The sequence below is a fragment of the Kineococcus anabasis genome, from assembly GCF_054590795.1.
Genome location: NZ_BAAIHU010000007.1, coordinates 514031 through 570338, shown reverse-complemented (window position 1 = coordinate 570338; position 56308 = coordinate 514031). Strand labels below are relative to the sequence as shown.

General features: G+C 76.9%; 55 protein-coding genes and 1 pseudogene (1 of these 56 only partly in view). 30 read left to right on the top strand and 26 right to left on the bottom strand.

The genetic code is table 11. The features are described 5' to 3' along the window. From ACYQBY_RS13470 to ACYQBY_RS13460, 3 genes are all read right to left on the bottom strand, one after another. On the bottom strand, positions 1–593 hold the 5' end (the start) of the coding sequence (locus ACYQBY_RS13470; RefSeq protein WP_459644358.1) for an ABC transporter ATP-binding protein. 1264 nt of this gene lie to the left of the window's left edge; the window shows 593 of its 1857 coding nt (coding positions 1–593); its start codon is at positions 591–593; its stop codon lies beyond the left edge, outside the window. A gap of 92 nt (positions 594–685) precedes the next feature. Continuing rightward, the gene (locus ACYQBY_RS13465; RefSeq protein ID WP_459644357.1) at positions 686–1708 is read right to left on the bottom strand and encodes a LacI family DNA-binding transcriptional regulator; all 1023 of its coding nucleotides are present in this window, start codon (positions 1706–1708) and stop codon (positions 686–688) included. Then, positions 1705–2667, bottom strand: coding sequence for an EamA family transporter (locus ACYQBY_RS13460; RefSeq protein ID WP_459644356.1), 963 nt, complete (start codon positions 2665–2667; stop codon positions 1705–1707). Before ACYQBY_RS13460 ends, ACYQBY_RS13465 begins: the two co-directional genes overlap by 4 nt. 89 nt (positions 2668–2756) lie before the next feature. Here ACYQBY_RS13460 and ACYQBY_RS13455 point away from each other — a divergent pair, with 89 nt between their 5' ends. From ACYQBY_RS13455 to ACYQBY_RS13415, 9 genes are all read left to right on the top strand, one after another. Beyond that, complete coding sequence (locus ACYQBY_RS13455) at positions 2757–3302, top strand: CGNR zinc finger domain-containing protein (RefSeq protein ID WP_459644355.1); 546 nt, start codon at positions 2757–2759, stop codon at positions 3300–3302. A 111-nt stretch (positions 3303–3413) separates the two neighbouring features. Next, positions 3414–6464 (top strand): alpha-mannosidase, encoded by a 3051-nt coding sequence (locus tag ACYQBY_RS13450; RefSeq protein ID WP_459644354.1) that lies wholly within the window; start codon positions 3414–3416, stop codon positions 6462–6464. Between the two features lie 41 nt (positions 6465–6505). Continuing rightward, complete coding sequence (locus ACYQBY_RS13445; RefSeq protein WP_459644353.1) at positions 6506–7027, top strand: dihydrofolate reductase; 522 nt, start codon at positions 6506–6508, stop codon at positions 7025–7027. Positions 7028–7151: 124 nt separating this feature from the next. Further along, complete coding sequence (locus ACYQBY_RS13440; protein ID WP_459644352.1) at positions 7152–7343, top strand: hypothetical protein; 192 nt, start codon at positions 7152–7154, stop codon at positions 7341–7343. Between the two features lie 122 nt (positions 7344–7465). Beyond that, positions 7466–10402 (top strand): helix-turn-helix transcriptional regulator, encoded by a 2937-nt coding sequence (locus tag ACYQBY_RS13435; RefSeq protein ID WP_459644351.1) that lies wholly within the window; start codon positions 7466–7468, stop codon positions 10400–10402. Positions 10403–10468: 66 nt separating this feature from the next. Beyond that, a complete protein-coding gene (locus tag ACYQBY_RS13430; RefSeq protein WP_459644350.1) occupies positions 10469–10999 on the top strand; it encodes a hypothetical protein in 531 nt (176 codons plus the stop codon). Between the two features lie 31 nt (positions 11000–11030). Next, a complete protein-coding gene (locus ACYQBY_RS13425) occupies positions 11031–11441 on the top strand; it encodes a heavy metal-responsive transcriptional regulator (protein WP_459644349.1) in 411 nt (136 codons plus the stop codon). A gap of 76 nt (positions 11442–11517) precedes the next feature. Then, positions 11518–12402, top strand: a complete 885-nt coding sequence (locus ACYQBY_RS13420; protein ID WP_459644348.1) for an Fpg/Nei family DNA glycosylase — start codon at positions 11518–11520, stop codon at positions 12400–12402. Positions 12403–12629: 227 nt separating this feature from the next. Then, positions 12630–12923 (top strand): hypothetical protein, encoded by a 294-nt coding sequence (locus tag ACYQBY_RS13415; protein WP_459644347.1) that lies wholly within the window; start codon positions 12630–12632, stop codon positions 12921–12923. Positions 12924–12983: 60 nt separating this feature from the next. On the opposite strand, the gene ACYQBY_RS13410 is transcribed toward ACYQBY_RS13415, so the two are convergent. Continuing rightward, positions 12984–13517: an SSI family serine proteinase inhibitor gene (locus ACYQBY_RS13410; protein ID WP_459644346.1), complete on the bottom strand. Its 534-nt coding sequence runs from the start codon at positions 13515–13517 to the stop codon at positions 12984–12986. A gap of 147 nt (positions 13518–13664) precedes the next feature. On the opposite strand from ACYQBY_RS13410, the gene ACYQBY_RS13405 reads away from it, so the two are divergent. Then, positions 13665–13991, top strand: a complete 327-nt coding sequence (locus ACYQBY_RS13405) for a rhodanese-like domain-containing protein (protein WP_459644345.1) — start codon at positions 13665–13667, stop codon at positions 13989–13991. A 158-nt stretch (positions 13992–14149) separates the two neighbouring features. Further along, complete coding sequence (locus ACYQBY_RS13400) at positions 14150–14611, top strand: ATP-binding protein (protein WP_459644344.1); 462 nt, start codon at positions 14150–14152, stop codon at positions 14609–14611. A gap of 43 nt (positions 14612–14654) precedes the next feature. Here the strand turns inward: ACYQBY_RS13400 and ACYQBY_RS13395 are convergent. Then, positions 14655–14870 (bottom strand): annotated as a pseudogene (locus ACYQBY_RS13395) (VOC family protein); the annotation flags it as partial. A 22-nt stretch (positions 14871–14892) separates the two neighbouring features. After that, positions 14893–15228, bottom strand: coding sequence for a VOC family protein (locus ACYQBY_RS13390; protein ID WP_459644343.1), 336 nt, complete (start codon positions 15226–15228; stop codon positions 14893–14895). 101 nt (positions 15229–15329) lie between these two features. On the opposite strand from ACYQBY_RS13390, the gene ACYQBY_RS13385 reads away from it, so the two are divergent. The 8 genes from ACYQBY_RS13385 (at position 15330) to ACYQBY_RS13350 (ending at position 23755) form a co-directional block, all read left to right on the top strand. Continuing rightward, complete coding sequence (locus ACYQBY_RS13385; RefSeq protein WP_459644342.1) at positions 15330–16088, top strand: glycosyltransferase family 2 protein; 759 nt, start codon at positions 15330–15332, stop codon at positions 16086–16088. Next, positions 16085–17725, top strand: a complete 1641-nt coding sequence (locus tag ACYQBY_RS13380) for a hypothetical protein (RefSeq protein ID WP_459644341.1) — start codon at positions 16085–16087, stop codon at positions 17723–17725. Before ACYQBY_RS13385 ends, ACYQBY_RS13380 begins: the two co-directional genes overlap by 4 nt. 19 nt (positions 17726–17744) lie before the next feature. Then, complete coding sequence (locus ACYQBY_RS13375) at positions 17745–18233, top strand: Chromate resistance protein ChrB (RefSeq protein WP_459644340.1); 489 nt, start codon at positions 17745–17747, stop codon at positions 18231–18233. Beyond that, positions 18230–18661 carry a chromate resistance protein ChrB domain-containing protein gene (locus ACYQBY_RS13370; RefSeq protein WP_459644339.1) on the top strand — a complete coding sequence of 144 codons (432 nt, stop codon included), beginning with the start codon at positions 18230–18232 and terminating at the stop codon, positions 18659–18661. The genes ACYQBY_RS13375 and ACYQBY_RS13370 overlap by 4 nt, the downstream gene beginning before the upstream one ends. A gap of 29 nt (positions 18662–18690) precedes the next feature. After that, positions 18691–20079: a chromate efflux transporter gene (chrA, locus tag ACYQBY_RS13365; RefSeq protein ID WP_459644338.1), complete on the top strand. Its 1389-nt coding sequence runs from the start codon at positions 18691–18693 to the stop codon at positions 20077–20079. 270 nt (positions 20080–20349) lie between these two features. Then, a complete protein-coding gene (locus tag ACYQBY_RS13360; RefSeq protein ID WP_459644337.1) occupies positions 20350–21510 on the top strand; it encodes a cell wall-binding repeat-containing protein in 1161 nt (386 codons plus the stop codon). A gap of 315 nt (positions 21511–21825) precedes the next feature. Continuing rightward, positions 21826–23082: an arginine deiminase gene (locus ACYQBY_RS13355; protein WP_459644336.1), complete on the top strand. Its 1257-nt coding sequence runs from the start codon at positions 21826–21828 to the stop codon at positions 23080–23082. A 31-nt stretch (positions 23083–23113) separates the two neighbouring features. After that, positions 23114–23755, top strand: a complete 642-nt coding sequence (locus tag ACYQBY_RS13350; RefSeq protein WP_459644335.1) for a maleylpyruvate isomerase family mycothiol-dependent enzyme — start codon at positions 23114–23116, stop codon at positions 23753–23755. Positions 23756–23795: 40 nt separating this feature from the next. Here ACYQBY_RS13350 and ACYQBY_RS13345 read toward each other — a convergent pair whose 3' ends face one another. The 8 genes from ACYQBY_RS13345 to ACYQBY_RS13310 all read right to left on the bottom strand — a co-directional run bounded on the left by ACYQBY_RS13345 (position 23796) and on the right by ACYQBY_RS13310 (position 30806). Next, entirely contained in the window at positions 23796–25007 is a 1212-nt protein-coding gene (locus tag ACYQBY_RS13345) for a serine hydrolase domain-containing protein (protein WP_459644334.1), read from the bottom strand. 126 nt (positions 25008–25133) lie between these two features. After that, on the bottom strand, positions 25134–26276 hold the full coding sequence (locus tag ACYQBY_RS13340; RefSeq protein WP_459644333.1) for an endonuclease/exonuclease/phosphatase family protein: 1143 nt from the start codon (positions 26274–26276) through the stop codon (positions 25134–25136). Continuing rightward, positions 26273–27319 (bottom strand): LOG family protein, encoded by a 1047-nt coding sequence (locus ACYQBY_RS13335; RefSeq protein WP_459644332.1) that lies wholly within the window; start codon positions 27317–27319, stop codon positions 26273–26275. The genes ACYQBY_RS13340 and ACYQBY_RS13335 overlap by 4 nt, the downstream gene beginning before the upstream one ends. A 62-nt stretch (positions 27320–27381) precedes the next feature. Beyond that, positions 27382–27720: a hypothetical protein gene (locus ACYQBY_RS13330; RefSeq protein WP_459644331.1), complete on the bottom strand. Its 339-nt coding sequence runs from the start codon at positions 27718–27720 to the stop codon at positions 27382–27384. Positions 27721–27805: 85 nt separating this feature from the next. Next, complete coding sequence (locus ACYQBY_RS13325) at positions 27806–28852, bottom strand: hypothetical protein (RefSeq protein WP_459644330.1); 1047 nt, start codon at positions 28850–28852, stop codon at positions 27806–27808. Beyond that, positions 28849–29199: a sigma factor-like helix-turn-helix DNA-binding protein gene (locus ACYQBY_RS13320; RefSeq protein WP_459644329.1), complete on the bottom strand. Its 351-nt coding sequence runs from the start codon at positions 29197–29199 to the stop codon at positions 28849–28851. Before ACYQBY_RS13320 ends, ACYQBY_RS13325 begins: the two co-directional genes overlap by 4 nt. Before the next feature lie 49 nt (positions 29200–29248). Further along, on the bottom strand, positions 29249–30124 hold the full coding sequence (locus tag ACYQBY_RS13315) for an LLM class flavin-dependent oxidoreductase (protein ID WP_459644328.1): 876 nt from the start codon (positions 30122–30124) through the stop codon (positions 29249–29251). 118 nt (positions 30125–30242) lie between these two features. Beyond that, positions 30243–30806 (bottom strand): carboxymuconolactone decarboxylase family protein, encoded by a 564-nt coding sequence (locus ACYQBY_RS13310; RefSeq protein ID WP_459644327.1) that lies wholly within the window; start codon positions 30804–30806, stop codon positions 30243–30245. A 116-nt stretch (positions 30807–30922) separates the two neighbouring features. Between ACYQBY_RS13310 and ACYQBY_RS13305 the strand changes: the two genes are divergently transcribed. The 4 genes from ACYQBY_RS13305 (at position 30923) to ACYQBY_RS13290 (ending at position 34760) form a co-directional block, all read left to right on the top strand. Then, a complete protein-coding gene (locus ACYQBY_RS13305; RefSeq protein WP_459644326.1) occupies positions 30923–31567 on the top strand; it encodes a MarR family winged helix-turn-helix transcriptional regulator in 645 nt (214 codons plus the stop codon). A gap of 72 nt (positions 31568–31639) precedes the next feature. Continuing rightward, positions 31640–32329: an SIMPL domain-containing protein gene (locus tag ACYQBY_RS13300; RefSeq protein ID WP_459644325.1), complete on the top strand. Its 690-nt coding sequence runs from the start codon at positions 31640–31642 to the stop codon at positions 32327–32329. A gap of 117 nt (positions 32330–32446) precedes the next feature. Beyond that, on the top strand, positions 32447–33322 hold the full coding sequence (gene ppk2, locus ACYQBY_RS13295) for a polyphosphate kinase 2 (RefSeq protein WP_459644324.1): 876 nt from the start codon (positions 32447–32449) through the stop codon (positions 33320–33322). A 232-nt stretch (positions 33323–33554) separates the two neighbouring features. Next, a complete protein-coding gene (locus ACYQBY_RS13290; protein ID WP_459644323.1) occupies positions 33555–34760 on the top strand; it encodes a ScyD/ScyE family protein in 1206 nt (401 codons plus the stop codon). A gap of 61 nt (positions 34761–34821) precedes the next feature. Here the strand turns inward: ACYQBY_RS13290 and ACYQBY_RS13285 are convergent, their stop codons facing one another. Further along, positions 34822–35985: a magnesium and cobalt transport protein CorA gene (locus ACYQBY_RS13285; protein ID WP_459644322.1), complete on the bottom strand. Its 1164-nt coding sequence runs from the start codon at positions 35983–35985 to the stop codon at positions 34822–34824. A gap of 131 nt (positions 35986–36116) precedes the next feature. Here ACYQBY_RS13285 and ACYQBY_RS13280 point away from each other — a divergent pair, with 131 nt between their 5' ends. Beyond that, complete coding sequence (locus tag ACYQBY_RS13280; RefSeq protein WP_459644321.1) at positions 36117–37070, top strand: ATP-binding protein; 954 nt, start codon at positions 36117–36119, stop codon at positions 37068–37070. Positions 37071–37076: 6 nt separating this feature from the next. On the opposite strand, the gene ACYQBY_RS13275 is transcribed toward ACYQBY_RS13280, so the two are convergent. Further along, positions 37077–37448, bottom strand: a complete 372-nt coding sequence (locus tag ACYQBY_RS13275) for a cupin domain-containing protein (RefSeq protein ID WP_459644320.1) — start codon at positions 37446–37448, stop codon at positions 37077–37079. 83 nt (positions 37449–37531) lie between these two features. Between ACYQBY_RS13275 and ACYQBY_RS13270 the strand changes: the two genes are divergently transcribed. Beyond that, on the top strand, positions 37532–38002 hold the full coding sequence (locus ACYQBY_RS13270; RefSeq protein WP_459644319.1) for a MarR family winged helix-turn-helix transcriptional regulator: 471 nt from the start codon (positions 37532–37534) through the stop codon (positions 38000–38002). Positions 38003–38047: 45 nt separating this feature from the next. Here the strand turns inward: ACYQBY_RS13270 and ACYQBY_RS13265 are convergent, their stop codons facing one another. The 9 genes from ACYQBY_RS13265 to ACYQBY_RS13225 all read right to left on the bottom strand — a co-directional run bounded on the left by ACYQBY_RS13265 (position 38048) and on the right by ACYQBY_RS13225 (position 50256). Further along, positions 38048–39394 carry a glutamine synthetase family protein gene (locus ACYQBY_RS13265; RefSeq protein WP_459644318.1) on the bottom strand — a complete coding sequence of 449 codons (1347 nt, stop codon included), beginning with the start codon at positions 39392–39394 and terminating at the stop codon, positions 38048–38050. Beyond that, entirely contained in the window at positions 39388–41286 is a 1899-nt protein-coding gene (locus ACYQBY_RS13260; RefSeq protein WP_459644317.1) for an IucA/IucC family protein, read from the bottom strand. The genes ACYQBY_RS13265 and ACYQBY_RS13260 overlap by 7 nt, the downstream gene beginning before the upstream one ends. Continuing rightward, positions 41264–42562, bottom strand: coding sequence for a hypothetical protein (locus ACYQBY_RS13255; RefSeq protein WP_459644316.1), 1299 nt, complete (start codon positions 42560–42562; stop codon positions 41264–41266). The genes ACYQBY_RS13260 and ACYQBY_RS13255 overlap by 23 nt, the downstream gene beginning before the upstream one ends. After that, the gene (locus ACYQBY_RS13250) at positions 42559–43842 is read right to left on the bottom strand and encodes a lysine N(6)-hydroxylase/L-ornithine N(5)-oxygenase family protein (RefSeq protein WP_459644315.1); all 1284 of its coding nucleotides are present in this window, start codon (positions 43840–43842) and stop codon (positions 42559–42561) included. The genes ACYQBY_RS13255 and ACYQBY_RS13250 overlap by 4 nt, the downstream gene beginning before the upstream one ends. After that, positions 43839–45545, bottom strand: coding sequence for an IucA/IucC family protein (locus ACYQBY_RS13245; RefSeq protein WP_459644314.1), 1707 nt, complete (start codon positions 45543–45545; stop codon positions 43839–43841). Before ACYQBY_RS13245 ends, ACYQBY_RS13250 begins: the two co-directional genes overlap by 4 nt. Then, positions 45542–47008, bottom strand: a complete 1467-nt coding sequence (locus ACYQBY_RS13240) for a pyridoxal phosphate-dependent decarboxylase family protein (protein WP_459644313.1) — start codon at positions 47006–47008, stop codon at positions 45542–45544. Before ACYQBY_RS13240 ends, ACYQBY_RS13245 begins: the two co-directional genes overlap by 4 nt. After that, positions 47005–48372: a diaminobutyrate--2-oxoglutarate transaminase family protein gene (locus ACYQBY_RS13235; protein ID WP_459644312.1), complete on the bottom strand. Its 1368-nt coding sequence runs from the start codon at positions 48370–48372 to the stop codon at positions 47005–47007. The genes ACYQBY_RS13240 and ACYQBY_RS13235 overlap by 4 nt, the downstream gene beginning before the upstream one ends. After that, positions 48369–49694 carry an alanine racemase gene (locus ACYQBY_RS13230; RefSeq protein WP_459644311.1) on the bottom strand — a complete coding sequence of 442 codons (1326 nt, stop codon included), beginning with the start codon at positions 49692–49694 and terminating at the stop codon, positions 48369–48371. The genes ACYQBY_RS13235 and ACYQBY_RS13230 overlap by 4 nt, the downstream gene beginning before the upstream one ends. Positions 49695–49866: 172 nt before the next feature. After that, positions 49867–50256, bottom strand: a complete 390-nt coding sequence (locus ACYQBY_RS13225; RefSeq protein ID WP_459644310.1) for a VOC family protein — start codon at positions 50254–50256, stop codon at positions 49867–49869. Positions 50257–50947: 691 nt separating this feature from the next. Between ACYQBY_RS13225 and ACYQBY_RS13220 the strand changes: the two genes are divergently transcribed. The 3 genes from ACYQBY_RS13220 to ACYQBY_RS13210 all read left to right on the top strand — a co-directional run bounded on the left by ACYQBY_RS13220 (position 50948) and on the right by ACYQBY_RS13210 (position 54732). Beyond that, positions 50948–52135, top strand: a complete 1188-nt coding sequence (locus ACYQBY_RS13220) for an acetyl-CoA C-acetyltransferase (protein ID WP_459644309.1) — start codon at positions 50948–50950, stop codon at positions 52133–52135. 78 nt (positions 52136–52213) lie between these two features. Then, positions 52214–52948, top strand: a complete 735-nt coding sequence (locus tag ACYQBY_RS13215) for a beta-ketoacyl-ACP reductase (protein ID WP_459644308.1) — start codon at positions 52214–52216, stop codon at positions 52946–52948. Continuing rightward, entirely contained in the window at positions 52945–54732 is a 1788-nt protein-coding gene (locus ACYQBY_RS13210) for a PHA/PHB synthase family protein (RefSeq protein ID WP_459644307.1), read from the top strand. The genes ACYQBY_RS13215 and ACYQBY_RS13210 overlap by 4 nt, the downstream gene beginning before the upstream one ends. 88 nt (positions 54733–54820) lie before the next feature. Here ACYQBY_RS13210 and ACYQBY_RS13205 read toward each other — a convergent pair whose 3' ends face one another. Next, positions 54821–55231 (bottom strand): helix-turn-helix domain-containing protein, encoded by a 411-nt coding sequence (locus ACYQBY_RS13205; RefSeq protein ID WP_459644306.1) that lies wholly within the window; start codon positions 55229–55231, stop codon positions 54821–54823. Positions 55232–55383: 152 nt separating this feature from the next. Between ACYQBY_RS13205 and ACYQBY_RS13200 the strand changes: the two genes are divergently transcribed. Then, entirely contained in the window at positions 55384–55710 is a 327-nt protein-coding gene (locus ACYQBY_RS13200) for a hypothetical protein (protein ID WP_459644305.1), read from the top strand. A gap of 471 nt (positions 55711–56181) precedes the next feature. Next, positions 56182–56308 (top strand): pentapeptide repeat-containing protein (locus tag ACYQBY_RS13195; RefSeq protein WP_459644403.1); only part of this gene is annotated, 127 nt, incomplete at its 3' end.

The window sequence follows — 56308 nt, the reverse complement described above, 5'->3', positions numbered from 1 at the left end:
GACAGCCGCCAGTCCAGCACCACCATCGCCACCGCGGTGCCCACGACGGTCGTGGCGTTGGCCGCCAGGGACGTCGCGGTGGACGTGACGACCGACTGCATCGCGCCGATGTCGTGGGTGAGCCGGGACTGCACCTCCCCGCCGCGGGTGCGGGTGAAGAAGGACAGCGACTGCCGCTGCAGGTGCACGAACAGCGAGGTGCGCAGCGCGTGCATGACCTCCTGGCCGATCGTGGTGGACAGCCACGTCTGCACCAGGCCGAGCAGCGCGGTGACGGCGGCCACGGCGACCATCCCGCCCACGGCCAGCACGAGCAGGCGCACGTCCTGGCGGGGCAGGGCCTCGTCGATGACGAGGCGGACGAGGAACGGCGAGGCCAGCGCCGCCGCCGAGGAGGCGACGATGAGGGCGACGACGACGCCCAGGCGCGCGCGGTGCGGGGCGAACAGGGCCGCGACCCGGCGCAGGGAGACGGGGGAGCGGGCGAGCTGGGCGCGGTCGGCGGGGTCGCTGCGGCGCGGGCCGCCGCCCCGGCCGGTCGCGGGTGCGAGGTCGAACGTGGCTGCTCCTCGGGAACGGGTCGTCGGGCCCACCCCACCACGGGGCGGCCCGGTCCGCCCCAGGATCCCCCGGCGCCGGGCCACGTCCCGCCCCCTGCCTCGCACCCTGCTCCGCACACCGGACCTCAGGTGCTCTCGCGCACCACCAGGCGCACGGCGTCCACGGCGCCCCCGGCCGGGCCGGGAGCGCCCGTCAGGGCCGCCACCACCAGCTCCGCCGTGCGCCGCCCGCCGGCCTCGGGGGCGATGCCCACCGTCGTCAGCGGCGGCTCGCTCACCGCCGCAGCGCGCAGGTCGTCCACCCCCACCACCGCCACCTCCGCGGGCACCCGGACCCCGCAGCGGCGCAGGCCGTGCAGCAGCGTCAGGGCCACGTCGTCGTTGTAGGCGCAGATCCCCGTGGCGCCCGGCTCCCGCGCGCGCAGCCCCCGCACCGCCGCCACCGCCGCGTCCGGCTCCTCCGGCACCGTGAGGGCCACCGGGGCGGGCAGCCCCAGCTCCGCGCAGGTCCGCTCCACCCCGGCGCGCCGCCCCTGCACCCACCGCCGCAGCCGCTCCTCGGCCGGGGCGGCGAACACCAGCCGCCGGTGGCCGCGCCCGGTCAGGTGCTGCGCCTGCAGCCTGCCCGCGCGGTCGTTGAGCGGCTCCACGCCGTCGGGGTCCTCCACCGAGCCGGCGCCGTGCGCGACGACGACCTCCGCGCCCGCCGCGCGCAGCTCCGCGCGGGCCCGCGCCCCCAGCGGGTGCAGGGAGACCACCGCCCGCACCGACAGCATCGCCGCCAGCCGCCCCAGGGGCGGGCCGCCCGGGGTGTCGAAGTGCACGGTCAGCGTCAGGCCGTGCTCCCCGAGGGCGCGGCCCAGGGCGTCGACGAGGCGCAGCGCCGGCTCGCCCACGGGCATGTCCGGCATGAGCAGCACCACGAGGTCGCTGCGGCCGGAGACCAGCGCCCGGCCCGCCAGCGACGGCGCGTACCCCAGCTCCGCCGCGGCGGCCAGCACCCGGGAGCGGGTGCCCTCCGGGATCCGCGAGCCGGCCACCCCGTTGAGGACGTAGCTGACCGTGGCGCGCGAGACCCCCGCGAGCCGCGCGACGTCCTTGCTGGTGGGGCGGGGCGCGTCGCTGGGAGGGCGGGGCGCGTCGGTCACGCCGCCATGGTGCCCGCTGCCGCGACGGTCTCCGGCCGGCGGTCCTCCCGGCCCTCGTCCGCGCGGACCAGCGCCACGCCCGCGAGGATGAGCGCCCCGCCCGCGAACTGCACCGGGGAGGGGGACTGCCCCAGCAGCAACCACGCGAACAGCACCGCGAACAGGACCTCCGTCAGGCCGACGAAGGAGGCCAGCTTCGCGCCGAGGCGCCGCGCCGCGCCGATGCCCGTGGCGTAGGCGACGACGGCCGCCACCAGCGACAGCAGCAGCACCGGCACCAGCCAGCTCACCCGGGCCCCGAGCAGCTCCACGTCCACCAGCGGCGCCCGCAGCGGCAGGATCCCCGCCGCGCCCACCAGGCCCAGCCCGAGCGCCCCCGTGCACAGCCCCGCCCACGCCAGCACCAGCGGCGGCAGCGCCGAGGTGGTGCGGGAGGACAGCAGGAAGTACGCCGCCAGGCCCACCGCCGCGCCCAGGCCCCAGAGCAGGCCGACGAGGCCGACGCGCTGCGGGCCGGTGAGGTCCAGCACCAGCACGAGCCCGGCGACGGCGGTGGCCGAGCCGGCCACGGTGAGGCGGCGGGGGCGCTGCCCGTGCCGCAGCCACAGCCAGCCGACGACGAGGACGCCGCCGAGGTACTCCAGCAGCAGCGCCACCCCGACGGAGACGTGCTGCACGGCGCTGAAGTAGGCGAGCTGGCAGCCGGCGACGGCCACCAGCCCGTACGCGGCGACGAGGGCGCGGGAGCGGGCCAGCAGCTCCCAGCGCCCGCGGAGCTGGACGAGGGCGACGGGGGTGAGCACGGCAGCGGCGATCGCGACCCGGGCGGTCACCGCCGCGCCGGGGGTCCAGCCGGCCTCGAGCAGGCGTGCCGCGAGGGCGCCGGAGGTGCCGAAGGTCGCCGCCGACAGCAGTGCCAGCAGCAGCCCGGTGCCCCGGCCGCCCGGATGGTCCGTCATCGTGCTCCCCGTTCCGGCATGTAATTCCTGTAGATGTCCACGGTCCTTACGGCTCCCGACGGTAGGGTTGCGGCAGGGAAGGGGTCAAGGTGGTTTTCGCGCACGACACCGAGGTGGCGCTCGCCGCCGCCGCCGCGCTCGTCAACACCGAGCAGCCGGAGGGCGACCTGCTGCCCGACGAGGCCGCCCTCGACGAGTTCACCCGCACCTGGAACTGGACCGGCTCCCGCACCCACGACCGCGCCGAGCTCGACGCCGTGCGCGCCCTGCGGCCCCGCCTGCGCGCGCTGTGGTCCCTGCCCGAGGACGGGGCCGTCGCCCTCGTCAACGACCTCCTGCGCGCCGGCGCCGCCCTGCCCCAGCTCGTCCGCCACGACGGCTGGGACTGGCACGTGCACGCCACCTCCCCCGGGGCGCCCCTGGCCGACCGGATGTCCGTCGAGGCCGCCATGGCCCTCACCGACGTCATCCGCACCAAGGAGCTCGAACGGCTGCGCACCTGCGCCGCCGAGCGCTGCGCCGACGTCCTCGTCGACCTGTCCAAGAACCGCTCCCGCCGCTTCTGCGGCACCGCCTGCGCCAACCGCACCAACGTCGCGGCGTTCCGCGCCCGGCGCTCCGGGCGCGGCGCCTGAGCGGGGGTTCCCGCCGTTGACACACCGGTGCGCCGAACCTACGGTCGACGCACCGCCGACCGGTCGCGCCGACCGGCCGCACCGCGCCGGGCCGGCCGGGGAGGAACCCGCGTGCACGACGACCGCCGCCTCGTGGAGAGCCGGATCGAGCGGGTCCTGGAGGAACGCCTCCGCCCCGCCGTGCACCCCGAGGAGATCCCCCTCTCCCTGGCCGTCTGGCACGCGCCCGGCGAACCCGTCCCCGTCGCCGACGCCCTCGCCGCCCCCTACGTCCCCGCGCACCCCGGCGACCCCTGGGGCCCGGCCTGGGGGACGAGCTGGTTCCACGTCACCGGCACCGTGCCCCGGGCGTGGGCCGGGCGCACCGTCGAGGCCGTCCTCGACCTCGGGTTCGCCACCGACCGCCCCGGCTTCTCCGCCGAGGGCCTCGTGCACCGGCCCGACGGGACCGCCGTCAAGGGCCTGAACCCCCTGAACACCTGGGTTCCCCTCACCGGCGACGCCCGCGGCGGGGAGGAGGTCGACCTCTACGTCGAGGCCGCCGCGAACCCCCTGGTCGCCGGGCCCCGGACCTGGCTGGGCGACGTGCGCACCGCCGGCCGCGAACCCCTGTACCGGGTGCGCCGGGTCGTCGCCGCCGTCCTCGCGCCCGAGGTGTGGGAACTCGTGCACGACGTCGAGGTGCTGTTCCAGCTCATGCGGCAGCTCGACACCGGGACCCCGCGGCGGTGGAACCTGCTGCGCGCCCTGGAACGCGCCGTCGACGCCCTCGACCTGCAGGACGTCCCCGCCACGGCCGCCGCGGCCCGGGCCGTCCTCGCCCCCGAGCTCGCCGCCCCCGCCCACGCCAGCGCCCACCTGGTCAGCGCCGTCGGGCACGCGCACATCGACTCCGCCTGGCTGTGGCCGCTGCGCGAGACCGTCCGCAAGGTCGCCCGCACCGTTTCCAGCGTCACCGACCTCCAGGACCGCGACCCCGGCCTCGTGTACGCCATGTCCTCCGCCCAGCAGTGGGCCTGGATGCGGGAGCACCGGCCCGACGTGTGGGCGCGGATGCTGCGGGGCGTGCGCGAGGGGCGGTTCGTGCCCGTCGGCGGCATGTGGGTCGAGTCCGACACGAACATGCCCGGTGGCGAGGCCCTGGCCCGGCAGTTCGTGCACGGCAAGCGGTTCTTCCTCGAGGAGCTCGGCGTCGAGACGGAGGAGGTGTGGCTGCCGGACTCCTTCGGCTACAGCGCGGCGCTGCCCCAGCTCGTCCGGCAGTCCCGCTCCAGGTGGTTCCTCACCCAGAAGATCTCCTGGAACCAGTTCAACCGGTTCCCGCACCACACGTTCCGCTGGGAGGGCCTCGACGGCAGCACGGTCTTCACGCACTTCCCGCCCGTGGACACCTACAACGCCGAGCTGACCGGCGCGGAGCTGGCCCACCTGGTGGAGAACTTCGCCGACAAGGGCGTCGCCCGCCGCTCCCTGGTGCCCTTCGGCCACGGCGACGGCGGTGGCGGGCCGACCCGCGAGATGCTCGCCCGCGCCGCCCGGCTGCGCGACCTGGAGGGCTCCGCCCGCGTCGAGGTCGAGACGCCCGCGGAGTTCTTCGCCAAGGCGGAGGCCGAGCACCCGCGGGCCCCGGTGTGGGTGGGCGAGCTGTACCTGGAACTACACCGCGGCACGTACACCAGCCAGGCCGCCACCAAGCGCGGGAACCGCCGCAGCGAGCACCTGCTGCGCGAGGCGGAGCTGTGGGCCACCACCGCCGCGGTGCGGGCCGGCGCGCCCTACCCGTGGGACGAGCTGGACCGCATCTGGAAGACCGTCCTGCTGCACCAGTTCCACGACATCCTCCCCGGCTCCTCGATCGCCTGGGTCCACCGCGAGGCGCGCGCCACCTACCGGCGGCTGGCCGCGGAGCTGGAGGAGCTCGTGACCACCGCCCAGCGGGCCCTGGCCGGGAACCCCGCCGCCGGGCACGTCGTGTTCAACGCCGCCCCGCACGAGAGGGGCGGGGTCCCCGCCGGTGGCGCCGGGCCGGCCCTCCCGCCGCCGGCGGCCGCCACCTGCACCCGCACCGCGCAGGGCCTCGTCCTCGACGACGGGCAGCTGCGCGTCACCGTCGACGGGCGCGGGCTCCTCGTCTCCGTCCTCGACCTGCCCACCGGGCGCGAGGCCGTCGCCCCCGGTGGGGCCGGGAACCTCCTCCAGCTGCACCCCGACCTGCCCGCGGCGTGGGACGCCTGGGACGTCGACCCCTCCTACCGGCACCGCGTCGAGGACCTCACCGGTGCCGCCGTCGTCGAACCCGTCGCACCCGCGGCGGACGGCACCGCCGCGGTGCGCGTCGTGCGCAGTTTCGGCGCGTCCCGGGTCACCCAGGTGGTGGGCCTGACCCCCGGCACCGGGCGGGTCGACGTCGACACCGAGGTCGACTGGCACGAGACGGAGAAGATCCTCAAGGCCGCGTTCCCGCTCGACCTGCGCGCCGACCGCTCCAGCGCCGAGATCCAGTTCGGGCACGTCCAGCGCCCCACCGACACCAACACCGCCTGGGAGGCCGCGAGGTTCGAGATCTGCGCCCACCGGTTCCTGCACGTCGCCGAACCCGGGTGGGGCGCCGCCGTGCTCAACGACTCCACCTACGGGCACGACGTCACGCGCACCGTCCGCGCCGACGGCGGCACCACCACCACCGTGCGGCTGTCGCTGCTGCGCGCCCCGCGCTTCCCCGACCCCGAGACGGACCAGGGCACGCACCGCATGCGCTACGCCCTGCTGCCCGGCGCGGGGATCGCCGACGCGGTGCGCGAGGGGTACCGGCTCAACCTGCCCGAGCGCCGCGTCCCCGGCGACGCCACCGTCGAGCCCCTCGTGCGCGCCGAGCCCGGCGGTGTCGTGGTGTCCGCGGTGAAGCTCGCCGACGACCGCTCCGGGGACGTCGTCGTCCGGCTCTACGAGAGCCTCGGCGCCAGGACCCGCGCGCGGCTGCACCTGGGCCTGGCCGTGGCCTCGGTGTCCCGCACGGACCTGCTGGAACGCCCCTGGGAGGACCCGTTCGAGGGGCCCGCGCCGCGCCTCGACGGCGGGCGGGTGGACCTGCACCTGCGGCCCTTCCAGATCGTCACCCTCCGGCTGCGCCGCGGGGAGCGCGCGGCGCCCGGGCCGTCCTAGGGTCGTCGGTGCCCACAGGGGGCGGCGGCGGAGGAGGACCCGTGCTGGGGCTGGTGTGGGCGCAGGCCGGCCGGGTGATCGGGCGCGACGGGGGGATGCCCTGGTCCGTGCCCGAGGACCTGGCGCACTTCCGCGCCCTCACGGCCGGCTCGACCGTCGTGATGGGCCGCGCGACCTGGCAGGCGGTCCCGGAGCGGTTCCGCCCCCTGCCGGGGCGCCGCAACGTCGTCCTCAGCCGCGACCCCGCCTTCGCCGCCCCCGGCGCGCACGTCGCCCGCTCCCTGGAGGAGGCCCTGGAGGAGGCCCGGCGGGAGCCCGGCGGTGAGGTGTGGGTCATCGGCGGCGCGCAGGTGTTCGCCGCGGCCCTGCCGCTGGCGGACCGGCTCGTCGTCACCGAGATCGACGGTGCCCTGCCCGGGGAGGAACCCGGCGACGTGCTCGCCCCGGCCGTGGGGCCGGGGTGGGAGCAGGTCCGGCGCGACCCCCCCGACGGGTGGCACCGCTCCCGCTCGGGGCCGCGCTACCGGATCGGGACCTGGCGGCGGGCCGCGGCACCCCGCTGAGGGTCCTCAGACGGGTCCGCGCCGGGGAGCGGCCCCGCGGATAGGGCGCACTCCCGATGTACCCGGCCACCTCAGCGGCGCACCGTCGCACCGTCGACAGCACCGGACGGCGGAGGAGCCCGACATGACCAGCGACCTGTGGAACTACCCGGCCGACCTGTGGCCCGCCCTCGTGGACGCCGAGCGGCGCCGCGAGGACCTCGAGCGGTCCCGCCGGGGCCGCGAGGCCCGGGCCCGGCGCAGCCCGCGCCCCTGGGGCCGGCGGCTGCGCGCGGCGCTGCACCTGCGCCCGGCCCCGGTGCCCTGCGCGCGCTGAGCCCCCCGGCGGGTCCCGCGGTCGGGGAGGCGCCGGGTCCCGCGGCGGGGGAGACGCCGGGTGCGGCGGTCGGGGAGACGCCGGGTCCGGCGCTGTCGGGGCGGGGCGACAGGATGGGCGACGTGCCCGCAGCCTCCACCCGCGTCCTCGTCGGGCGCGACGGGGAGCTGGCCACCCTCTGCGGCCTCGTCGGCCTCGACGGGACGGGCGGCACCGGGCCCGACGGCACCGGCGGCGGGGTCCTGCTCGCCGGGGACGCCGGGGTCGGCAAGACCCGGCTGCTCACCGAGCTGTGCGGGCGCGCCACCGACGCCGGCCGGCACGTCCTGGTCGGCCACTGCCTCGACTTCGGCGGCGACTGGCTGCCGTACCTGCCCTTCACCGAGGCCTTCGGCCGCCTCGCCGCCACGCCCGGGGCAGGCGCGCAGGCCGTCGCCGAGGCCGGCCCCGCCCTCGCCCCGCTCCTGCCCGGCCGCCCGCCGGCCGCGGGGCAGGTCAGCCGGGCGGAGCTGTTCCAGGCCGTCGAGGCGCTCCTCGGCCGGCTCGCCCGCGACGCGCCCGTCCTGCTCGTCGTCGAGGACGTCCACTGGGCCGACCCCTCCACCCGCGAGCTGCTCGGCCTGCTGCTCGCCCGGGCCACCGGCGCCCGCGTGTCCCTCGTCGCCTCCTACCGCGCCGACGACCTGCACCGCCGCCACCCCCTGCGCGCGCAGGCCGCCCAGTGGTCCCGCCTGCCCGGCGTCACCCGCCTCGGCCTGCCCTCCCTGCCCGACGAGGACGTGCGCGCCCTCGTGCGCGAGCTGCAGCCCACCGGGCTCAGCGACGAGGACGTCGACCGCATCGTGGCCCGCGCCGGGGGCAACGCCTTCTTCACCGAGGAGCTCGTCTCCGCCGTCCGCCGCGGCGAGCGGTCCCTCACGGCGGACCTGGCGGACCTGCTCCTGCTGCACCTCGACGCCCTCGACGAGGACGCCCGCCGCGTGGTGCGCGTCGTCGCCGTCGCCGGCGGCCGCATCTCCCACGACCAGCTCGCCGCCGTCACCGGGCTGGGGGGCGCCGCCCTCGACGAGGCCCTGCGCGCCGCCGTCGACCGCCACGTCCTCGTCGCCGCGGACGGGCCCGGGGACGGCTACGCCTTCCGCCACGCCCTGCTCGCCGAGGCCGTGTACGACGACCTGCTGCCGGGGGAGCGGGTTCGGCTGCACCGCGTCTTCGCGGACCTGCTGCGCACCGCGGACGCCGGCACCCCCGGCGGCGCCGCCCAGCTCGCCCGGCACGCCCGCGCCGCCCGCGACGTGCCCACCGCGATCAGCGCGGGCGTCCGCGCCGGGGACGAGGCCATGCGGGTCGGCGGCCCCGCCGAGGCCAGCGCCGCCTACGAGCAGGTGCTGGAGCTGCTCGCCGAGCCGGGGGCCGGGGGCACCGGCGTCGACGTGGTCTCCCTGGTGCTGCGGGCCGCGGAGAGCGCCGTCGCCGCGGGCCGCCTGCACCGGGCGCTGGACCTCGTGCGGCACCAGCTCCAGGCCCTGCCCGCCGACGCCGACCCGCTCACCCGGGTGCTGCTGCTGCGCGCCACCGCGAGCACCGCGCTGCTCGACGACGCGCCCATCGACACCCTGGCGCTGAGCGCGGAGGCCCTGCGGCTGCTGCCCGCCGGCGCCCCCGGTCCCCTGCGGGCGCAGGTCCTCGCGGTGCGGGCCCGGGCCTGCGCGGCGCACCGGCACCGGGAGGAGGCGCTGCGCCGGGCCGCGGAGGCCATCGACCTGGCCCGCGAGCTGGACCTGCCCGACGTCCTCGCCGACGCCACCACGACCTACGCCCGGCTCACCCAGCACCCCGCGCCGCAGGAGGCCGAGCAGGCGCTGCGCGCGGGCCTGGCCGACGCCCGCGCCGGCGGCGACGCCGCGGTGGAGCTGCGCTCCATGCACCAGCTCGGCTCGTTCCTCTACGAGACCGGCCGGCTCGCCGAGGCGCAGGAGGCGTACGCCGCCGCCGCCGCGCGGGCCGTGGAGCTGCGCCGCCCCTGGGCGCCGTACGGGTTCGACGGGCGGGTGATGGCCGCGCTCGTCGCGAGCACGCGCGGGGACCTCGACGGCGCGCTGCGCATCCTCGACACCTCCGCCGAGTCCCCGCCGCCCCTGGCGCGGGCCGCGCTCGACACGGTGCGGCTGGGGGTGGCCGCCACGCGCGGCGACACCGCGGCCCTGGAGCTGCTGCCGCGGCTGCGCCCCTGGTGGGAGCGGGACGGGATGCTCGCCGTGCTGTGCGGGGGCGCCGCGGTGGACCTGCACGGCGACGCGGGCGACCTCGCCGCCGCGACCGCCGTCCACGACGAGGTCGTCGCCCGCGCCACGGCCCTGTGGGGCAACCCCACCTTCCAGGCCCGGGTGCGGCTCGGGGCGCTGCTCACCGCGCACCTGGGCACCGCCGCCGCCCGGGCGCCGGGTCGGGAGCGCCGCGAGCTGCTGGAGCGGGGGCAGCGGCTGGTGGAGGCCGCGCGCGCCGCGGTGGAGGCCGCGAGCGCGTACGGCCCGGAGACCGCCGCGTGGCTGGCCCGCGCCGAGGCCGAGCACCTGCGGCTGCGCCTGCTCGCGGGCGCCGGGGACCCCGGCGTGCAGGACCCCGCCGCGCACGTCGCGGCCTGGACCCGCGCGGTCGCCGCGGCGGAGGCGTTCGGCGGGGTGCACGAGACGGCCCGCGCCCGGGCGCGGCTGGCCGCGGCGCTGCGCGCGGCCGGCGACACCGCCGGGGCGGAGCGGGAGGTGGTGCGGGCGACGGGGACGGCCCGCGCCCTCGGGGCCGCCCCGCTGCTGCGGGAGCTGCGCGGCATCGCCCTCGGCCCCTCCCGCGCGGGCGAGCCGGACCAGCTCACGGCCCGCGAGCGGGAGGTCCTCGTCCTCGTCGCGGACGGGCGCAGCAACAGCGAGGTCGCCCGGGCGCTGTCCATCAGCGCCAAGACGGTCAGCGTCCACGTCTCCAACATCCTCGCCAAGCTGGGGGCGGCGGGGCGCACCGAGGCGGCCGCCCTGGCGCGGCGGCGCGGGCTGCTGCCGGACTGAGGCGCACCCGGCGGACGGGGTCGCGGCTTGACCCTGCACCACGGTGCAGGGTCCACCGTGCTCGCCATGACCGCACCGACCCGCCCCGTCCCCCGCACACCGGCCCCCGGGCCCCTGGGTTCCCGGCCCCCGCAGTCCCCGGCCTCCCGCCTCCTGACCTCCGGCGAGACCGTCCCCGCCGGGCGGGTGGGCGCCTGGTACGACCTGCTGGCCACCGCCGGTTTCGCCACCCCGTGGACGGCCGCCCTGCTGCTGGACCTGCTGCGCGGGCTGCACACGGCGCTCGGCCTGCCCGGTGAGCCGCTGCCAGCCTTCGACGCCGGGCAGCTCCTGTTCGTCACCCTCTTCGGCGCGGGCGTCACCACGTGGAGCCTCGCGCGGGTGCTGCGCCCCGTGCCGCTGCTCGTGGGCCTGGACACCCTCGCCCGGGCCGCCTTCTCCCTGCTGTTTCTCGCGGCGCTCGCCGCCGGGGCCTCCGCCCTGCTCGTGCCGTTCCTCGTCGTGGAGGTGGCCTTCCTCCTCGCGCAGGGCCTCGGGGTGCGGGCCGCGCTGCGCCGCACGGGGGACCCGGAGCCCACGACGCCCGCCGCGGCCTGACCCGCCGCCGCCCGCTGCTACGGTCCGCCCCGTGCTGATCGGTGAGGTCGCCGCCGCGTCCGGCGTGGAGGTCAGCACGCTGCGCTTCTACGAGCGGCGCGGTCTGCTCCTGCCCGCGGGCCGTACCCCCGGCGGCTACCGCACGTACCCCGGCGACGCCCCGCGCACCGTGCGCTTCATCCGCCGCGCCCAGCAGCTCGGCTTCACCCTCGCGGAGATCTCGGCCGTGCTGGAGCTGCGCGCCGCCGCGGGGGACGTGGCTCCCGACGTGGTGGCGGAACACGTCGCGGCGAAGATCGCCGAGGTGGACCGGCGCATCGCGGACCTGACCCGGATGCGCGCCGCCCTGACCCTCCTGTCCACCGAGGGGGTCGACCCGGACGCCCCCTGCCCCGTCGTCGGATCGCTCGGGGACGTGCCCGCCGGCGGCGTGGCCGGCTGACGGCGGCGCGCCGCCCGATCGCTGACGGCGGCGCGCCGCCCGGGCCGCTGTCGGCGCCCGGCGGCACACTGGCGCCGTGCCCGAGCTGCCCGAGGTGGAGGCCCTCGCCGAGTTCCTGCGCCGCAACGCCGCCGGCCTGGTCGTGGCCCGCGTCGAGGTGGGCGCGGTGAACGTCCTCAAGACGTACGACCCGCCCCCGCAGGCGCTGGAGGGGCTCGTGGTGGGCGGGGTGCGCCGCCACGGCAAGTGGCTCGACCTCGACGCCGACGGCCTGCACCTGGTGGTGCACCTGTCCCGCGCGGGCTGGCTGCGCTGGTCCGACGCCCTCCCGGCGGCGCCCCTGCGCCCCGGGGGCCGCAACCCCGTCGCGCTGCGGGTGCGCCTGGCCGACCCGGAGGACCCGGACGCGCCGCTGCGCGGGTTCGACCTGACGGAGGCCGGCACGCAGAAACGCCTCGCGGTGCACGTCGTGCGGGACGTGCACCAGGTGCCCGCCGTCGCCTCCCTCGGCCCGGACCCGCTGGGGCCCGGGTTCGGCCGGGAGGACCTCGCGGCGCTGCTGGCCGGTTCCCGCCAGCAGGTGAAGGGGCTGCTGCGGGACCAGTCCGTCCTCGCCGGGGTGGGCAACGCCTACTCCGACGAGGTGCTGCACGCGGCCCGGCTGTCGCCGTTCGCGGTCGCCGGCTCCCTCGGCGCCGAGGAGGTGGACCGGCTGTGGCACGCCCTGGACACCGTGCTGCGCGAGGCGGTGGGGGCGGCGGCCGGGCGGCCCGCGGCGCAGCTGAAGGACGCCAAGCGGGCGGGGATGCGGGTGCACGGGCGCACCGGCGAGCCGTGCCCGGTGTGCGGGGACGTCGTGCGGGAGGTCTCCTTCGCGGACCGCTCGCTGCAGTACTGCGCCCGCTGCCAGACCGGCGGCAGGCCGCTGGCCGACCGCAGGCTGTCGCGGCTGCTGCGCTGAGGAGGCGCCCGCCGGGCCGCACCCGGGCCGCAACCCCGGGGCCGACCCCGACCCCGCACCCGGGGGATCCCCTACGACCGGGGGTGGAGGTCCCGTGCGCACGTCGGCCCCTGGCCGGACGGCGGGTTCACCCTCCGGACCGCTGACCGGGAGGGGTGCCGCGGCGCATCCTCGTCACAGGGCGCGCGACGAGGTGGTGGCGGCCCGCCGGGCGAGGAGGGATCGGGATGAGCGAGCTGGTCGTGGCCGTGGGAACGGTGCTGGGGGTGGTGGCGGGAACGCTGCTGCTGGGGGTCGGCGCGTGCAGCCGGTGGGCCGCGCGGGTGGGGCGCGAGGCGGGGGAGGACCTCGTCGCGCCGCGCGGGGCGGGGTTCGGGTACGCGACGGCCCGCGCGGCCGCCCGCCCGCCGGTGGAGGTGGTGCAGCCGCCGGTGCCGCTGCGCCCACGGGACCGCTGCGAGGGGCCGCGGGTGCCGCGGGTCGTGCCGCACCGGGCGGCCGTGGACCGGCAGGCCGTCTGAGCAGCGCCCCGCCCTCCCGCGACCTCCCGCGCCGGGCAGCGCGCCGGACGGGGCCGCCCGTCAGACGGGCCCGGAGGGGCTGGTGGCCGGCCGGCCGGGCTGGAGCAGCGCCGCGACGCGGTTCCAGCGGGCGATCTGGCAGCCGTCGGTGCGCTGGAACGTGGTGTCCACGTCCTCCCCGCCCCAGCGGCCCTGCACGCTCGCCGTCTCCGGCCCCCCGTACACCTGGGTGCACATCATGTCCTTCGGCACCGGCGCGAACGGCTTCTTCACGGCCCGCAGCGCCGTGCAGGCCCCCGCCGGGTCGGGGTGGTCGCCGCCGGGGGTGCCCTCCGCGGTGCACGTCAGCGTCCACGTGCTCGTCCCGCCCGACCCGTCGTCGACGGTGACGGTCAGGGAGTCTTGCGTGGCGGACTCCTCGCTGCCCGGCGCCGCCGGTCCCGGTGCCCCGGTGCTGCTCGTGCCCTCGCTCACGGTTCCCGATCCTCCCTGCCCGCACGCGGCGAGCCCGGTCGTGGCCAGCACGGCCAGGGTCAGCGCCGCCAGGGCCCGCGGCCCCCGGCACGCGCCCCGCCGTCCGCTCGTGCGGCCCATCGTCGCCCTCCTCCGTCGCGCGGTCCCCGGCGGACCCCGTCCTCGGACGCCGCGGGGGTCCCGCCCGTTCCCGCACCCGCCCGTGCGGCGGCCCGCGGGTGCCGGACCGTGCGGTGCCCCGCGCAGGTCCCTCGTTAGGCTCCCACCATGTCCGACCTGCCGTCCGTCCCCGCCGCCGCCGTCCCCGACGAGGCCGTCCTCCTCGACGTCCGCGAGGACGAGGAGTGGGCCGCCGGGCACGCCCCCGGCGCCCTGCACATCCCCATGGGGCAGATCCCCTCCCGCGTGGCGGAGCTGCCCGCCGAGACGGAGCTGCACGTCGTGTGCCGCGGCGGTGGCCGCTCCGCGCGGGTGGCCGCGTGGCTGCAGGAGAACGGCTACGACGCCGTCAACGTCGCCGGCGGGATGGGTGCCTGGGCCGACGCGGGCCGCCCCCTCGTCACCGACGACGGGCGCGAGCCGACCGTCCTCTGACACCCGTCCGGCCCCGCCCCTCCCCCGGACGGGCGCAGGGCCTGGTTTCGCCCTCCCGCGCGCCGGGGTACCGGTTGAGCGTCAGCGGCCGGGTTCCCGGCCGCGGCGGGCCCGGGGCGCTCCCGGGCGCGACGGCTCGCCGACCCCGGGAGGAACACATGGCAGAGGGCACACCGGTGCAGCCGGCCAGCCACTGGGCGACGCTGCCGCACGAGACCCGGTCCGTGCCGCGGGCGCGGCACCTGCTGCGCGAGGTCCTCGACGACGCCGGCCTGGACGAGGCCACCCGCGCGGAGATCGAGGTCGTGGTCTCCGAGATCGTCGGCAACGCCGTGCGGCACGCGCGGCCCCTGTGCCGCGACAGCGCCGACGGCATCGAGGTGGCCTGCCGCCTGCTGCCCGGCGGGACGTGCGGCGACCGGCACGTGGAGGTGTCCGTCACCGACGGCGGCGGTGGCGCGGTGGCCCTAATGCAGGCGGCGGACTCCGACACGAACGGGCGGGGCCTCGGCCTCGTCGACCGGCTCGCCTCCGAGTGGGGGGTCGTGCAGGACCTCGACGACTTCTCCCGCACGGTGTGGGCGACGTTCGGCGGCCCGCGGCGGCGCGTCCCCGCCTGACCCGCCTCCCGCGGGCCGGGGCGGCGACCGCCGGGGCGGGCGCTCAGGCGGGCCGGTGCAGGTCCGCCCCGTCCGGCTGCCAGAGCTGGACCTGGTTGCCCTCCGGGTCCTGCAGGGAGGCGAACCGGCCGTTCGGGTAGACCTCCGCGTCCGCCTCGACGGCGACGCCGCCGCCCCGCAGCTGCCCGACCATCGCGTCGAGGTCGTCGACCCTGAAGTTCAGCGCCCAGGAGTGCTCCCCGCCCCGGCCCGCGCCACGCGCCGGCGCAGGCCGCCGGGGGTCACGCGCCGGTCAGCACCACGCTGTTGCCGTCCGGGTCGCTCAGCTCCAGGATCCGCGCACCGCCGCCGGACTGCGGGCCGGGGTGCCGGACGGAGGCCCGGGTCAGGCGCTCGGCGGTGGCGTCGAGGTCGTCGACCCGCAGGACCAGCGAGCAGCGCCCCGCACGGCGGGGGTCGTGGAACACCTGCACCCCGCTGCCGTCGGGCAGGTACCACTCCAGCAGCCCGCTCATCGGCCGGGTGTCCGCGCCCCGGTCGAACAGGGTGGAGTACCAGGACTCCGCGGTCGTGAGGTCGCTCACCAGCGATCCGGCGAGCACGTGGGTGAAGGTCATGACAGGACGGACTCCCGGCAGGGCGCGGAATCACCGGTCCTGGTCAGGTGGGCGCCCGTCCCCCACCGGGGCGGTGCGGCCCGCGCACTAGCCTCGCCCCCGTGCAGCCCGACCAGCCCGGTCCCGACGTGACGCCCCCCGCCGGCCGCTGCGCGGTCGTCGTCCCCGCCAAGGACGAGGCCGAGCGGATCGGGGCGACCGTCCGCTCCGCCTCCCGCATCGAGGGTGTCGACCTCGTCGTCGTCGTGGACGACGGCTCGCGCGACGCCACCTCCGCCGTGGCGCGCGCCGCCGGGGCGCTCGTGGTGCGCCACCCCCGCAACCGCGGCAAGGCCGCCGCGATGGAGACGGGTGCGCGCACGGTCGCGGTGCACGACGCCTCCAGCCCCGGAGCCGGCCCCCGGGCGCTGCTGTTCGTCGACGCCGACCTCGGCGACACCGCCGCGAACACCGCGCCCCTGGCGGTGCCGGTCCTGGCGGGGGAGGCGGACATGACGATCGCGGTCCTGCCGCGCCAGGCCACGGCGGGCGGCGGGCGCGGGCTGGTCGTGAACCTGGCCCGCTCGGGCACCCTCGCCGCCGTGGGCTGGTCGCCGCAGCAGCCGCTGTCGGGGATGCGCTGCCTGACGCGGGCGGCGTTCGAGGCGGCGCGGCCGCTGGCGCGCGGCTGGGGTGTGGAGACGGCCATGACGATCGACCTGCTGCGCGCGGGCCTGCGCGTGGTGGAGGTGCCGTGCGACCTGCACCACCGGGTCACGGGCAGGAACTGGCGCGCGCAGCTGCACCGCGGGCGGCAGTACCGGGACGTGGCGCTGGCGCTGGCGGCGCGGCGGTGGGGCCGGCGCGCGGCGGGGCGGTGACCGCCGCGCGACCCCGGGCGGGCTCGACGTGGGCGGGCCGCGCGCGGGCGGGCTGCGCCTGCGCGCTGGTGGCCCTGCTGGCCTGGGTCGTGGTGGCGGTGCTGGGGGAGTCGGCCGCGGTGCCGGGGCTCGGGCCGGGGGCGGTGCCCCTGAGCCTGGGTGGGCGGCCGTCGTCGGCGCTGGTCTCGGCGGTGCAGGCGGTGGCGGTGCTGGCGGCCACGGCGGGCACGTGGCTGATGCTGGCGGCGGTGGCGCGGGGGTGGCGCCCGCCGGCGCGGCGGGTGCTGGCCGCGGGGGCGCTGGCCGCGGGGGTGCTGGTGCTGGTGCCGCCGGTGGGGTCGGCGGACCACCTGAGCTACGCGGCGTACGGGCGGATCGCGGCGCTGGGCGCGGACCCGTACGTGGTGGCGCCGGAGGACTTCCGCGGCGCGTCGGGTGCTGCCGACCCGGTGGTGTCGGCGGTTCGCGCGCCGTGGGAGGACACGGTCGCGGTGTACGGGCCGGTGGCGACGGCGCTGCTGGCGGGGATCTCGGCGGTGGCCGGGGAGTCGGTGGCCCGCACGGTGTGGCTGTGGCAGCTGGTGGTGGCGGCCTCGTGGCTGGCGGCGGCGGCGGGCCTGCACGTGGCGCTGCGGGGCCGGGAGGCGGCGCGGGCGCGGGCGGCGGTGCTGTGGACGCTGAACCCGCTGCTGCTGGGCGTGGGGGTGCTGGGTGCGCACCTGGACGTGGTGGCGGGTGCGGCGGCCCTGGGGTGCCTGCTGCTGGCGTGGCGTCGCCCGCTGGTGGCGGGGCTGCTGCTGGGCGCGGCGGTGGGCTCGAAGCTGCCGTACGGCGCGGTGGGGGCGGGGCTGCTGTGGGCGTGGTGGCGCTCGGGTGGACCCGCGGGCGGCTGGGCCGGCTCCACAGGCACACGTCGGCGGGGACGTTGCGCGGGCGACGCGCCGGTGTCGCGCGACGCGACTGGGGGCACCTCCCGCTTGCGGGGGACCCCACCACCGCGTCCCGCGCGCGAGCCGGGGTTCGGGGCGCGGCACGTGCTGGCGGGGCTGGCGGGTGCGCTGCTGGTGCTGGTGCCGGCGCACGTGTGGGCGGGTGCGCACGTGTACGACCAGGTGCGGGCGGCGGGGCGGTTCGTGTCGCTGGCGACGGTGTGGCGGCCGCCGGTGGAGGCGGGGTACCCGCGGGGCCTGCTGCTGCCGGGGGTGCTGGTGCTGGGGGCGGTGCTGCTGGCGGCGTGGTGGCCGGCGCTGCTGGCGCGGCGCCCGCTGCTGGGGGAGGCGCTCCCGGGGCGCGCGCCCGGTGGTGAGGTCGTGCGGCACGCGGCGCCGGCGACGGTGGCGCTGGTGCTGGTGTACCTGCTGGCGGGGCCGTACGTGCTGCCCTGGTACGACGCGCTGCTGTGGGGGCCGCTGGTGCTGTTGGCGCCGTCGTGGCTGGACCGGCTGCTGGTGGTGCGCGCGGGCGTGCTGGCGCTGGCGTACGTGCCGGGGCTGGTGGAGGGGATGAGCCCGGCGGTGGAGGCGCTGACGCTGGGGTTCCGCCGGGAGGTGGGGCCCTGGGCGGCGTGGGCGGTGCTGGTGGTGGCGGTGGCGGGCGCGGTGCTGGCGCGGCGGCGTGAGCTGGACCAGGCGTTGTAACCGTGGTTACATCTGGGCCGTGCCGTCCTCCCCCGGCGAGTGGGTGCTGCTAAGCCACCGCACGCCCCGCGAGCCCTCCGCCCCGCGCATCGCCGTGTGGCGGCGGCTCAAGCGCCTCGGCGTGGCCCAGCTCGGTGACGGCCTCGTGGCCCTGCCCGCCGACGCCCGCACCCGCGAGCAGCTGGAGTGGGTCGCCGAGGAGGTCCTCGAGGCCGGTGGCACCGCGTCCGTGTGGCTGGCGCGCCCCGCGGCCGCCGCCCAGGAACGTGCGCTGGCCCGTTCGATGGCCGACGCCCGCGCCGCCGAGTACCGCGAGCTGGCCGCCGCCGCGCGCGAGGCCCTGACCGCCGGGGACCCCCAGCGCGCCTTGAAGCGGCTGCGGGCGCAGTGGCGCGAGGTCGGCCGCCGCGACTTCTTCCCCCCGCCCGAGCGCGAGGAGGCCGCAGCCGCCCTGCGGGACCTCGCCGCAGCGCAGGGGGTCGCAGCGCAGGGGAGGGTGAGCGCGTGAGGTGGGCCACGAGGGCCGGCGTCCACATCGACCGCGCCGCCTGCGCCTGGCTGATCCGGCGCTTCGTCGACCCCGACGCGGAGTTCGTGTTCGTCGCCGACCCCTCCGAGGTGCCCGCCGACGCCACGCCCTTCGACATGCGCGGGGTGGACCTCGGCCACCACGGCGGCGACTGCACGTTCGAGACGATCCTGCGCCTGCGCGACCTCACCGACCCCGTGCTGTGGCGCATCGCGGAGATCGTCCACGAGGCCGACCTCGACGACGGCCGGTTCGACGCGCCGGAGGCACCGGGCCTCGACGTCGTGCTGCGCGGGCTGTCCCTCACCGGCACGGACCCCGAGACGCTCGCCGTGTCCGGGCCGATCTTCGACGGCCTCCACGCCTACTTCCACCGCGCCCTGCTCCTGGGCCGCGAGCCCGCCTGAGCACCGAACTCCCGAGAGGCAGAGACCCTGTGACAGCCGACGAGACCGCCCTGCGTCCCGCGGGCGGCGACCAGCGCGACCTGGTGCCGTTCCGCGAGGCCGTGCGGACGTGGTTCGCCATCTCCCTGCAGACCTTCGGCGGCCCCGCCGGGCAGATCGCCGTCATGCAGCGCACCCTCGTCGACGAGAAGCGCTGGATCGGGCAGAAGCGGTTCCTGCACGCGCTGAACTACTGCATGCTCCTGCCCGGCCCGGAGGCGCAGCAGCTCGCGATCTACACCGGCTGGCTGCTCAACGGCACCCGCGGCGGCCTGGTGGCGGGGACGCTGTTCGTCCTGCCCGGGGTCGTGGCGCTGCTGGCGCTGTCCGTCCTGTACGCCGCGGCCGGGGACACCGCCCTGGTGAGCGCCCTGTTCGCGGGCCTCGCCCCGGCCGTGCTGGCCATCGTGGTGCAGGCGGTCCTGCGCGTCGGCAAGCGAGCCCTGGCGCACCGCGCGCTGGTGGGCCTCGCCGTGGGCGCCTTCGTCGCGCTCGCCGCGTTCTCCGCCCCGTTCCCCCTCGTCGTGGCGGTGGCGGCCCTCGCCGGCTGGGCCCTGGGCCGCTGGGCCCCGCACGTCCTGGCCGGTGCCGGCGGCGGGCACGGCAAGGCCGCCGACGGGCCCGCCCCGGTCATCTCCGACGACGTCCTGCACACCGAGAAGCCCTCCGCCGCCCGCGCGGTGAAGGTCCTCGCGATCGGCCTGGTGCTGTGGGCGGTCCCGGTCCTCGCCGTCGCGCTGTGGACGGGCCGCGACAGCGTGTTCACCCAGCAGGGGCTGTTCTTCTCCGGCACCGCGCTCGTCACGTTCGGCGGCGCGTACGCCGTCCTCGCCTACGTCGCCCAGCAGGCCGTGGAGCGCTACCAGTGGCTGGCGCCGGGGGAGATGGTGCGCGGCCTGGCGCTGGCCGAGACGACACCCGGCCCGCTCATCATGGTGGTGCAGTTCGTCGCGTTCCTCGGCGCCTACCGCAACCCCGGCGGCCTGGACCCGTGGGTGGCGGCCGTGCTGGCCTCGCTGCTCACCACCTGGGTGACGTTCGTGCCGTGCTTCCTCTTCATCTTCCTCGGCGCCCCCTACGTGGAGCGGCTGCGCAGCAACAGGGCCCTGTCCTCCGCGCTGACCGGTATCACCGCCGCCGTGGTGGGCGTCATCGCGAACCTGGCCGTCTACTTCGCCCTGCACACCCTGTTCGCCGCGACCACCACCGCCTCCGCCGGGCCGCTGTCGGTGGAGCTGCCGGTCCTCGGTTCGGTGCGCTGGGCGTCCGTCGTCATCGCCGCCGCCGCGGGCGTCATGATCTTCAAGCTGAGGTGGTCGGTGCTGCGCACGCTCGGGGTGTGCGCCCTGCTGGGCCTGGGGACGCTGCTGCTGCCCTGACCCTCCCCCGCCCGTCTCCGGGTCCGGGTGACGATCGGGCGGTGCCTCCCCGCCCTTCTCCGGGTTCGGGCGACGATCGGGCGGTGCCTCCCCGCCCTTCTCCGGGTCCGGGCGACGATCGGGCGCATCTGGACCGCCCGAATCTGGAGATGGGCGGGCGGCGCGCGAGCGCGGGCGCGGAAACGGGCCGGTTCGCTACGGTCGGAGGGCCGCGGTCGCGGGACCGCCGGCGTCCGGAACGGGATCGGCGACGCCATCGGTGGAGGCGGCATGGGCAGGGCACGGCGCAGGACGGTGCGGTTCCTCACCCCGGCCGCCGCCGCGGCGGCTGCCCTGGTGCTCGGCGCCGGGCACGCGGCGGCCGCCCCGCCGTCCCGCTCGCCGCTGTCCGGGACGCAGGTGCGCGACCAGCCCGTCACGCGCGTCGCCGGGCCGGACCGCATCGACACCGCCGTCGCAGCTTCCCGCACCGCCCTGCCCCGCGGCTCCGCCGGTGGCGCGGTGCTGGCCCGCGCCGACGACTACGCCGACGCCCTGGCCGGCACCGCACTCGCGGCGCGGTACGGCCCGTTGCTGCTGACGCGCGGGACGCGCCTGGACCCCAGGGTGCGCGCCGAGCTCGAACGCGTCCTCGCTCCCCGGGTCACCGTGTTCATCCTCGGCACGGAGGACGTCATCGGTGCCGGGGTCGCCGCGGAGCTGCGGAGCATGGGGCACGACGTCACCCGGCTCGGCGGTGCCGACCGCTACGCGACGGCCGCGGCGATCGCCGAGTTCGTCAGCCCGGAGGTCGGCACTCCCGGCCGCCCGTGCACCTATGCGCTCGCGACCGGCCTGGACTTCCCCGACGCCCTCACCGCCGCGAGCACCGGGCTGCCGCTGCTGTTCAGCAGGGGCTACACGATGCCGCCCGCCACCCTGCGGGAGATCGCCCGCTGCCGCGGCGACGCCGACGGGCGCGCCCTGCACCTCGACGTGCCGGTGCGGCTGACCGCCGTCGGGGGCCCCGCCGCCCTCGCCGGTGAGCTGGACCCCGCCACGACGTACTTCCGCAGCGACGTCGACACCCGGGTCTCGGCGGTCGCCGGGCGCGACCGGTACGAGACCTCCGCCCTGGCGATCCGCCTGCGGCTGGGCACCGGCGAGGAGCCCGCGCAGACCGTGGTCGTCGCCACGGGCAGCGACTTCCCCGACGCCCTCGTCGGCGCCGGGACCCTCGCCCACTCGGACCTGAACCTCTACGACGGCCGCCCGCCGGTGGTGGTCCTCACCGCGCGGCACGAGCTGCAGCAGCGGGCCCGGGAGCTGCTGGCCGACCCGCGCCTGCCCACCAACGGCGCGTTCGTCATGGGTGGCGCCGACGTCCTCACCGACGCCGTGGCCGGGCAGGTCCGCACCGCCGTCAACGCCGTCGGCCCGCGCGTCCCCTGATCGCGCAGCGCCGCGGCTCCCCCCGGCGGCCGGCCCGGGAACCGGCCACCCTCCCCCCGCCCGTCTCCGGGTTCGAGCGCGGGGCGCGCGCTGCCCGACCGCCCGTCTCCGGGTTCGAGCGCAGGAGAGGGCCCTTGGTGCGCCAAGACCCGGAGATGGGCGGGGGGAGGGGGCCCTTGGTGCGCCCATACCCGGAGATGGGCGGGGAGAGGGGGCCCCTGGTGCGCCCATACCCGGAGATGGGCGAGAGGGGCGCGGGAGGGGACGCACCGACCCACCGCGCGGGCGGGAGCCGGTCCGGGACAGGATGCAGGCATGAGCGCGGTCCCCGGTGTGCACTCGGAGGTGGGCAGGCTCCGCACGGTCCTGGTGCACCGCCCGGACCTGAGCCTGGAGCGGCTCACCCCCAGCAACCGCGAGCGGCTCCTGTTCGACGACGTGCTCTGGGTGGACCGGGCCCGTGACGAGCACGACCAGTTCGTCGCCGAGCTGCGGGCCCGCGGGGTGGAGGTGCTGCACCTGCACGACCTGCTGACCGAGACGCTGCGCTCCGCCGAGGCGCGCACGTGGGTCCTGGAGCGGGCCGTGACGCCCACGACCGTGGGGCCCGGCGCGGTGGACGACGTGCGCGCCGCGCTGGACTCCCTGGGCGCGGAGGACCTGGCGGTGCACCTCGTGGGCGGCCTGACGTGGGGGGAGCTCGCCGAGCGCGGCACCGGGTCGCGCTCGCTGACGGCGGTCACGGCCGGGGCGCAGGGTTTCGTGCTGCCGCCCCTGCCGAACCACCTGTTCACGCGGGACTCCTCGTCGTGGGTGTACGGCGGGGTGTGCCTGAGCACGATGTCCTCCCCGGCGCGGGTGCCGGAGGTCGTCAACGTCGCGGCGGTGTACCGGTTCCACCCGAGGTTCCGCGACGTCGGCTCCCCGTTCTGGTACCCGCACCGCGGGGCGGACGGGGAGTTCGACCCGGCGGAGTTCTCCGGCGCGTCCGTGGAGGGCGGGGACGTCATGCCCGTCGGGAACGGGGCGGTGCTGCTGGGCATGAGCGAGCGCTCCACGCCGCAGATGGTGGAGCGCCTCGCGGCGCGGCTGCTGGACGACGGGGCCGCCGAACGGGTCGTGGCGGTGGCGCTGCGCAGCGAGCGGGCCTTCATGCACCTGGACACGGTGCTGACGTTCCTGGACCGGGACGCCGTCACGGCCTACCTGCCGGTGGTGGAGGAGGCCCGCGCGTACACGATGCGGGCCGGGGAGCGTCCCGGCCGGGTGGACGTGCGCGAGGAGGGTGACGTGCTGACCGCCGTGGCGGGGGCCCTGGGCCTGGCGCGCCGGGACCTGCGGGTGGTCCCGACGGGCGGGGACGCGGCGCAACAGGAGCGGGAGCAGTGGCACGACGCGAACAACGTCGTGTGCATCGAGCCGGGTGTCGTGGTCGCCTACCACCGCAACACCGGCACGAACTCCGCGTTCCGCCGTGCGGGCGTGGAGGTCGTGGAGATCGAGGGTTTCGAGGTGGGCAAGGGCCGCGGCGGCGGGCACTGCATGACGTGCCCGGTGGCGCGGGACGCCTGAGCCTGTCGGACCCCGCTGCTCCACTGGGTGCATGGATGCACGACGCACCGCCGTCTGGGCCGTCGTCCACGCCGAGCGCGCGGCGCTGGCCCGGGACCTGGCGGACCTGCCGCCCGACCGGTGGGGCGCCCCGACCGCCTGCCCGGGGTGGGACGTCCACGACGTCGTGGCCCACCTCGTCGACACCGCCCGGACGACGAGGTGGGGTTTCCTGCGGGACATGGCCGTCGCCCGCTTCGACTTCGACCGGCAGAACGCCCTCGGGATCGCCCGGGAGCGGCGCGAGGACCCCCGGGACACCCTCGCCGCGCTGCGGTCCGTCGTGACGCTCACCAGCACCCCGCCGGCGCCGCTCGCCACCCGGCTCGTGGAGGCCTTCGTCCACGGGGAGGACGTCCGGCGGGCCGCCGGGCTGGCGGGGAGCTACCCGGCCGCGCACGTCGCGGACGCGCTGGGGCACCAGCTCCGCACGACGGTGCGGATGGGCGGCGGGAGGGAACGCGCGGCGGGTCTGCGGCTCGTGGCCCCGGACGCCCCGGTCGACGCGGGGTCCGGGCCGCAGGTGCACGGGTCCGCCCTCGCCCTGCTCCTCGCGGTGTCCGGGCGCCCGGTCCGCCCCGGCGAGCTCACCGGTCCCGGGGTGGCGACCCTCACCGGACGCGCCACCGCGTGAGGTCCCGCGCCCCGGCCGGAACCGGGGCGCGGGCCGTGGCTCAGCCGCAGAACGCCCCGTCGACGAGCTGGTCGGAGCCGCGGAACTCCCCGGGGTCGGGGGCGGTGGTGAGCGAGACCACCACCCTCTTGCGGGTGTCGGCGGTGCTGAACGCGACGCTGAGGTAGCCCGGGATCCCACCGGTGTGCCCGTACGTGGTGACCCCGCAGCTGGTGGGGGTCACCACCAGGCCGAGCCCGTACTGGGGGGACACCGCGGTGGTGCGCTTCATGTCCGCGAGCTGGGCCGCGGGCAGCAGCTCCCCGTCGAGGAGGGCGTCGAGGAACCGGTCGAGGTCGGCGGTGGTGGAGACGATCTCCCCGGCGGCCCCGGCGACGGTGGGGTTGAGGCGGGTGAGGTTGACGACCTGCCCGCCGATGCGGGCGTAGCCGTGGGCGTGCGGCGGCGGCAGGGCCACCGTGTCGCCGGGGACGGACGTGCCGCGCAGGCCGAGGGGCCCGATGATGCGCCGCTGGACGGCCTCGCCGTAGGGCCGGCCGGTGATCTTCTCGATCAGCAGCCCGGCGACGAGGTAGTTGGTGTTGGAGTACTCCCACCTCGTGCCGGGCTGGAACCGCAGCGGGAGCTTCGTGGCGAGGCCGACGAGGTCACGCGCCTCGTGGTGCTGGTAGCGGGCCTTCTCGTACGTGGCGGGGTCGGCGAAGAGGGCGTCGCCGAGGACCTGGTCGGTGTAGTTCTCCAGTCCGCTGGTGTGCTGGAGCAGCATGCGGACGGTGATGCGGTCGCCGTCGGGCAGCAGGCCGGGCAGGTGGCGGGAGACGGGCTCGTCGAGCTGCACCTTCCCCTCGGCGACGAGCTGGAGCACGACGGTGGCGACGAACACCTTCGTGATGCTGCCGGCGCGGAACCGGCCGTCGAGGGGGACGGGGGTCCTCCGGCCGTGGTGGGCGGTGCCGCTGCGCAGGACGCTCTGGTGCCTGCCGTCGGTGAGCCGGGCCTGCACGCCCTGCGCGCCGGAGGCGGCGAGCTCGTCCAGCGCGCGCTGGGCGACGGCGCGGTCGGCGCCGCGCCCGGGCGTGGTGGCGGGTGCGGTGGCGGTGGGTGCGCCGAGGAAGGACGCGGTGGCATCGGGCGCGGTGGCGGTCGGTGCGGCGGTGGCGGTGGCGGTTCCCACCGGGATCGCCAGGATCGTCGTGCTCAACAGGGCGGCGGCCGCCGCCCGGCGCCGTCGCCGGGTCGTCGTGGTGCTCATCGGGTTCCTCCCCGTGGTCGGTGGTGCCCCGACGCTCCCGGGGCGCGGGTGGGGGAGGCGACCGCCGTCCGTCGTGGCGTGATCATCCGAAGGTCGCGGATTCCCCGGAGCCGAGGGCTGCGCCGCTCAGCCCTCCTCCTGGGGCGAGGGCTGCGCCGGCTCCGGCACGACCACCTCCGTCACCGGCACGCCGTGGTCCGAGCGCGCCGACGGCAGCCACAGCGTCTCCCCGTCGACGACCACGCCGGGCCGCTCCCGCGGGGCGGAGAACCGCTCGTCGTGCAGGTGGTCGTTGAACACGCGGGTGCTGACGACCTCCCCGACGCGGCCGGGGAACTCCGCGAGGAACTCCTGGCTGACGAAGATGTGGTCCAGGAGCTGGTACCGCCCGTCGTGGATGTGCGTGTACGCCACGTCGCGGTAGCTGCGCAGCCCCTGGATGTCGTGGACGCTGTAGAGCTGCACGTCGGAGGCGGCGAGCCTGCGCTGCGCCGACAGGTAGCGCGGCGGTTCCTCCCCGGCCACGACCTGGGTGGAGACGGCCGTGAGGTCGTCGTTGAGGTCGCCGAGCAGCAGGACGGGCTCCCCGCGCCCGCCGTCCGGCCCGTCCAGCAGGGACACCACCATCGCCCGCAGCGCCATCGCCTCCACGGCCCGCAGCGTCAGGGAGCGCACCCGGCCGGCGGCCTGCGCGACGGGGTCGCGGGGGTCCTCGTCGGAGAGGTACTTCGGCCGCTTGGACTTCAGGTGCGCCACGAGCACCGTCGCCGGCACGTCCCCGGGCAGCACGACGCGGGCGCGCAGCACGGGGCGCTGGAACCGCCGCACGGCACCGTCCGCGGCGTCGCCGTCGCGCGGGCGGTGGTCCACGAGCTGCACGGGGACCTGCACGTGGCCGGGGAAGTCGCGCACCGCCTCGCACGAGAGGACGGGGAACCGCGTCACGAGCGCCACGTGCGGGCCGGTGGCCTCCTCGCCCCCGTCCTCGCGGGCCGTGATGTTCTCCCCGCGGTCGATCCCGGGGGCCAGGACGGAGGCACCGCGCAGGTACCCGCTGGCCGCGACGGTGCGGCGCAGCGCCTCGGCGCTGAACACCTCCTGGAGCCCGGCCAGGTCCACCCGGCCCTCGTCGAGCACCGACGCGATCCAGCGCGCCTTGTCCGCGAACAGCTCCTCGGGGTACGGCGCGGCGTCCCCGCGGCCCGCGAAGAACACCCCGGGGTGCAGGAGGTTCTCCGCGTTGAACGTCGCGATGCGGTAGCTGCTCACCACTGCGCGTCCTCCGGGTGGTTGCCGAACCCGAGGTGGGACAGGCGCGCCGCCGCGGCCGCCGGCGCGGGGCGCTTCGCGGTGAGGAACTCCACGACGGCGTCGAGGTCGTCGGTGAACAGCACCATCTCCCGGTAGCGCTCCCGCTGCCCGCCGAGGGCGAAGAGGGACTCCAGCAGCGCGTCCACGGGCAGGGTCCTCGTCCAGAACTCCACCCCGAGGAACACCATCGGCGCGAACGGGGAGTCCTCGGTGGCGTAGTAGTTCTGCGCCGCGTCCTGGAAGACCTCCTGCAGGGTGCCGGCACGGCCGGGGGTGTAGACGATGCCGTTGGTCGCCAGGGCGAGCAGCACGTCCTCGCGGATGCTGTTGAGGAAGTACTTCGCGATGTGGCTGGCGAGGGGGGAGAACGGCTCGTGGCCGTAGTGCCAGGTGGGCACGGCCAGGCTCTCCCCGCCGTCGCGGTAGCGCTCCCGCACCGTCACGGCGGGCACGGTCCAGCGGTGCAGCGCGGCGACCAGCTCCCCGGACACCCGGCCGGAGGGGTCCACGACCTCGGTGGCGTGCGGCAGCACGGGCTCCCCGGCGAGCAGCTCCAGGGCGTCGTCCAGCTCCCCGTCCCCGCGGCCGGCCAGCAGCGCCCCGAGGTGGGTGGCCTCCATCGCACCCGGCCCGCCGCCGCTGGCCATGAGGAAGCCGCCCTCGGTGAGGCGCTTGGCGAGCGCGGCGATCTGCCGGTAGGGCCCCGAGCCGCGCGGCTCCCGGTGCCCGCCCATGATGGCCGCGGTGGGCCGTGCCCGCGCGGCCAGGAACGCGTACATCGCGCGGGCGACGGAGTTGTCGTGCAGCGCCTGCATCATGTCGGCGTACGGGTCGTGCGGGGCGGCGCGCCCGCTGCGCACGAAGTACCGGTACGAGCGGAAGTCCAGGGTGCGGGCCAGGCTCGCGGGGTCGGCCGGGTCGAAGCCGTCGAGCAGCTCCTCCGGCACGTACAGGGAGTGCCGCACCGGCTGGAACGGCGGGTCTGCGGAGTTCGCGTCCACGGCCGGCCTCCTCGCTGTCGGGGACGGCCATCGTGGCCGCCGCACCCCGAGCCTGCCAGCGCTCAGCCCTCCGCGCCGGGTCCGCCCTCCGGCAGGGTGGTGAACCAGGCCGCGTAGGGCGTGTTCCGGGCGAGGTGCCGCGTCAGGTCCGGCGTCCCGTCGTCCCACCACACGGGGCCCCGCTCGCCGAGGGCGTGCTTGGCGGCGTCCACCCGGGCCCGGGCGGCCTCCCGCGCCTCCTCGTCCCCGGCGCGCATCGCCACCCCCTTCGCGCGGCGGGCCGCCATGAGCTCGGCCACCAGCTCCTCCCGCCGGGCCGGGTCCAGCGACGGGTCGGAGCGCCGCCACAGCCGGCCCCGGACCACGAGGTAGCGCCCGTCGGGCGTCACGGGTTGTTCCACCCGGCGACTGTAGGCAGCGGCGGCTGCTCCCGCGCGGTGCGGCGGCCGGCGCGAGCAGCCGCTGCCGTCTCCCGCCCGGAGGTCGTCAGCGCCCGCAGTCCGGGCAGGCCCTGCTCCCCTGCAGGCGGCGCAGCAGCTCCCGGAAACCGGCCGGGTCCGGGCGCACCACCGCGCCGGTGCTGGAGAACACCAGGTCGCAGCGGCCGGTGATGTCGGCGGCGAGGTAGGTGTACCCGCCCACCGGTGCCGTGGCGGGGTCGGAGTCGGGGGAGGTCTGCAGGTCCACCTGGACGAAGTCCGCGTGGGCGGGCACGCAGCCTGGTTCCCCCTCCAGCCGGGGCGCGCCGTCCACGGCCTCGGCGATCCGCCGCAGGAGTTCCGGGTCGGCGGAGTCCCCGCCGTCGCCGTTGCCCGGTCCGTCGGTGAGCCGGCCGAAGGTGAGGGGTTCGCCGGTGGCGAGGACAGGGGCGTCGCGTTCGCCCGGGTCGGGGGCGACGGTGACGCTGTCGAGCAGTTCCCGCCGCTGCTCCGCGGTACCGGTGACGACGACGGAGACCCCGCGGGTGGGCAGGGTGAGGGTGGCGACCCCGACGCCGAACCGCGCGGGTGGCCCGTCCGTGAACCACAGGGGCACACCGCTGCGCAGCTGCATCCCGGGCTCCGCGGGGTACCCGGTCTGCCAGTCGCGGCGGGCGAGCGGCTGGACGACGGCGCCGTGTCCCTCCTCGCACCAGCCCCGGCCACCGGGAACGACGGAGACGACGACCGTCCCGGGGGCCGGGCACAGCTCCGCCTCGTCCCGGCGCACCGCCTCGTACCCCGCCGCCGTCACCTCCACGCCGTTGATGCCGCGTTCCGTCACCGCGGGCGGCGCGGGCGTCCACGGCGGCGCGGGCTCGGCGGTCCGCGTCGCGGGGGGCAGCCGGTCCGGCCGCACGGCGGAGCCGCCGGGCAGCGATCCCGCGACGGCCAGCACGGCGCACGCGGCGGCGGTCCCGCAGACGGCCCACGCCGTGGCGCGGCGGCGGGCTGCGGTGCGGCGGCGCAGCACGGCGCCGACGGGGTCGCTCTCACGCGGCACGGCGGTGCGTGCGGCGGAGGCGAGCAGGTCCTTGACGTCGGTGTCGTTCACCGCAGCACTCCGTTCCCGGGGCGGACCCCGGCGCCGGGCCGGTCGGGGGAGGTCGCGCGCAGGCGTGCCAGGGCGCGGGAGGTGCGGGACTTGACGGTGCCGACGGAGCAGCCGAGGGCGTCGGCGGTGTCCTGCTCGCTGAGGTCGAGCCAGAACCGCAGCACGAGGACGAGGCGCTGCGGGGCGGGCAGCTCCGCGAGCAGGCCGAGCTGGGCGAGGTCCTCGCCGTGGTGGGGGTCGCCGGACAGCAGGGTGCCGAGGCGGACGAGGGCGGGGTAGCGGGCGGCGGCGTACTCGGCGAAGCCGGGTGGTCCGGAGCCGTCGTCCCGGGTGCGGGTGCGGGGCATCACGTCCCCTGGAGGGACCTGGGCCCCCCGGCGGGTTCCCTCCCGGCGCTCACCCCACCAGCGGCCGGACCTGCTCGGCGGCGAAGCGCACGAACCCCTCGGGGTCGGGGTCGTCGGCGGTGGGCTGCAGGACGACCGCGTCCGCACCGGCCTGCGCCCAGCGGTTCACCGCCTCGGCGACGGCGGCGGCGTCCCCGGCCACGCCCGCGCCGGTGGCGGGGTCCATGTCCCAGGAGCGGCGGGAGGCGTCGAGGCGCTCGGCGGCGCCGGGCCCGGTGGCGGTGAGCAGGTACACGGTGACGCGGTGCGGCACGTCCTCGCGGCCGGCGGCGCGGCGGCCCTCCTGCACGAGCTCCACGGCGGCGCGGACCCCGTCCGGGCCGAGGTCGGCGGTCAGGAGGGTGCCGTCGGCGACCTCCCCGCACAGCCGGAGCGTGCGGGGTCCCTGGCCCCCGGCGTGGATCGCGGGGAGGGGCGCGGGCGGCCAGCCGAGCCGCACGCGGTCCAGGTGCACGTAGCGGCCGGAGCGGTTCACCTCCTCGCCGGACAGCAGCGCGCGCAGGGCCTCGACGTGCTCGCGCAGCAGCGTCAGCGGGGACTCCACCCGCACCCCGACCTGCCCCATCCAGTCCTGCACGCCGTGGCCGAGCCCGGCGTGCAGGCGGCCGGGGAACATCCGGTGCAGGCCCGCGAGCTCCATCGCGGTGAGGGCGACGTTGCGCAGCGGGACGGGCATCAGGCCGATGCCGACCGCGAGGCGTTCCGTGGCCCCCAGGGTGGCGGCGGCGGTGGAGATCCCCGCCTCCAGGAAGCAGTCCTCCCACAGCCACAGCTCCTCCAGCCCGGCCGCGTCGGCGGCCCGGGCGACGGGCAGGAGCCGCTCGGGGGGCAGCTGGGGGAGGAACACGGCACCGAGGGTCGTCATCGTCGCTCTCCTGGCAGGTCCGGGCCCGGTCGTCGGGTCGTCGGGGCCATGCCTAGCAGACGGGTGCCCGCCCGCCGCTCGCGCGGGGCGCGGAGCGGCGGGCGGGCCCGGGGCCGGCTCAGGCGGCCCGGTGCGTCCCGGTGCGACCGGGAAGGTCGACCACCGGGAAGTCGATCTCCGTGCGCGCCAGCGAGTTGAGGTAGTTCGTCAGCACGTTCAGCGCGACGTGCGCGACGACCTCGGCGATGGCGGCGTCGTCGAGGCCGGCGGTGCGGGCGGCGGCGAGGTCCCCGTCCGCGACGGCGCCGCGCTGCCGCACGACGGCGAGCGCCAGCGCGATGCACGCGGCGGTGCGCTCGTCCTGCGAGCGCCCGTGCAGGGCGGCGTCCAGCTCGTCGGGGGAGACGCCGGCGCGGGCCCCGAGGACGGTGTGCGCGGAGGCGCAGTACCCGCAGTCGTTCTCCGCGGCGACGGCGAGGGCGACGCGCTCGGCGACGGCGGCGCCGAGGGAGCCGCGGGCCAGGGCCCCGGCGAGGGCGAGGTAGCCGTCGAGCACGGCGGGGCTGGTGGCCATGACGCGCGTCATCAGCGGGACGGTGCCGAGGGAGCGCTCGACGCGGTCGAGGAGCTCGCGGCTGCGGCCGGAGGCGGTGGCGTGGTCGACGGGGGCGAGGCGGGACACGGGTCCTCCTGGGTGGGGTGCGGGTTCTGCGGCGGATCGCCGTGGGGTGGAGCATAGGCACTAGATAGGACTCCTAACAAGTATGTGAGGAGTCCTATCTGTCGTATCGTGGCGTCGTGGAACCGTCCCCGCCCCGGGACGTCGCGGAGGACGCCGCGGCGGTGCCCGACGGCCTCGACGCCCGGCTCGCCGCCGCCGTCGAGCGCCTCGGTGCGGCCCAGCGCGGCGCCCTGCGCGCGCGGGCGTCCGCGGCGGGCCTCAGCCCCATCCAGGCCCAGCTCCTCGGGTGCCTCCGGGACGCCCCGCCCGCGCGCCGGCGCACCGGGGCCCTCGCGGCCGAGCTCGACGTCACCGCACCGACCGTCAGCGACGCGGTCGCCGCCCTGCGCCGCAAGGGCCTCGTGACCGCCGCGCCCGTCCCCGGCGACCGGCGCGGACAGGTCCTCGCCCTCACCGACGCCGGGCACGACGTGGTCCGCGGCGCCCTCGGGCCGGCCGACCCCCTCGCCGCGGCCCTCGCCGGCCACGACGGGCCCGGGGCCCGGGCCCGCAAGGAGAGCGCCCTGCCCCTCCTGCTCGACCTCGTCGCCGACCTGCACCGCGCGGGCGTGATCGGCGTCGCGCGCACCTGCACCACCTGCCGGTTCTTCCGGCGCGACCTGGCCCCCGGCACCGCCGCCCCCCACGCCTGTGCGCTGCTCGGTGCACCCCTGGGGCCGGGGGACCTGCGCGTCGACTGCGCCGAGCACGAGAGCGCCTGAGCCGCCGGGCCTGCGCCCGGCCGTGCCCGGTGTCAGGATGCTGGGGACGCCGGACGCGCAGGAGGTGACGCCGTGACGGGGCCGCTGGTCACCGTGCTGGGTGAGGCCGTCGTGCACGCCGACCCCGAGCTCGCCGTGTTCACCGCCACCCTGACCGCGGAGGAGCGCGACCGCGCCCACGTGCTCAGCCGCATCGGGGACCTGCACAAGCGGGCCTGGCACAACCTCGTCGCCCTCGGCAACGGCGTGAACGTCGAGACCGGGTCGGTGAGCGTGCACCCCCGCTACAGCGACCCGATCTCGCTGCGGCGGCCCCCCTGGTTCGTCGCCTCCGCGGAGCTGCGCGTGGAGGTCACCGACTTCCCGCTGCTGCCGGAGGTCCTCGCGGTGCTGGGCGTGCTCGACGGCGGCAGTTTCTCCGGCCCCACCTGGCAGCTGCGCCCCGACAGCGACGTGCACCGCCGTGCGCGCCGCGCCGCGGTGCAGGACGCCCTGCGCCGCGCCGAGGAGCACGCCACGGCCCTGGGCTGCACCCTCACCGAGCTGCTGGAGCTGAGCGACCCGGCCGACGGGCCCGGGGGGCTGCCGTACGCCCGCGGCCACGAGGAGGCGCTGTCCGCCACCGCGGCCGCCGGCGGGGGACTGGCCGAGCTGGACCTGCGCCCCGTCCGGCAGCGGGCCCACGGCGCCGTCCGCGCCCGGTTCCGCATGACGGTCCCCGACCTGGACACGCTGCTGGAGGCGCTCCCGCCGGTGCTGTGAGCGGCCGCTCCCGGATGCCCCCCGCGGCCGGCCGGGGCATCATGGGGCGCCGTGCGCGGACGCGGACCGGGCTGGGGGGTGCCGTGCCGCGGAGGGCCGAGCGGAGGGTGGCGACAGGTGGCGGACGCAGCGGGCGTGGACGTCCTGATCGACGTGGGGGGTGCGCCGGAGGAGACCTGGCGCGAGGACTACCCCTACGACCGGAAGATGACGCGCAAGGAGTACGACCGCACGAAGTACGCCCTGCAGATCGAGCTGCTCAAGCTGCAGAACTGGATCAGGAGCAGGGGCGAGCGGCTCGTCATCCTCTTCGAGGGCCGGGACGCCGCCGGCAAGGGCGGCACCATCAAGCGGTTCACCGAGCACCTCAACCCCCGCGGTGCGCGGGTCGTCGCCCTGGAGAAACCCAGCGAGCGCGAGGCCGGGCAGTGGTACTTCCAGCGCTACGTGGAGCACCTCCCCAGCCGCGGGGAGATCGTGATGTTCGACCGCTCCTGGTACAACCGCGCGGGCGTCGAGCGGGTCATGGGGTTCTGCACGCAGGAGGAGTACGAGGAGTTCATGCGGCAGACCCCGTTGTTCGAGCAGATGCTCGTCGACGACGGGATCCACCTCGTGAAGTTCTGGTTCTCCGTCTCCCGCTCCGAGCAGCGCACCCGGTTCGTGAACCGGCAGACCGACCCGGTGCGCCGGTGGAAGCTCAGCCCGACGGACATCGCCAGCCTGGACCGGTGGGACGACTACACCGCCGCCAAGGAGGCCATGTTCTGGTACACGGACACCGACGAGGCGCCGTGGACGGTCGTGAAGAGCAACGACAAGAAGCGTGCCCGCGTCGAGGCGATGCGCCACGTCCTGAGCGAGTTCGACTACGACACCAAGGACCCCGGGGTGGTCGGGACCCCCGACGACCTCATCGTGATCCACAACCCGGCCATCTTCGACGCCGGCCTGCGCCCGGACCAGCCGCCGTCGCTGCAGCTGCCGCGCTGAGGACCCGGACGCGCCGGGACACCGGACGCGCCGGGACACGGGGAGGCGCGGCGAACCCCGATCCTCCCGCCGTGCTCCGGAGCGGCACAAGACCTTGACACCCCCTGTCGCCGGGACGAGGCTTCGTCGCGCCCGGCCCCGGCACCAGCGGCGCAGAAACCGGTCCGTCCACCGCCCGTGCCGGTGCGCCGGTGTGTCCACGCCTGCTCCACCGATTCCTCGGGAGCTCCAGATGCGACGACGCACCACACCGGCAGCCCTCCTCTCCCTCGCGCTCACCTCGCCCCTCACCGTTCCCGCGGCCGTCGCGGCGGCCCCGTCCCCCGTCCGGACCGCGGTCGTCGCGACCGGGCTGGACAACCCCCGCCAGCTCGGCTGGGACCACAGCGGTTCCGCCCTCGTCGTGGCCGAGGCCGGCCGCGGCGGTGACACCTGCTTCGGTGAGGGCGAGGAGCAGGTGTGCGTCGGTCTCACGGGAGGCATCAGCAGGATCCCGGACCCCGCGAAGGCGAGGAACGTCCGGCCGCAGCGGATCGCCACGGGCCTGACCTCCATCGCCGGGCCGTCGGGGAGCTTCGCGGTGGGCGCCGACGGCGTGGCCGCCACCCAGGTGCCCGGCGGGTACGCGGTCGTGCAGACCACCGCACCCCCGCCGGGTGCCCTGCCGCCCGGGTTCGTCCCCCCGCCCGGGTCCCTCGAGCAGCTCGGCCGGCTGCTGTTCACCGGGCGTGGCCACATCCACCTCTCCACCGACCTCGGGGCCGCCGAGGTCGCGAAGAATCCCGACGGCGCGCAGATCGAGTCCAACCCGTACGCGGTGCTCGTGGTGCCCTCCGCCGGCCGGTCGCCGGGCTACGCCCTCGTGGCGGACGCCGCCGCGAACGCCGTCTGGAGGATCTCCTTCGCGCCCGGGGTGGCCGACCCGGTGAGCGTCTTCGCGGCGTACCCGACGGAGGCCGGTGACGAGGAGACGCCCGAGTTCGTCCCCACGTCGCTGGCGAGGGACCACGCCGGCAACGTCTACGTGGGCGGGCTGGGCAGCGAGCAGCCCGGCGCCGCCGAGGTCGTCAAGTACTCCCCGGACGGCCGCGAGCTGCGCCGCTGGGGTGGTTTCACCGGGATCACCGGCGTGGCGGTGGACCGGGCCGGTGCGCTGTACGTCTCGCAGCTGTTCGGGTCGGCCCCCGGTCCGGACGGTCCTCCGCAGGGCCCCGGCGACGACGTGCCCGGCCCGGGTCCCGGCGCGCCGGGGGACGTGGTGCGCGTCACGGACGCCGGGCGCACCACGGTACCCGTGCCGTTCCCCGCGGGCCTGGCCGTGGACCGCGCCGGCCGCGTGTACGTCTCCGCGTTCAGCGTCTCCGACGCCGACGGCACCCCCGCCGGTGCGCAGGGCCCCGGCATGCCCGGCGGCCAGATCTGGCGTCTGTCCTTCTGAGCCGGGAGCGCGACCGGCTCCGGCTCTGAGGGCCCCGCGCGGCCGCGGCCGCGCGGGGACCTCAGAGCCAGTTGCGCCGGCGCAGCACCCCGTACAGCGCCGCGCAGACCGCGGCGATGACGGCGAGGACCACGAAGTAGCCGTACCGGGTGCGCAGTTCCGGCATGTTCTCGAAGTTCATGCCGTAGATCCCCGCGATGGCGGTCGGCACCAGCGCGATCGCCGCCCACGCCGAGATCTTGCGCATGTCCTCGTTCTGCCGCACCGCCACGCGGTTCTGCTGCACCCCGACCTGGGCGAGGTGTGCCTGCAGGACGTCGGTGAGGAGGGCGTCGTAGCCCTCGATGGCCTCCGTGGCGCGCAGCAGGTCCTCGTGCACGCCCCAGCGGGCGTCCCCGTCGTCCCCGTCGAGCCGTTCCAGCGGCCCGGCCAGGGGTGCCACGGCCCGCTTGAACTCCAGCACCTCCCGCTTGAGCTTGTAGATGCGCTCGGCGTGGTCGGCGGTGTCGCCGCTGAAGACCTGGGCCTCGATGTCGTCGACGTCGGTGGCGATGGCGTCGACGACCTCCTCGTACCCGGCGACGGCGAGCTCGGCGAACCTCCGCAGCACCACCTCGGGCCCCTCGAGGGTGGGGGTGGGGTCCTCCTCCAGCTCGGCCCGCACCCGTGACGGGATGTCGGACTCCCCGTGGCGGACGGCGATGACGAAGGTGCGGCCGAGGAACACCGCGACCTCCGCGACGTCGACGACCTCCTGGCGGTCGACGTAGCGCACGGGCTTGACGACGGCGAACACCACACCCGGGTAGTCCACGATCTTGGGTCGCTGGTGTGCGGTGACGGCGTCCTCGACGGCCGCCGCGGGCAGGCGGAAGGGTTCGGCGAGGCGGGCCACGTCGGCGGCGCTGGGCCCGTGCAGGCCGATCCACACGAACCCGCCGTGCCGCTCGGCCGTCTGCAGCGCCCTGCCGAGGTGCTGGACGGGGTGGACGCGCCCACCGGAGTACAGGCGGCAGTCCACGACGGGCAGGCGCGCGTCGAGACCCTCCATGGCGCGCAGGTCCAGCCGGTGCGCGACGGGCGGGCGTGCGCCGGTCCGGCGCGGCGGCGGGAGCTGCGCGGGGACGGCTCCGGCCGGGTCCGGCCCGCCCCCGGCCGGCGCGAGCGACCAGCCCAGCGTCCCCAGGGCGCGGTCCAGCCAGCGGGGAGCGGGACGGGACGGCACGGGCGGGACCTCCTGGTGGCGGGGCGGCACCGGAAGGGTACGGGCAGGCGGGGCCGCCGGACGGCCCGCCGGAGGCCCCCGCGCGCCCACCCGGGGAGGTGTGGGGGGGCGCGTCGTGCCAGTCTGGAAAGGTGCCCGCCTGTTCCACCGCCCCGCCCCTGGAGCTGCGGCTGCCCGGTGAGGCGGCCTCGGTCGGCCCCGCCCGTTCCTTCGTGGCCGAGGCGCTGCGCGGGTCGGGGCTCGGTGAGCTGGTCGACGACGCGGAGCTGGCCGTCGCGGAGCTGGTGACGAACGTCGTGATCCACGCCCGCACCCCGATGGTGGTGCGGGTCGCGGGGGCAGGCGCGGGGGCCCGCGTGGAGATCTCGGACGGCTCGCCGGTGCTGCCCAGCCCCGGGTTGCTCTCCGGCACGGCGGTGAGCGGGCGCGGCCTGATCCTCGTCGACGCCCTCTCGGCCCGCTGGGGTGCGGACCCGGTGCCGGACGGCGGCAAGACGGTGTGGTTCGAGATCTCCGAGGCCGCGGCCGGGCCCGCGGAGGAGCCCTCGCCGGAGGACCTGCTGGAGATGTGGGCGGCGTTCGACGAGGAGGCGTTCGGTGACGTCGCCGCGGAGGGTGGTGCCGGGCAGCAGGAGGAGCGCCGCGTGCACGTCGTCCTGCGCGGGGTGCCCGCCGAGCCGCTGCAGGTGTCGCGCGCGAACGGGGAGGACGTCCTGCGCGACCTGCAGCTGCTGCTGCTGAGCGACGAGGCCCGGACCGGCGCCGACGGGAGGTCGTCCCGGCACCTGCACCTCGCGCGGCGGCTGGATGCGGCGGCGCGGGCGGCGGAGAGCCTGCGCTCGCAGCTGCGGCACGAGGCGCTGCGGGCCGTCGCCCACGACCTCGACGCCGTGGACCTGGAGCTGGAGCTGACGGCCGCCGACGCCGACGCCGCCCTGGAGCTCAGCGACGCGCTGGACGAGGCGGTGCGCCTGCACGCCGAGGGCGGGCTGGCGGCCGCCGCGGGCCTGGAGGAGCACGCGCGGTTCCGCCGCTGGTACCTGCGGGAGATCGCCGCCCGCGTCCGCGCCGCCGCGGCGGGGTGAGGGTGCTCAGGCGGCCCAGGGCGGGCTGAGCCGCCGCCCGTCCACGACGGCGTGCATCCCGGCGGTGGTGCAGGCGAGCAGGTGCGCGGGCTCGCCGCCGGGGTTGGACAGGGCGAAGGCGGTGCCGGCGGGGACGGCGAAGGTGTCCCCGGCCGCCAGGGCGAGGTCCCCGTCGTCGAGGACGAGCACGACCTCGCCGCGCTGCACGACGAAGACCTCGTCGGCGCTGGTGGCGTGGCGGGGCGAGCGGGCGCCGGGCGGGGCCTCGACGGTCCACAGGGCGACCTGGGAGGACCCGAGGGAGGGGGTGGCGCGGGAGCGGAACGTGAAGCCGTGGGCGGTGTGGGCGGGCGCGTCGGCGTCGCGGACGAGGGGCATGACGTCTCCTTCGGTCAAAGTGGTTGACTGAGACCGTAGGGACCGGGTACCGCCCCGGTCAAGCACCTTGACCGAGGAGTTCCGTGGAGGCACCACCCCCCGGCGTCGGCCTGCCGGAGCTGCTGCTGCTGGCCACCCGCGTCGTGTTCGACCGCACCCACCGCCACCTCGACCGGGGCGGCACCACCCTGCGACCCGCCCACGGCTACACCTTCCAGCTCCTGGCCAGCACCGGCGGTGCCTCCGGCACCGAGGTCGCCGAGCACCTCGGCGTGACGAAGCAGGCCGCCGCCCAGCTCCTCGACGGCCTCGAGCGCGCCGGCTACGTCGAGCGCAGGCCCGACCCGCGCGACCACCGCGCCCGCCTCGCCGTCCTCACCGACACCGGACGGGCCGCCGTCTCCGCCGCCACGGCCGCCTGGGCGCAGGTCGAGGCGGAGGTGGACGAACTCCTCGGCGCCGACGGCGCGCGGGCGCTGCGGGCCGCGCTCACCGCCATCGCCCGGGACGGCGGCGCGCTGGAGACCCCGCTGCGCCTGCGCCCCGTGTGGTGACCCCGCCCGCCGGGCCCGTCGTGCCGGCCCGCCGGGCCTGCCTGCTCAGCGGTGCTCGAAGTACCGCGCCCGCTCCACGTCCGTGACCGCCGCGGCGTGGAACTCCACCTCCGCGCGCGCCGCCGACACCAGCGCGTCCACCAGGCCGTCGCCCAGTCCCTTGCGGGCGACCTCGCTGCCCTCCAGCAGGTCCGCCGCCTCCCCGAGGGACGCCGGCAGCCGCTGCGCGTCCGGGCCGGGTGCGCCGCGCACCGGCGCCGGCAGGGGCAGGTCGCCCTCCAGCCCGTGCCGCGCCGCGAGCAGCACCCCCGCCAGCGCCAGGTACGGGTCGGCGTCCCCACCGGGCACGCGGTGCTCCAGGCGCAGCGAGGGACCCGAGCCCACCAGCCGCAGCGCCGTCAGCCGGTTGTCCGGCCCCCACGCCACCGACGTCGGCGCGAACGAGCCCGGCCGCAGCCGCTTGTAGGAGTTCACCGTCGGCGCGAACAGCAGCGTCAGCTCCCGCAGGCACGCCAGCTGCCCGGCCAGCACCCGCCGCAGGAGCCCCGACTCCCCGTACCGGCCCCCGCCCGCCAGCACCGGCCGCCCGTCGGTGTCCCGCAGGCTCACGTGCAGGTGGCACGAACTGCCCTCGGCCGCATCGGGTTTCGGCATGAACGTCAGCGCCATGCCCTCCGCGGCGGCGATCTGCCGGGCGCCCGTGCGGTAGAACGCCGCGGCGTCGGCCGCGGCCAGCGCCTCGTCGTAGCGGAACACGATCTCGTACTGCCCCGGCGCGCACTCCCCGCGGGCGGACTCCAGCCGCAGCCCGGCCGCGGACATCTCCCGCCGCAGCCGCCGGGTCAGGGCGTCCATCCGCTCCATGCCCGTCAGGGCGTAGTCCACCCCGCCGCGCGTGGCGGGCGTCAGGCCGTGCCAGCCCGCGGCGGCCGCCTGCGCGTAGGACTGCGTGAACACCCGGAACTCCAGCTCGACACCGGCGAACGGCACCAGGCCGTGCCCGGCGAGGGCCTCCACCTGCGCGCGCAGCGCCTGCCGGGGCGCCACCCGCACCGGGGAGCCGTCGCGGTGCGCGGCGTCGGCCAGGACGAGCACCGTGCCCGGGTCCCACGGCAGCGGCCGCAGCGTCGCCAGGTCCGGCACGAGGACCATGTCCCCGAAACCGGTGCCCTCCGGGTCCAGCTCGCCCGAGCGCGCGGTCACCGCCATGCCGAGGTCCGTCGTCAGCAGGTACGTGCAGGCGCCGAACCCCGAGGCGGCGACCTCGTCGAGGAAGTACCGCGCGTCCAGGCGCGTCCCCTGCACCCTGCCCGCGAGGTCCGGCAGCGCCAGCACGACCTCCTGCACGCGTCCGGCCTCCACCTCCGCGCGCAGCGCCTCCGCGGTCAGCACGCCGCCACCGCCGGGAGCGCGGCGGGCGCCAGCGGGTTCGGGGCGGTGCCGTGCACGACGTCGGGGGCCGCGTCCCGCTCGGAGCGGTCGTGGAAACCGCCGCCGGTGAGGTGCTCGCGGTTCAGCGCGATGCGCTCCACCTCCGGCGCCAGCAGGCCCAGCCCGTCGAACTCCGCCGCCAGGTGCGGGTTCGCCGCCCGCCACCGCAGCAGCGCCTCGCGCACCAGTGCCCAGAACTCCTCCTCCGGCACGCCCAGGTGCTCCCCGGCCACCCCGGCGAGGAACCGGAAGTGCCCGGCGAACACCGCCGAGATGACGCTGTGCGCCAGCTCCGACAGGGGCCAGCGCACCAGCACCGCGTCCGCGCGCTCCGGCAGGCCCGGGTAGTCCCGGCCCGGCAGCAGGTTCACGTCCTCCGCGAAGTCCTTCACCAGCACCCGCGCGGGCACGTCCCCGGAGAACACCACCACCGTGTTCTCCCCGTGCGGGCAGAACGCCACCCCGTGCGCGGTCAGGCAGTGCAGCAGCCCCGGAAGCAGCGCACCGCACAGCCGCTCCAGCCACGCGCGCGCGCCGAGACCGGAGCGCGCGACCAGCTCCGCCAGCAGGGAGCGGCCCGCGGGGTCCACGTGCAGCAGGGACGCCAGCGACCGCGCCCGCTCCCCGGCCCGCAGGTGCGAGCCGACGTCCTCGCGCCACACGGCGCCCAGCAGCTCGGAGTACCGGTACGGCGCGTCGGGCAGCTCGTCGAGGACGTCGTGCCGCACGACGACGCTGGCGACCTCGCGCAGGAACCCGATCCCGGTCTCGCGCAGCGCCGGGTCCGAGGCGTGCAGGCGGCCGAGCCAGTCGCTGACGTCGGGCGCGGCGGCCGTGGCGGTGGTGCCCAGCCCGCGCCACACCAGCGTGTTGCGCATCAGCAGCGGGGTCTTGACGTCGCGGTGGGAGGCGGCGACGAGGGTCCGCACCGACTGCACCGGCCGGTACGCGGTGGGCGCCTCGCCCAGGGGCACCAGCCGCCCGGACGCCAGGTGCGCGGCGAACAGCGTCCGCACCACCGTCTCGTCCTGGTAGGGGTGCACGGGCAGCCACACGTAACCGGTGGGGTCCTCCACCTGCCCGGCGAGGCGGGCGCGGAACTCCTCCACCACCTCCGGGCCGAGCTCCTCGGTGAGCAGCCGTGCCGCGTCGAGACCGGGCACCGCCCGGGAGGAGGCGACCTCCGGGGAGGCGGCGTACCAGCGCAGCCGGACCTCCGCGCGGGCCTCGGGCGCGTAGCGGTCCAGGTCGTCGGCCGCGAAACCCAGCCGGCCCTTGTTGAGCAGCAGCACCGGGTGGCCCGTGAGGTGCTGCTCCAGCTCCGCGTAGCCGAGGTCGGCGAGGTCCGCGGCGGGCAGGCCGGTGGCGAGGATGCGCGCGTCGGCGGCGTGGGTGGCGGTGAGCTCCCGCACGACCTCCGCGGCGGTGGGGCCGTCGAGGCGGAGCACGGCGCGGGCGTCGAGGACGAGGCGCACCGGGTCCTCGGCGGGCACGGGGGAGGAGGTGGGGGTCTCGCGGGTGACCGAGGCGGCGTCCACGCGCCAGGTGCCGAAACCGCCGCGGCGGGCGGCGAACCGGTAGGTGACGCCCGCGGGCAGCAGGAGCTCCCAGCGGCCCGTGCTGTCGTAGGCGGGGCCGTCGGGGGTGGGTCCGTCGGGGGTGGGCACGAGGAGTTCCTCGTAGGAGAGCTCGGCCAGCGCCTTGGCGACGAGGGCGCGGCCCGCCCGGCGCCACGCGGCCGGCGCCGGAGGGTTCGAGGTGGCGATCGCCGCGGGGTTCCGGTCGGCGTCGGGGGCTGCGGCGGTGCCGGCCTGCCGGGGCACGGCGCGGTCAGCGGACGGGATCGAGGGCACGGGAGGTCTCCGGGGTCGGGTCGGGCTGGTCGGACTCGGACGGGGGTCCGGGAGCGCGCCGCCCGGCCACCGCGGCCGGTGCGGCGGGCACCAGGGCGAGCAGGGCGGCGGCGCCCAGCAGCGCGGCGCCGGCCGCCAGGGGGAGCGGCAGGGCCGCCGCCGCGGTGGCGGAGGCGAGGACGGGAGCGGCCAGCAGCGCCGCGGAGCGGGCCGTCTCCACGGCCGTGAAACCCGGACCGGACGTGCCGGCCACCGCGAACACCCGGCCGTCGAGGGCCACGGCCAGCAGCCCCAGCCCGGCGCCCAGGACGACGCGTCCCGCCGCCAGCGCCGGCAGCGACCCCGCCCCCACGGCCTGCACGAGGCACCCCGCGGCGGCGGCGCCCGCGGCCACGGGCAGCAGCCCGCGGGGCAGGGTGCCGGCCAGGCGGGCGGCCGCGGGCAGCACGGCCAGCGCCGCCGCCGACGGCAGGAGGAACAGCGCGGCCGCCGTTCCCAGCGACCCGCCGCCGGCCAGCACCAGCTCCGCGAAGAACGGCCGGCCCACGGACGTCCCGGTGTCCACGAGCACGGCGAGCGCCGCCACCAGCAGCAGGGGCCGCAGGGGAACCCGCCGCGCGGCGGGAACGGCGCCGGCCGGTCCGGGCGCACACGCGGAGGCCGGCACGACCCGCCACACCGCCAGCGCCAGCAGCAGGTCCGCGACGGCGAACGCCGCCAGCCCCAGGCGCGGCTGCGGCAGCGCGAGGATCCCCGCGCCCACCGCCGTCGCGACGACGGAGGCGACGTGGAACACGACCGCGTACGTCACCAGCGCGCCCGTGCGGGACCCGGGCCGGGACCCGCCCCCGGTTCCCGCGCGCCCGGCTCCCGCACGGCGGTCGAGGCGCCGGTCGGCGACGGCCACCAGCGCCGGGTAAGCCAGCACCAGGGAGCTGCCCGTGGCCACCACCCCCGCCGACAGGGCCGTGAACACCGCCAGGTCCGGCGCCACGGCCAGCCCGGCGTCGAACACCGCCGAGCCCAGCAGTCCCGCCACGAGCAGCCGCGGCAGCGGCCAGCGCCGCGCGGCGAGCCCCCACAGGGGGAGGGCCAGCAGCCCCGCCACCCGGCACGCCGTCAGGTACGCGCCGGTCCCACCCAGGTCCGCCGTGCCGAACAGCTCCCGGAACAGGGCGGGGAAGTACGGGGTCAGCGCGGTCTCCGCGACGAGCTGGAAGGCCACCACGAGCGCCAGCACCCCCGTCGCCGCACCCGCCCGCGCCGGGGCGCTCACGGCGCGCCGAACGTCGTGAAGGCGCCCTGCTGCGGGCCCAGCAGGTCCCGGCCCGTCACCGCGGACAGGATCCGCGCGCTGCGCCACGCCCCCAGCCCGAGGTCGGGGGCGCCCACGCCGTGGGTGTGCGTCTCGGCGTTCTGCACGTACAGCGCTCCCGGGACCCGCAGCGCCACCCGGTGCTCGCCGTCCACCCGGTAGCGGCCGCGCGCGTCGGTGTCCAGCACCTCCCGCAGCGGCTCCAGCAGCGCGGGCCGGCGCGCCGCGTACCCGGTGGCCAGCACCACCGCACCCGTGGCCACGTCGAACCCGCGGTCCTGCTGCACGTGCCGGCAGGACAGCACGTACCCCTCGCCGTCGGCGCGCGCGGACTCCACCGCCACCCCCGGCTGCAGCACCGCGTCGACGTGGCGGCCCCCGACGGTGCGCTCGTACAGCAGGTCGTACACCTCGGCGATCGTGGTGGCGCTGATGCCCTTGTAGAGCTGCCACTGCTCCGGGAGCAGGCCGTCGCGGGTTCCCTCCGGCAGGCCGCGGAAGAACTCCGCGTAGTCCGGGGTGAAGTGCTCCAGGCCCAGCTTGGAGTACTCCATCGGCGCGAACGCCGGTGTGCGCGTGAGCCAGCGCAGCGACTGCCCCGTCCCCGGCTGCGCCCGCAGCAGGTCCAGGAACACCTCCGCCCCCGACTGCCCGGAGCCCACCACCGTCACCGACGGCGCCTCCAGCAGCGCCGGACGGGAGGGCAGGTACTCCGCGGCGTGCACGACGCGCTTGCCCTGCAGCCCCGAGAACGCCTGCGGCACCACCGGTTCGGTGCCCACAGACAGCACCACCGACCGCGCCGCGCACTCCCGCGAGCGCCGCGTCACCACGTCGGTGACCGTGACCCGGAACGCCTCCAGGCCCGCGTCCCAGGACACGGCGTCCACCCGGGTCCCGAACCGGCAGCCCGGCAGCGAGGCCGCCGCCCAGCGCAGGTAGTCGTCGTACTCCGCGCGCGGCACCTGGAAGCGCTCCGCCAGGTAGAAGCGGAACAGCCGGCCCCGCTCGCGCAGGTACGACAGGTACGACCAGCGGCTCGTGGGGTCCACCAGCGTCACCAGGTCCGCGAGGAACGGCACCTGCAGCGTCGCGCCCTCCAGCAGCAGCCCCGGGTGCCAGGAGAACTCCGGTCGCTGGTCGAGGAACACCGCGTCCAGCTCCGGCACCCCGTCGGCCAGCGCCGCCAGGGACAGCCCGAACGGGCCGAGCCCCACCCCCAGCAGGTCGTGCACCCTCACCGGGCCACCTCCCGCAGCGGGTTCGGCACGGGCACGTACACCGACTGCGTCTCCACCGGTCCCTCCAGCTCGTCCCGCCCGCGCACGGCCGTCAGCAGGTTCGCCTTGCCCGGCAGGGTGTCCGCCTCCAGCAGCTGCTCTGCGGCGGCGGAACCCTCCGGGCCGCGGGCGCACCCGCGCAGCACCTCCGCGAGCACCCGCAGCAGGTCCTCCTCCACCGCCAGCCCCGCCCCGGCGAGCGCGCCCGCCACGGACAGCAGGCCGTTGACGCCGAGGTAGTACACGACCCGGTCGGTGACGAGGTCGTCGGCGAACACCAGCGGCACCCCCTCGCCCACCCCGGGCAGCAGCGCCTGCGCGCGCCCGGCGCGGGAGGCGGCGACGTACCAGCCCTGGTTGTCGCGGTACCAGGCGCGCTCGGGGACCCCGCCGGCGTCCAGGCCGACGAGGGTGTTCTGCAGGTGCGCCTCCAGGCCCACCCCCCACGCCCCGTGCAGCCACAGCAGGGGGCGGGCCACGGCGTCCAGCCAGCGCCGGTACCAGGTGGCGGTGGCCGCGTGCAGCGCCAGGCCCTCCCGGGCGGCGAGGCCCCGCACGAGGTCCGCGGCCACGGGCTCCCCGCGGTCGGGGCGGGCGTCCACGAGCGCACCGGCGCACGCCACCCGCTCGTGCGGCGCGAACGGCTGCTGCCGCACCACCGTGTCCAGCCCGACCGGACCGGCGGGGGAGTCCACGCCCACCCACGCCGGGTCCAGCACCAGGCCGAAACCCGGGTGCGCGGCGGCGAGGGCGGAACCCAGCCCGGCGCGCACGAGGGCGGCGGTGCGCTCGCCGAGGAGCAGTTCGGAGCGCACGTTCTCCCGGCGGCTGTTCGTCACCCGCAGCCCCAGGCTGAGCTTCAGCATCACCGGCGCGCCGGGGCGGGCGACGGTGCGCAGCGAGGACGTGGCCCACCAGTCGGGCCCGGCGGGGCCGAGGTCCACGAGGTCCCCGCGCCGCAGCAGCTCCGCCGCGCCGGGGCGCTGCGCGAGCCGCGCCGCCTGCCACGGGTGGGCGGGCACCGGCACGAACCCCGCGGGAAGGCCGGTCACGTCCCCCGCGAGTTCTCCCAGCAGCTCCGGCACGCCGGCACCGCCGGTGGCGAGCACGTGCGGGGCGGCGGCGAACCAGTGCAGCGGGAAGGCGCCGCGCGTCTCGGGGGAGTACCGGGCGTCCTCCTCGTCGGGCAGGCCGTCGCGGCTCTTCGTCATCGGGTGCCAGGGGTGCCCGGCGAGCAGGTCCTGCTCGGCCGCGAGCCACGCCGGGAGGTGCTGCGGGGCAGCCGGCCCGGCCTGCCGGGCCACGGCGTAGGCCGCGGAGCGCCGGGCGGACTCGGCGATGCGGGCGGCGGCGTCCGCGGCGTGCGCGGCGGGCAGCCCCGCGCGGGCCGCGGCCTCGGCGGTGAGCAGCGCGGCGGCGGCGTCCACGTCGAAGACGGTGCCGCCGGCGCCGCGGCACGCGCCCAGCTCGTGGGCCCCGCCCGGGGAGCGGCGCAGCACCTCCACGTCCAGGGCGCGCCCGGTCGCGGGCAGCTCCACGCGCAGGGTTCCGCTGCCGCGCACCGGGATCCCCGTCTCCCGCAGCCAGCAGCGCAGGAGCACGTGCAGGGCGCCGGTGCGGGCCCGCGCGGCGGCCGGTGCCGCCGCGTCCACGAGCGCGGTCACGCCGGGACCCGTCCGCGCAGGGCCGCGACCTCGGCGGAACCGGCGGCGACCACGAGGTCCAGCAGGGCGTCGACGTCGGCGGTGGAGGCGTCGGGGTTGAGCAGCGTCAGCTTCAGGTGGACCCGCCCGTCGACCTCCGTGCGGCCGACGACGGCGCGGCCCTCGCGCAGCAGGCGCCGCCGCAGCCGGGCGTTGAGCACGTCGGTGTCCTGCGGGGAGAGGCCGGGGAACTCCCCGAACCGGAACACCACGGTCGTCAGGACCGGCTCGGCGGTCAGGTGCAGGAACCCCGAGGAGCGCACGCGCCCCGCGGCGTGCCGGGCCAGCGCCGCGCAGGCGTCCACCCGGGCACCGAGCCCGGCCCGGCCCAGGGCGCGCAGCGTCACGGCGATCTTCAGCACGTCCGCGCGGCGGGTGGTGCGCAGCGACCTGCCGAGCAGGCTGGTGTACCCGGCGGCCTCGTCGTCGGCGGGGTTGAGGTACACCGCGCGCCGCTCCAGCGGGCGGAACGCCTCCGGGGTGCGGGTGAGGAGGACCCCGGCGGCGGCGGGCTGCCAGCCGAGCTTGTGCAGGTCCAGGGACACGCTGTCCGCCAGCTCCAGGCCGTCCAGCAGCGGCGCGAGGGCGTCGGAGAACAGCGCGCCACCGCCGTAGGCGGCGTCCACGTGCAGCCAGCCGCCGGCCTCGTGCGCGGCCTGCGCGAGCGGGCGCAGCGGGTCGATGCTGCCGAAGTCGGTCGTGCCCGCGGTGGCGACGACGACGGGGCGCTCCCCGGGGGGCGCGGCGGCCAGCTCGGCGCGCAGGGCCGCCACGTCCACCCGGCGCTGCGCGTCGACCGGCACGAGCACCGGCGCGGGCAGCCCCAGCAGGGTCGCGGCGCGCTCGACGGAGAAGTGCGCGAGGGCGCCGGTGTAGATCCGGACCGGGCCGGGCGCGGCGTCCCGGGCGAGCAGCAGCGCGGTGTACGTCGAGGCGGTGCCGCCGGTGGTGACGACACCGGTCCCGGCGGGCAGGCCGGCGAGGGCGGCCAGGGCGCGCACCACCCGATCCTCCAGCTCCGTCGCGGCGGGCGCCTGGTCCCAGGAGTCCAGGGACTGGTTCAGGGCGCTGGCGGCCAGGTCCGCGGCGACGGCCACGGGCAGCGGCGGGCAGTGCAGGTGCGCCGCGCAGGCGGGGTCGGCCGGGTCGGCGGACCCCGCCGCGACGGCGGTGACGAGGGCGGTGAGGGCGTCGGCGTCCCCGACGCCGTGCCGGGGCAGGACCTCGCCGCCGAGCGCGGTGTCGACGGCGCGGGCGACCTCGGCGGGGTCGCCCGCGGGGACGGGCCCACCGCGGGCGGCGCGGCCTGCGGCCAGGGCGTCGAGGCTCAGGCCCACCAGTTCCGCGAGGTCGCGGGTGTGCCCGCCGGTGCGACCGGCGGTCGCGTCGGGGTTCGCCCGGGGGGTTCCTCCGGGGGCGCTCACGCGCGGTGCTCCCGCTCGGCCGCGGCGATCGCGCCGGCGAGCCGGTCGAGCACGTCCCCCGCCTCGGCGTCCGTCATCACCAGCGGCGGCAGGAGCCGCAGGACGCTGTCGTGGCGACCGCCGAGCTCGACGATCAGCCCGCGGCGCAGGCACTCCGCCCGCACGGCCACGGCCAGTTCCGGTGCGGCGGGTCGCGCCCCGCAGGCGTCGGGCTCCGAGCCGGGCTCGACGAGCTCCACCCCGAGCATCAGGCCGCGGCCGCGCACGTCCCCGATGCAGCGGTGCTGGGCCTGGAGGTTCCGCAGCTCGGCGAGGAGCCGCTCCCCGAGGGCGGCGGCGCGCTCGGGCAGGCGCTCGGCGAGGACGTGGCGCAGGGTGGCGGCGCCCGCGGCCATCGCCAGGGTGGTGCCGCGGAACGTGCCCGTGTGGGCGCCGGGGGCCCACGTGTCGAGGTGCCCGGCGTAGACGACGACGGCCAGGGGCAGGCTGCCGCCGATCGCCTTGGACAGCACCATCACGTCCGGCTCGATCCCGGCCGCGTCCGAGGCCCACATCGTGCCGGTGCGGCCCACACCGGTCTGCACCTCGTCCACGATCATCGGGATGCCGCGCTCGGCGGTGGCACGGCGCATGCGGCGCAACCACTCCAGCGGCGCGGGGATGACCCCGCCCTCGCCCTGCACCGCCTCCAGCACCATGCCCGCGGGGGTGACGACACCTCCGTTGGGGTCGTCGAGGATGCGCTCGACGTAGGTGGCGGACACCTCGGCGGTGGCGTCGCCGCCCAGGCCGAACGGGCAGCGGTAGGCGTAGGGGTAGGGCAGGCGCACGGCCTCCGCCGCCACACCCGCCATCGGCGCCTTGGCGGCGGTCCCGCCCGAGGCGGCCAGCGCCCCGGCCGTCATGCCGTGGTACGCGCCGGTGAACGCGAGAACGCCGCCGCGGCCGGTGGCGGTGCGCACCAGCTTCAGCGCGGCCTCCACGGCGTCGGTGCCGGCGGGTCCGCAGAAGTGGACGCGGCCGCTGCGCGCGAGCCCGGGCGGCAGCGCCGCGAAGAGGGCGTCGGTGAACTCGTCCTTCTCGGGGGTGGCGATGTCGAGGGCGTGCCAGGGCGCGCCGCGGTCGATGGTGCGGCGCACCGCGTCGACGACGACGGGGTGGTTGTGCCCGAGGGCGAGGGTCCCGGCCCCGGAGAGGCAGTCGAGGTAGGTGCGCCCGTCCGCGCCGGTGACCGTCATGCCCTGCGCGGCGACGGGGACGATGCGGAAGGTGCGGGCGTAGGTGCGGGCCGAGGACTCGCGGGCGTCCTGCCGGGCGAGGACGGCGTCGGCGGGTGCGGAGGTGGTCTCCAGGGCGAGGGTCACCGGGCGTCCTCCAGGACGGGTTCGGGCTGTCGGGTGCGGGGTGCGGGAGGTTCCGCAGAAGTTTCCGGCGTGGTCGCCAGGACCTCGCGGGTGGCGGCGGGGTGGCCGAGGAACGCGGGCAGCGCGAACTCCCAGCCGTAGGCGCCGGCGCCGGGGAACACGACGAGGTCCCCGGCGCGGGCGTGGGCGACGACGTCGCGGGCGAGGACGTCCTCGGGGGTGCACAGCTCCCCGGCGACGGTGACGGGCACGTCGCGGGTCTCCGGGCGGGGCAGGCCCGTGGGCCAGCCCTCCACGGGCAGCACGGCGAGGGGGAGGGGGAAGTCCTCGGTGGCGGGCAGCGCGAACCCGGAGATCCCGCCGCGCACGAGGACGTAGGTGCTGCCGTAGGAGGTCTTCACGTCCACGACCTCCGCGGCGTACCAGCCGCAGTCGGCGACGAGCCAGCGGCCGGGCTCGAGGGCGACCTCCACCCCGGACGGCGGGCGCAGGGCGGCCAGCGCGTCGCCGAGCAGTTCCACGTCGAGGGCACCGGTGGCGTCGTAGTCGACGCCGAGTCCGCCGCCGACGTCGAGCCAGCGCAGGTCGGCGCCGGTGGCGGCGGCGGTGCGCGCGGCCCAGTCCAGGCACCAGGAGACGTAGGCGGCGTGGGCGGCGGCGTCGCGGTTGCCGCAGACGGCGTGGACGTGGAAACCCACGAGGTCCAGGCCGGGCAGGGACCGGGCGAGCTCCACGGCCGCGGGAACCTCGGGCTCGGGGACGCCGAAGGGGGTGGGGCGCCCGCCCATGGCCAGGGTCCCGCTGACGGCGACGGCGCGGGGGTTGACGCGCAGGCCGACGCGGACGCGGGTGCCGCGGCGCACCGCGAGGGCGGACAGGCGCCGCAGCTCCAGGGCGCTCTCGACGTGGACGACCTCGATGTCGTTGTCCAGCAATGCTTCCAGCAGTTCGGGGGATTTGGCGGGCCCGGCGGCGAGCAGGCGCGGGGTGCGCCCGGCCGCGGCCAGGACGGCCGCGGCCGTGCGGGCCTCCGCCGCGGAGGCGACCTCGAGACCGTCGACGCCGCCGGGCCCGGCCAGGGCGGTGAGGACGGGCGGGTGGCCGTTGGCCTTGGCGGCGAAGAACAGCGACGCCCAGGACGGCAGGGCGGCGCGCAGCGCGAGGGCCCGTGCCGCGGCCAGGGACGGGTCGTAGACGTAGCCGCTGACGGGCGAGCCGGTGAGCGCCCGCTCCAGCAGGTGCGCGCGCAGCCGCGCCGGGAGCGCGGTGGGGTCGAGGGCCCGCGCGCACGCGGTGCCCGCGCTCGTCGCCGGTCGCAGCACTCGCCCTCCAGAACTAAGGTCCGACTTACTTAGGACAGGCAGACCTTACTAGAGGGCAGAACGCGGTTTCGCGCGGCCACCGTGTGACCCGCGCCACGGCCCGCGGCGGGGCGGGGAGGTGGGCCCGGCGGCGCGACAGGGCTCGTCGCGCCGCCGGGGAACCGCCGGCGGGTCAGCCCGCGGTGGGGCCGTTCCAGTCGACGAGCTGCACGATCACCCCGTTGGGGTCGCGCACCTGGAAGGCGCGCTCGCCCCACTCCTCGGTGGTCAGCGGCATGGTGATCCGCACACCCTCGGACTCCAGGCGCGCCAGCTCGCCCTCCAGGTCGTCGACCTCGAAGGCGAGGATGAGCCCGGCGGCGTGCTCGTCGCGCTGGTCGGCGGGCAGGGTGGCCAGTCCCCGGCGCAGGTAGATGACGTGCATGCCGGCGTCGTCGCGGGTGAGCGAGGCGAAGCCGTCGGCGGCCATGCGCTCCTCGAAGCCGAAGTGGCGGGAGAGGAAGGCGCTGGAGGCGCCGACGTCCGCCACGTTGAGGGAGACGGCACTGCCGGTGATCTTCATGGGCACTCCTGTCGAGGATCGGAGCCCGTACATCGTACGGGCTTCTCCGTACAACGTACGGAGGCGCGCTGTGTTCCCGGCGGGCGAGATCCCTGCGCGCTGCAATGTCCTGTGACGCTCGGTACCCAAATGCGCCCGGAAGCGGTACGGTGCGGGCTCCACAGGGACAGCACGACGGGGTGCCCAGCGAGGGGATGGGGCATCCATGAGGCACGTCGTGCGCCGCGGACGGCCGGGCACCGCCGTGTGCCCGCGGCGGCCGCGCCCGCGTCGTCCGGATGTGTCGCGGGCCCCCCGTCGTGGCGTGTTCTCCCTGCCGAAAGGTTCGCTGCGGCAACGTCTTTCGGTGTTCCCCCGGTGTGCCGCGCGGAACCGCACGGAGGTGGCGAAGGGATTGCCTGCGCTGTCCTTCCCGGCGAACCCTCGCCGACGCCTGTGCCGCCGGCGCGTCGCGGACGGTTCCCGTCCGCTGAACCGTGTGACTCCCCTCACGTCCGCCTTGTCCGCGGCGGACGGACCCAAGAGCATTCGACGGCTGCTTCACGCGCTGCTCAAGGTTGCTGACGCTGTGACGTTCCGATGGCATCCCGCCCGACCACTCACCGGCACCTCCCGGCCCGCGCCGGGGGGTGCCGAGTCCTGAGTTCCGCCCGACCCGTCCGTGAAACCGTTCCTGAAACCGGAGGCCTCCATGCCGAAGTCCGTCCTCGTGAGTGGCGCGCGAACCCCGATCGGGAAGCTCCTGGGGTCCCTGAAGTCCTTCCAGGCCGTGGACCTGGGTGGCTTCGCCATCGCCGCCGCCCTGGAGAAGGCCGGGCTCGCAGGTGACCAGGTCGACCACGTCGTCATGGGCCACGTCCTGCAGGCGGGCGCGGGGCAGATCACCTCCCGCAAGGCCGCCCTCAACGCCGGGATCCCCATGCGGGTCCCCGCCGAGACGGTCAACAAGGTCTGCCTCTCCGGCATCAGCGCCATCGCCCACGCCGACCAGCTGATCCGCCTCGGCGAGGCCGACGTCGTCGTGGCCGGTGGCATGGAGTCCATGACCAACGCCCCGTACCTGCTGCCCGGCGCCCGCTCCGGGTTCCGCTACGGCAACCAGACCGTCCTGGACTCCACCCTGCACGACGGCCTCTTCTGCACCATCGAGCAGCGCGGCATGGGTGACGCCACCGAGGAGTACAACGCCAAGCTGGGCATCTCCCGCCAGGAGCAGGACGAGTTCGCCGCCCGCTCCCACGAGCGCGCCGCCCGGGCCGCCAAGGACGGCGTCTTCAACGACGAGATCGTCCCCGTGGCCGTGAAGCAGCGCAAGGGCGACGCCCTGCAGGTCACCGTCGACGAGGGCGTGCGCGCCGACACGACGGCCGAGACCCTCGCCAAGCTCCGCCCCGCGTTCGCGCCCGACGGCACCATCACCGCCGGTTCGGCCTCGCAGATCTCCGACGGCGCCGCCGCCGTGGTCGTCGTCAGCGAGGACAGGGCCCGCGAGCTCGGCCTGCCCGTCCTGGCCACCATCGAGTCCTACGGGGCCGTCGCCGGCCCCGACCCCTCCCTGCAGTCGCAGCCGTCCAACGCCATCCGCCGCGCCGCGCAGAAGGCCGGTGTGAGCGTGCAGGACCTCGACCTCCTGGAGATCAACGAGGCGTTCGCCTCGGTCGCGATCCAGTCCATGCGCGAGCTGGAGGCCTCCGCCGACATCGTCAACGTCAACGGCGGCGCCATCTCCATGGGCCACCCGATCGGCATGAGCGGCGCGCGGATCGTCCTGCACCTGGCGCTGGAGCTCCAGCGCCGCGGTGGCGGCCTCGGTGCCGCCGGTCTCTGCGGTGGCGGCGGGCAGGGTGACGCGATCATCCTGCGCGCCCCCTCCGCGTGAGCCGTCCCGACCTCCCGACCCCAGGCCCCGACACGGTTCCGCCGCGCACAGCGGCGGACGACAGAAGGAGTGGCACAGATGGCTGACATGACTGGACAGGTCGCGCTCGTCACGGGCGGCGTGCGGGGCATCGGCCGGGCGATCAGCGACCGGCTCGCCGCCCGCGGCGTGACGGTGGCCGCCGGGTACTCCCGCGACACCGAGGCTGCCAAGCGGTTCCTGGAGGACCACCCCGGCGCCTCCATCCACCAGGGCAACATCGGCTCCAGCGCCGACTGCGAGCGGGTCGTCTCCGAGGTCCTCGAGGAGCACGGCCGCCTCGACATCCTCGTCAACAACGCCGGCATCACCGCCGACAAGACGGTCCGCAAGATGACCGTGGAGGAGTGGGACCGCGTCGTCCAGGTCAACCTCTCCGGGGCCTTCTACCTCTCCCGCGCGATCCTGCAGCACATGCTGGACCGCAGCAGCGGGCGCATCATCAACATCAGCTCCATCATCGGCGAGTCCGGCAACATCGGTCAGGCGAACTACTCCGCCTCCAAGGCCGGTCTGTTCGGCCTGACGATGAGCCTGGCGCAGGAGACCGCCCGCAAGGGCATCACCGTCAACGCCGTCGCCCCCGGCTACATCAGCACCGACATGGTCGCCGCCGTGCCGCAGGAGGCGCTCGACAAGGTGATCGCCAAGATCCCCGTCGGCCGCCTGGGCACCCCGGAGGAGGTCGCGCGGGTCGTGGAGTTCCTCGCCGACCCCGAGTCGGCCTTCATCACCGGCCAGATCTACTCCGTCAACGGTGGGCAGTACATGTGAGCACCGACACCGGTACTCCCCAGTCCTCCCAGGAGCAGCCGCAGCCGTCCTGGCGCTCCTCCTACGACGAGTGGCGCGAGCGGCTCGAGGACGCGATCGACCAGGCCAGCAAGGGCATGCCCGGCGTCGACCTCTACAGCGAGCTGGACCCGGCCGCGTTCGGGCCGGCCCTGCTGGAGTTCGGCCAGCGGCTCGCGGCCAAGCCCGAGGAGACCACCACCGCGTTCTGGCGCTACGCCGCCGACGTGACGCAGGCCGTCACCGCCGGGGTCCTGCGGGCCACCGGCAAGGCGGCCGACGGCCCCGTCGCCGCGCCGCCGCGCGACAAGCGGTTCACCGACCCCGCGTGGGAGAGCAACCCCTGGTACTGGGCGCTGCGCCAGCAGTACCTCGCCCTGGAGAAGCTGTCCGGTGAGCTGCTGGACGCGGCGGACCTGGAGACGTCCCGCAAGGCGAAGACGGAGTTCCTCGTCCGCCAGCTCGTCGACGCCGCCGCGCCGACGAACACCGTCCTCGGCAACCCGGCGGTGCTGCGCAAGGCGCTGGACACCGGCGGGCAGAGCCTCGTCAAGGGCGCGAAGAACTTCCTGGACGACCTGGCGAACAACGGCGGGCAGCCGCGCCAGACCGTCCCCGGGCAGTTCACCGTCGGCGAGGACCTCGCCGCCACGCCCGGCAAGGTGGTCTTCCGCAACCACCTCATGGAGCTCATCCAGTACTCCCCGCAGACGGAGCAGGTGCGGGAGATCCCGCTGCTGCTCAGCCCGCCGTGGATCAACAAGTACTACATGATGGACCTCGCCCCGGGCCGCAGCCTGGTGGAGTGGGCGGTGCAGCGCGGGCTGACGGTGTTCGTCATCAGCTACCGCAACCCCGACGAGTCCATGAGCGGCGTGCAGCTCGACGACTACCTGATCAGCGGGCCGCGCCAGGCCATCGACGTGATCCAGGACATCACCGGCGCCGAGGCCGTGAACGTCATCGGCCTCTGCCTCGGCGGCACCCTCACGATGTCCACGCTCGCCTACCTCGCGACGGTGGGCGACCGCCGGGTGCGGACCGGGACCCTGCTCAACACGCTGGTCGACTTCTCCGAGCCCGGCATCCTCGGCGTCTTCACGGACGAGGCGACCGTGGACCGGCTGGAGCGCCGGATGGAGAAGACCGGGTTCCTCGCCGGCGGCGACATGCGCGCCACGTTCGACCTGCTCCGCAGCAACGACCTCATCTGGAACTACGTGGTCAACAACTGGCTGCTGGGCGAGGAGCCGCCCAAGTTCGACCTGCTGGCGTGGAACGCGGACTCCACCCGCATGCCGGCGCAGATGCACTCCTTCTACCTGCGCAGCTGCTACGTCGACAACCAGCTCGCTCGCGGTGTCATGGAGCTGGCCGGGCAGAGCATCGACCTCGGCGAGGTGACGGAGGACCTGTACTTCGTCGCGGCGGAGCAGGACCACATCGCGCCGTGGAAGTCCGTGTACAAGGGTGCGCGGCTCGCCGCGGGCGACGTGCGGTTCGTGCTGTCGAACTCCGGCCACATCGCGGGCGTCGTGAACCCGCCGAACCCCAAGTCCCGGCACTGGGTGCTGGAGGAGGGGCCGCTACCGGAGGACCCGGAGGAGTGGCGCGCGCGGGCCACCGAGCACCGGGCCAGCTGGTGGGAGGACTGGACCCCGTGGATCTCCGAGCGCTCGGGGGAGCTGCGGGAGCCGCCGCGCACGGGCAGCGAGCGCTACCCGGTCCTGGAGGACGCCCCGGGGACGTACGTCCACGGGCGCTGACCCCTCCGGCCGCGGCCGGTGGGACGCACGGACGCCGGGCGGGTGCGAGCGCACCCGCCCGGCGTCCGTGCGTCCGGGTGCGGGCGGCTCAGCCGTCGCGGCCGAGGAAGCTGCGGTAGACGCCGAGGAGCGCCTGGCGCTGCTCGGGGGTGAGGGCCGGGTCGGCGAGGATCGCCTCCTCCGTGCTGCGCCTGGCCTGCGGGCCCGCGGAGCCCTCGGCGGCCTCGGGCGCCGGGGTGGGGGCGGTCCGGCCGCCGGGAGTGCGCAGGCCGGCCTCGGTGAGCAGGGCGTCGAAGGGGACGCCGAGCGCCTGGGCGATGGAGCCCAGCACCCGCACGGACGGCTGGTGCAGGCCGCGCTCGACCTGGCTGAGGTAGGCGTTGGACACCTTCGACAGGGTGGCCAGTTCGCGCAGGGACAGGTCGGCGAGCTGCCGCTGGGCCCGGATGAACGAGCCGAGGGCTGTGGTCTGCGTCTTCCACGGCTCGTTCAGGTCCACGCAGGGCACTGTAACCGCGCGCCGCCGAGGGGCGCTGTTCACCACGGCGTCGCCTGCTTGACGTCCCAAGCGATTGACGCACCACGCAACGCTGCGTAGTATTTCAAGCAGTGCGCACGACCCCCGCGCACCCCCGCGACAAGGAGATCGTGATGACCACTCTGCAGGAGCAGTACCTCCAGGTCGTTCAGCAGGGCCAGGAGGCCGTCCTCGAGGCCGTCTCCTCCTGGACCCGCACCGTCAAGGAGACCACCGGCAACCTCCCGCTGTACGGCGGGACCAACGGTGACGTCAACCCCACCCAGGTCGTCGACCAGACCTTCGACTTCGCGCACAAGCTGCTCTCCCTGCAGCACGACTTCGTCAAGGGCCTGTGGCTGCGCTCGCTGAACCTCGGCGAGGACCTGGCCAACAAGACCGCCGACTTCGCCAACAAGACCGCCGACGTGGCCGGCGGCCACGAGAGCACCGGGCTCTGAGTCCCTTCGCGGAACACCCCGCCGCAGCGCCGCACGGCGCTGCGGCGGGCCTGGAGAGGAACGGCTCGAACATGACCCAGACAACCCTGTGGTGGAGCGGTCCCCGCGCCGTCAGCACGCTGGCCACCTTCCAGGTGGCCTGTGCCGGCGCGGCCGCGGCGTCGACGGCCGCGGCGTACCTCCGCTGGACCGAGGTGACGGCCACCGCCGGCGCCACGTTCCTGCGCGTCGCGCTCGGCGGGGCCTCCGGCCGTCCCGCGGACGTGCCCGGCACCACCGTGGCGTTGCGCCCCGGTTCCGCCGTCGCCGTCCTGCCCGACCCGGCGGACCTGCTCCCCGCGCCCCGCGGGGCGGACCAGCAGGCCGGGCTCGAGCAGTCCCCGGACCTGCAGGCCGACACGGCCGAGGGTCTCGTCCAGGACGCCGTCGCCGAGGCGCTGCACGAGCACCTCGTCGACGTGGACACCAGGGCTGAGCGGGTCGAGGCTGAGCGGGTCGAGGCTGAGCGGGTCGAGGCTGAGCGGGTCGAGGCTGAGCGGGTCGAGGCTGAGCGGGTCGAGGCTGAGCGGGTCGAGGCTGAGCGGGTCGAGGCTGAGCG

Bases quoted from the DNA above. Each gene is read 5' to 3' on its own strand.
- ACYQBY_RS13460 (WP_459644356.1), bottom strand. From the start codon at position 2,667: ATGACGGACCATCCGGGCGGCCGGGGCACCGGGCTGCTGCTGGCACTG.
- ACYQBY_RS13440 (WP_459644352.1), top strand. From the start codon at position 7,152: ATGACCAGCGACCTGTGGAACTACCCGGCCGACCTGTGGCCCGCCCTC.
- ACYQBY_RS13430 (WP_459644350.1), top strand. From the start codon at position 10,469: ATGACCGCACCGACCCGCCCCGTCCCCCGCACACCGGCCCCCGGGCCC.
- ACYQBY_RS13415 (WP_459644347.1), top strand. From the start codon at position 12,630: ATGAGCGAGCTGGTCGTGGCCGTGGGAACGGTGCTGGGGGTGGTGGCG.
- ACYQBY_RS13410 (WP_459644346.1), bottom strand. From the start codon at position 13,517: ATGGGCCGCACGAGCGGACGGCGGGGCGCGTGCCGGGGGCCGCGGGCC.
- ACYQBY_RS13405 (WP_459644345.1), top strand. From the start codon at position 13,665: ATGTCCGACCTGCCGTCCGTCCCCGCCGCCGCCGTCCCCGACGAGGCC.
- ACYQBY_RS13400 (WP_459644344.1), top strand. From the start codon at position 14,150: ATGGCAGAGGGCACACCGGTGCAGCCGGCCAGCCACTGGGCGACGCTG.
- ACYQBY_RS13390 (WP_459644343.1), bottom strand. From the start codon at position 15,228: ATGACCTTCACCCACGTGCTCGCCGGATCGCTGGTGAGCGACCTCACG.
- ACYQBY_RS13360 (WP_459644337.1), top strand. From the start codon at position 20,350: ATGGGCAGGGCACGGCGCAGGACGGTGCGGTTCCTCACCCCGGCCGCC.
- ACYQBY_RS13355 (WP_459644336.1), top strand. From the start codon at position 21,826: ATGAGCGCGGTCCCCGGTGTGCACTCGGAGGTGGGCAGGCTCCGCACG.
- ACYQBY_RS13350 (WP_459644335.1), top strand. From the start codon at position 23,114: ATGGATGCACGACGCACCGCCGTCTGGGCCGTCGTCCACGCCGAGCGC.
- ACYQBY_RS13345 (WP_459644334.1), bottom strand. From the start codon at position 25,007: ATGAGCACCACGACGACCCGGCGACGGCGCCGGGCGGCGGCCGCCGCC.
- ACYQBY_RS13320 (WP_459644329.1), bottom strand. From the start codon at position 29,199: ATGCCCCGCACCCGCACCCGGGACGACGGCTCCGGACCACCCGGCTTC.
- ACYQBY_RS13315 (WP_459644328.1), bottom strand. From the start codon at position 30,124: ATGACGACCCTCGGTGCCGTGTTCCTCCCCCAGCTGCCCCCCGAGCGG.
- ACYQBY_RS13290 (WP_459644323.1), top strand. From the start codon at position 33,555: ATGCGACGACGCACCACACCGGCAGCCCTCCTCTCCCTCGCGCTCACC.
- ACYQBY_RS13275 (WP_459644320.1), bottom strand. From the start codon at position 37,448: ATGCCCCTCGTCCGCGACGCCGACGCGCCCGCCCACACCGCCCACGGC.
- ACYQBY_RS13225 (WP_459644310.1), bottom strand. From the start codon at position 50,256: ATGAAGATCACCGGCAGTGCCGTCTCCCTCAACGTGGCGGACGTCGGC.
- ACYQBY_RS13220 (WP_459644309.1), top strand. From the start codon at position 50,948: ATGCCGAAGTCCGTCCTCGTGAGTGGCGCGCGAACCCCGATCGGGAAG.
- ACYQBY_RS13215 (WP_459644308.1), top strand. From the start codon at position 52,214: ATGGCTGACATGACTGGACAGGTCGCGCTCGTCACGGGCGGCGTGCGG.
- ACYQBY_RS13200 (WP_459644305.1), top strand. From the start codon at position 55,384: ATGACCACTCTGCAGGAGCAGTACCTCCAGGTCGTTCAGCAGGGCCAG.